Annotated in this window: 48 protein-coding genes and 2 pseudogenes (1 of these 50 running past the window's edge); 30 read left to right on the plus strand and 20 right to left on the minus strand. The window is 34.8% G+C overall.

Annotated elements, in window-relative coordinates; translation table 11 throughout:
* Nucleotides 1–1,216: 1,216 nt before the first annotated feature.
* Nucleotides 1,217–1,306: pseudogene (locus EKL99_RS03215) on the minus strand (transposase); the annotation flags it as partial.
* Nucleotides 1,307–1,581: 275 nt separating this feature from the next.
* On the opposite strand from EKL99_RS03215, the gene EKL99_RS03220 reads away from it, so the two are divergent.
* From EKL99_RS03220 to EKL99_RS03240, 5 genes are all read left to right on the plus strand, one after another.
* Nucleotides 1,582–2,157, plus strand: coding sequence for a GIY-YIG nuclease family protein (locus tag EKL99_RS03220; RefSeq protein WP_231507368.1), 576 nt, complete (start codon nucleotides 1,582–1,584; stop codon nucleotides 2,155–2,157).
* A 378-nt stretch (nucleotides 2,158–2,535) separates the two neighbouring features.
* Nucleotides 2,536–3,549 carry a M28 family metallopeptidase gene (locus EKL99_RS03225; RefSeq protein ID WP_126460895.1) on the plus strand — a complete coding sequence of 338 codons (1,014 nt, stop codon included), beginning with the start codon at nucleotides 2,536–2,538 and terminating at the stop codon, nucleotides 3,547–3,549.
* Between the two features lie 270 nt (nucleotides 3,550–3,819).
* Entirely contained in the window at nucleotides 3,820–4,398 is a 579-nt protein-coding gene (locus EKL99_RS03230; protein WP_126568297.1) for a non-canonical purine NTP diphosphatase, read from the plus strand.
* 204 nt (nucleotides 4,399–4,602) lie between these two features.
* Nucleotides 4,603–6,525, plus strand: coding sequence for a DEAD/DEAH box helicase (locus EKL99_RS03235; protein ID WP_126460901.1), 1,923 nt, complete (start codon nucleotides 4,603–4,605; stop codon nucleotides 6,523–6,525).
* An 88-nt stretch (nucleotides 6,526–6,613) separates the two neighbouring features.
* The gene (locus EKL99_RS03240) at nucleotides 6,614–7,381 is read left to right on the plus strand and encodes a carboxypeptidase-like regulatory domain-containing protein (RefSeq protein ID WP_126460905.1); all 768 of its coding nucleotides are present in this window, start codon (nucleotides 6,614–6,616) and stop codon (nucleotides 7,379–7,381) included.
* A gap of 354 nt (nucleotides 7,382–7,735) precedes the next feature.
* Here EKL99_RS03240 and EKL99_RS03250 read toward each other — a convergent pair whose 3' ends face one another.
* Nucleotides 7,736–9,199 (minus strand): aminoacyl-histidine dipeptidase, encoded by a 1,464-nt coding sequence (locus EKL99_RS03250; protein WP_126576392.1) that lies wholly within the window; start codon nucleotides 9,197–9,199, stop codon nucleotides 7,736–7,738.
* Between the two features lie 109 nt (nucleotides 9,200–9,308).
* Here EKL99_RS03250 and EKL99_RS03255 point away from each other — a divergent pair, with 109 nt between their 5' ends.
* A complete protein-coding gene (locus tag EKL99_RS03255; protein ID WP_126460909.1) occupies nucleotides 9,309–10,376 on the plus strand; it encodes a DUF3810 domain-containing protein in 1,068 nt (355 codons plus the stop codon).
* Nucleotides 10,377–10,401: 25 nt separating this feature from the next.
* Here EKL99_RS03255 and EKL99_RS03260 read toward each other — a convergent pair whose 3' ends face one another.
* Complete coding sequence (locus EKL99_RS03260; RefSeq protein ID WP_126555653.1) at nucleotides 10,402–11,706, minus strand: NAD(P)/FAD-dependent oxidoreductase; 1,305 nt, start codon at nucleotides 11,704–11,706, stop codon at nucleotides 10,402–10,404.
* Between the two features lie 432 nt (nucleotides 11,707–12,138).
* Here EKL99_RS03260 and thrS point away from each other — a divergent pair, with 432 nt between their 5' ends.
* The 4 genes from thrS to rplT all read left to right on the plus strand — a co-directional run bounded on the left by thrS (nucleotide 12,139) and on the right by rplT (nucleotide 15,511).
* Nucleotides 12,139–14,085 carry a threonine--tRNA ligase gene (gene thrS, locus EKL99_RS03265; protein ID WP_126460917.1) on the plus strand — a complete coding sequence of 649 codons (1,947 nt, stop codon included), beginning with the start codon at nucleotides 12,139–12,141 and terminating at the stop codon, nucleotides 14,083–14,085.
* Nucleotides 14,086–14,101: 16 nt separating this feature from the next.
* Nucleotides 14,102–14,659 carry a translation initiation factor IF-3 gene (gene infC / locus EKL99_RS03270; RefSeq protein ID WP_370273076.1) on the plus strand — a complete coding sequence of 186 codons (558 nt, stop codon included), beginning with the start codon at nucleotides 14,102–14,104 and terminating at the stop codon, nucleotides 14,657–14,659.
* 140 nt (nucleotides 14,660–14,799) lie between these two features.
* Nucleotides 14,800–14,997 carry a 50S ribosomal protein L35 gene (gene rpmI, locus EKL99_RS03275; protein WP_022827375.1) on the plus strand — a complete coding sequence of 66 codons (198 nt, stop codon included), beginning with the start codon at nucleotides 14,800–14,802 and terminating at the stop codon, nucleotides 14,995–14,997.
* A 169-nt stretch (nucleotides 14,998–15,166) separates the two neighbouring features.
* Complete coding sequence (rplT, locus tag EKL99_RS03280) at nucleotides 15,167–15,511, plus strand: 50S ribosomal protein L20 (RefSeq protein WP_035633036.1); 345 nt, start codon at nucleotides 15,167–15,169, stop codon at nucleotides 15,509–15,511.
* Nucleotides 15,512–15,615: 104 nt separating this feature from the next.
* Here rplT and EKL99_RS03285 read toward each other — a convergent pair whose 3' ends face one another.
* Nucleotides 15,616–16,476 (minus strand): hypothetical protein, encoded by an 861-nt coding sequence (locus tag EKL99_RS03285; protein WP_126576393.1) that lies wholly within the window; start codon nucleotides 16,474–16,476, stop codon nucleotides 15,616–15,618.
* A gap of 338 nt (nucleotides 16,477–16,814) precedes the next feature.
* Between EKL99_RS03285 and EKL99_RS14395 the strand changes: the two genes are divergently transcribed.
* From EKL99_RS14395 to EKL99_RS03310, 7 genes are all read left to right on the plus strand, one after another.
* The gene (locus tag EKL99_RS14395; protein ID WP_156063249.1) at nucleotides 16,815–16,979 is read left to right on the plus strand and encodes a hypothetical protein; all 165 of its coding nucleotides are present in this window, start codon (nucleotides 16,815–16,817) and stop codon (nucleotides 16,977–16,979) included.
* A 56-nt stretch (nucleotides 16,980–17,035) separates the two neighbouring features.
* Nucleotides 17,036–18,760, plus strand: coding sequence for a tetratricopeptide repeat protein (locus EKL99_RS03290; RefSeq protein ID WP_197037201.1), 1,725 nt, complete (start codon nucleotides 17,036–17,038; stop codon nucleotides 18,758–18,760).
* A gap of 10 nt (nucleotides 18,761–18,770) precedes the next feature.
* Nucleotides 18,771–19,439: a response regulator transcription factor gene (locus tag EKL99_RS03295; protein ID WP_126460926.1), complete on the plus strand. Its 669-nt coding sequence runs from the start codon at nucleotides 18,771–18,773 to the stop codon at nucleotides 19,437–19,439.
* Between the two features lie 559 nt (nucleotides 19,440–19,998).
* The gene (locus EKL99_RS03300) at nucleotides 19,999–20,223 is read left to right on the plus strand and encodes a hypothetical protein (protein ID WP_126555644.1); all 225 of its coding nucleotides are present in this window, start codon (nucleotides 19,999–20,001) and stop codon (nucleotides 20,221–20,223) included.
* Nucleotides 20,224–20,387: 164 nt separating this feature from the next.
* Entirely contained in the window at nucleotides 20,388–21,443 is a 1,056-nt protein-coding gene (locus EKL99_RS03305) for a type I restriction endonuclease (RefSeq protein WP_126576395.1), read from the plus strand.
* 379 nt (nucleotides 21,444–21,822) lie between these two features.
* Nucleotides 21,823–21,981 carry a hypothetical protein gene (locus EKL99_RS14400; RefSeq protein WP_156063251.1) on the plus strand — a complete coding sequence of 53 codons (159 nt, stop codon included), beginning with the start codon at nucleotides 21,823–21,825 and terminating at the stop codon, nucleotides 21,979–21,981.
* A 355-nt stretch (nucleotides 21,982–22,336) separates the two neighbouring features.
* Nucleotides 22,337–23,140: an endonuclease/exonuclease/phosphatase family protein gene (locus tag EKL99_RS03310; protein WP_126576396.1), complete on the plus strand. Its 804-nt coding sequence runs from the start codon at nucleotides 22,337–22,339 to the stop codon at nucleotides 23,138–23,140.
* Nucleotides 23,141–23,397: 257 nt separating this feature from the next.
* On the opposite strand, the gene EKL99_RS03315 is transcribed toward EKL99_RS03310, so the two are convergent.
* Nucleotides 23,398–24,657 (minus strand): asparagine synthetase B, encoded by a 1,260-nt coding sequence (locus EKL99_RS03315; RefSeq protein WP_126568308.1) that lies wholly within the window; start codon nucleotides 24,655–24,657, stop codon nucleotides 23,398–23,400.
* Nucleotides 24,658–24,967: 310 nt separating this feature from the next.
* On the opposite strand from EKL99_RS03315, the gene EKL99_RS03320 reads away from it, so the two are divergent.
* Nucleotides 24,968–25,228 carry a hypothetical protein gene (locus tag EKL99_RS03320; RefSeq protein WP_126576397.1) on the plus strand — a complete coding sequence of 87 codons (261 nt, stop codon included), beginning with the start codon at nucleotides 24,968–24,970 and terminating at the stop codon, nucleotides 25,226–25,228.
* Complete coding sequence (locus EKL99_RS03325; protein ID WP_126576398.1) at nucleotides 25,215–25,682, plus strand: DUF547 domain-containing protein; 468 nt, start codon at nucleotides 25,215–25,217, stop codon at nucleotides 25,680–25,682. The genes EKL99_RS03320 and EKL99_RS03325 overlap by 14 nt, the downstream gene beginning before the upstream one ends.
* A gap of 134 nt (nucleotides 25,683–25,816) precedes the next feature.
* Here EKL99_RS03325 and EKL99_RS03330 read toward each other — a convergent pair whose 3' ends face one another.
* From EKL99_RS03330 to EKL99_RS03345, 4 genes are read right to left on the minus strand one after another with little or no spacing between them, the layout of a single operon-like run.
* The gene (locus tag EKL99_RS03330; RefSeq protein ID WP_126460942.1) at nucleotides 25,817–26,482 is read right to left on the minus strand and encodes a response regulator transcription factor; all 666 of its coding nucleotides are present in this window, start codon (nucleotides 26,480–26,482) and stop codon (nucleotides 25,817–25,819) included.
* A 3-nt stretch (nucleotides 26,483–26,485) separates the two neighbouring features.
* Entirely contained in the window at nucleotides 26,486–27,277 is a 792-nt protein-coding gene (locus EKL99_RS03335; RefSeq protein WP_126460945.1) for a sensor histidine kinase, read from the minus strand.
* 14 nt (nucleotides 27,278–27,291) lie between these two features.
* Entirely contained in the window at nucleotides 27,292–27,912 is a 621-nt protein-coding gene (locus tag EKL99_RS03340; RefSeq protein WP_126460948.1) for a hypothetical protein, read from the minus strand.
* Complete coding sequence (locus EKL99_RS03345) at nucleotides 27,913–28,305, minus strand: hypothetical protein (protein ID WP_126460951.1); 393 nt, start codon at nucleotides 28,303–28,305, stop codon at nucleotides 27,913–27,915. It lies immediately after the preceding gene.
* A gap of 287 nt (nucleotides 28,306–28,592) precedes the next feature.
* Here EKL99_RS03345 and EKL99_RS03350 point away from each other — a divergent pair.
* The 3 genes and pseudogenes from EKL99_RS03350 to EKL99_RS03360 form a co-directional block, all read left to right on the plus strand.
* A pseudogene (locus EKL99_RS03350) lies at nucleotides 28,593–28,920 on the plus strand (IS1595 family transposase); the annotation flags it as partial.
* Nucleotides 28,921–29,001: 81 nt separating this feature from the next.
* Nucleotides 29,002–29,469, plus strand: coding sequence for a hypothetical protein (locus tag EKL99_RS03355; RefSeq protein WP_126460955.1), 468 nt, complete (start codon nucleotides 29,002–29,004; stop codon nucleotides 29,467–29,469).
* Between the two features lie 250 nt (nucleotides 29,470–29,719).
* Complete coding sequence (locus tag EKL99_RS03360) at nucleotides 29,720–31,564, plus strand: PLP-dependent transferase (protein WP_126576399.1); 1,845 nt, start codon at nucleotides 29,720–29,722, stop codon at nucleotides 31,562–31,564.
* A gap of 516 nt (nucleotides 31,565–32,080) precedes the next feature.
* Here EKL99_RS03360 and EKL99_RS03365 read toward each other — a convergent pair.
* From EKL99_RS03365 to EKL99_RS03375, 3 genes are all read right to left on the minus strand, one after another.
* A complete protein-coding gene (locus EKL99_RS03365) occupies nucleotides 32,081–32,440 on the minus strand; it encodes a hypothetical protein (RefSeq protein ID WP_126460964.1) in 360 nt (119 codons plus the stop codon).
* Between the two features lie 62 nt (nucleotides 32,441–32,502).
* On the minus strand, nucleotides 32,503–33,681 hold the full coding sequence (locus EKL99_RS03370; protein ID WP_126576400.1) for an AIR synthase related protein: 1,179 nt from the start codon (nucleotides 33,679–33,681) through the stop codon (nucleotides 32,503–32,505).
* A gap of 333 nt (nucleotides 33,682–34,014) precedes the next feature.
* Entirely contained in the window at nucleotides 34,015–36,204 is a 2,190-nt protein-coding gene (locus EKL99_RS03375; RefSeq protein ID WP_126460970.1) for a glutamine synthetase III, read from the minus strand.
* A 302-nt stretch (nucleotides 36,205–36,506) separates the two neighbouring features.
* Between EKL99_RS03375 and EKL99_RS03380 the strand changes: the two genes are divergently transcribed.
* Nucleotides 36,507–37,472 carry a TerC family protein gene (locus tag EKL99_RS03380; RefSeq protein ID WP_126460973.1) on the plus strand — a complete coding sequence of 322 codons (966 nt, stop codon included), beginning with the start codon at nucleotides 36,507–36,509 and terminating at the stop codon, nucleotides 37,470–37,472.
* 61 nt (nucleotides 37,473–37,533) lie between these two features.
* Here the strand turns inward: EKL99_RS03380 and EKL99_RS03385 are convergent, their stop codons facing one another.
* The 3 genes from EKL99_RS03385 to EKL99_RS03395 all read right to left on the minus strand — a co-directional run bounded on the left by EKL99_RS03385 (nucleotide 37,534) and on the right by EKL99_RS03395 (nucleotide 43,025).
* Nucleotides 37,534–38,034 carry a hypothetical protein gene (locus tag EKL99_RS03385; protein ID WP_126460976.1) on the minus strand — a complete coding sequence of 167 codons (501 nt, stop codon included), beginning with the start codon at nucleotides 38,032–38,034 and terminating at the stop codon, nucleotides 37,534–37,536.
* A 189-nt stretch (nucleotides 38,035–38,223) separates the two neighbouring features.
* Nucleotides 38,224–39,096: an alpha/beta hydrolase family protein gene (locus EKL99_RS03390; RefSeq protein WP_126576401.1), complete on the minus strand. Its 873-nt coding sequence runs from the start codon at nucleotides 39,094–39,096 to the stop codon at nucleotides 38,224–38,226.
* A gap of 476 nt (nucleotides 39,097–39,572) precedes the next feature.
* Nucleotides 39,573–43,025 carry a methylmalonyl-CoA mutase family protein gene (locus EKL99_RS03395; protein WP_126576402.1) on the minus strand — a complete coding sequence of 1,151 codons (3,453 nt, stop codon included), beginning with the start codon at nucleotides 43,023–43,025 and terminating at the stop codon, nucleotides 39,573–39,575.
* Nucleotides 43,026–43,265: 240 nt separating this feature from the next.
* Between EKL99_RS03395 and purU the strand changes: the two genes are divergently transcribed.
* Nucleotides 43,266–44,120 carry a formyltetrahydrofolate deformylase gene (gene purU / locus EKL99_RS03400; RefSeq protein WP_126555609.1) on the plus strand — a complete coding sequence of 285 codons (855 nt, stop codon included), beginning with the start codon at nucleotides 43,266–43,268 and terminating at the stop codon, nucleotides 44,118–44,120.
* Nucleotides 44,121–44,393: 273 nt separating this feature from the next.
* On the opposite strand, the gene EKL99_RS03405 is transcribed toward purU, so the two are convergent.
* Nucleotides 44,394–45,179, minus strand: a complete 786-nt coding sequence (locus EKL99_RS03405) for an alpha/beta fold hydrolase (protein WP_126461574.1) — start codon at nucleotides 45,177–45,179, stop codon at nucleotides 44,394–44,396.
* Between the two features lie 106 nt (nucleotides 45,180–45,285).
* Between EKL99_RS03405 and EKL99_RS14500 the strand changes: the two genes are divergently transcribed.
* Nucleotides 45,286–45,435, plus strand: coding sequence for a hypothetical protein (locus EKL99_RS14500; RefSeq protein WP_197037202.1), 150 nt, complete (start codon nucleotides 45,286–45,288; stop codon nucleotides 45,433–45,435).
* Here the strand turns inward: EKL99_RS14500 and EKL99_RS03410 are convergent.
* The 4 genes from EKL99_RS03410 to prfA form a co-directional block, all read right to left on the minus strand.
* On the minus strand, nucleotides 45,430–46,242 hold the full coding sequence (locus EKL99_RS03410; RefSeq protein WP_197037203.1) for an ABC transporter substrate-binding protein: 813 nt from the start codon (nucleotides 46,240–46,242) through the stop codon (nucleotides 45,430–45,432). The genes EKL99_RS14500 and EKL99_RS03410 overlap by 6 nt on opposite strands.
* 201 nt (nucleotides 46,243–46,443) lie before the next feature.
* Nucleotides 46,444–47,271 carry an orotidine-5'-phosphate decarboxylase gene (gene pyrF, locus EKL99_RS03415; protein WP_126576403.1) on the minus strand — a complete coding sequence of 276 codons (828 nt, stop codon included), beginning with the start codon at nucleotides 47,269–47,271 and terminating at the stop codon, nucleotides 46,444–46,446.
* A 38-nt stretch (nucleotides 47,272–47,309) separates the two neighbouring features.
* Nucleotides 47,310–47,669, minus strand: coding sequence for a four helix bundle protein (locus tag EKL99_RS03420; RefSeq protein ID WP_126460991.1), 360 nt, complete (start codon nucleotides 47,667–47,669; stop codon nucleotides 47,310–47,312).
* A gap of 63 nt (nucleotides 47,670–47,732) precedes the next feature.
* Complete coding sequence (gene prfA / locus EKL99_RS03425) at nucleotides 47,733–48,809, minus strand: peptide chain release factor 1 (RefSeq protein WP_126460993.1); 1,077 nt, start codon at nucleotides 48,807–48,809, stop codon at nucleotides 47,733–47,735.
* 1,237 nt (nucleotides 48,810–50,046) lie between these two features.
* Here prfA and EKL99_RS03430 point away from each other — a divergent pair.
* The 5 genes from EKL99_RS03430 to EKL99_RS03450 all read left to right on the plus strand — a co-directional run.
* The gene (locus EKL99_RS03430) at nucleotides 50,047–52,338 is read left to right on the plus strand and encodes a DNA topoisomerase 3 (protein ID WP_126576404.1); all 2,292 of its coding nucleotides are present in this window, start codon (nucleotides 50,047–50,049) and stop codon (nucleotides 52,336–52,338) included.
* Nucleotides 52,339–52,986: 648 nt separating this feature from the next.
* On the plus strand, nucleotides 52,987–53,466 hold the full coding sequence (locus tag EKL99_RS03435; RefSeq protein WP_126576405.1) for a DUF6265 family protein: 480 nt from the start codon (nucleotides 52,987–52,989) through the stop codon (nucleotides 53,464–53,466).
* Between the two features lie 188 nt (nucleotides 53,467–53,654).
* Entirely contained in the window at nucleotides 53,655–55,802 is a 2,148-nt protein-coding gene (locus EKL99_RS03440) for a TonB-dependent siderophore receptor (protein ID WP_126461005.1), read from the plus strand.
* A 63-nt stretch (nucleotides 55,803–55,865) separates the two neighbouring features.
* Nucleotides 55,866–56,993, plus strand: coding sequence for a PepSY domain-containing protein (locus EKL99_RS03445; protein WP_126576406.1), 1,128 nt, complete (start codon nucleotides 55,866–55,868; stop codon nucleotides 56,991–56,993).
* A gap of 183 nt (nucleotides 56,994–57,176) precedes the next feature.
* Nucleotides 57,177–57,671, plus strand: partial view of a TonB-dependent siderophore receptor gene (locus EKL99_RS03450; protein WP_126576407.1) — the beginning only. Its footprint extends 1,713 nt past the window's final position; the window shows 495 of its 2,208 coding nt (coding positions 1–495); the start codon lies at nucleotides 57,177–57,179; its stop codon lies beyond the right edge, outside the window.

The raw sequence follows: 57,671 nt of genomic DNA on the forward strand, positions 1-57,671 counted from the left end.
TTTAAACTTTTCTTAACTTTTTCTTTAACTAGCTGATATCTCGTTTTTTGAAGATCAAAGTTTTTTAAATAATCCTACCCGCCTCCAAAGTATACCCATTCTTTCTCTAAAACGACTATTCCAACTGCAATACTAACACTTCGATTCCTTTTCTTTCTTTGCCAAATATTTCGAAATACAGCTATAGCTGCTCTTTTACCCGCTCTTCGTTTCGCTTTTCTAATTCATAGGGTGCTTTACCTCCATTATTGAAGTCTAAAATTAATCCAACTAATGGTTTTGTGCTATATAGATGGGATAGTGTGTTAAATTGTACTATTGCTTTTATATCCTATATATAAGGTATCATTATATACATCAAAACAACTAAAAGTTCTAAACTAAGAAAGCACGCGTTAGGGATAGTAGTGAAAAGCCCGCAAGAAAGTGGAGCGTAACGCAACTTTATGAGGACTTGTAGCGGATAGCCCGACTCCTTATATAAAAAGAGACTACTACACGCTATAGTAATTCCTCTTTTTATATATGGAGGAACGCTCAAATAATAGCTTAACGCCTTTAGTTTTCTACCTTTTATAGGGTCACGTTAGAAATTACGGATTTGTCTTGTAGCAAAATGTCACTATCACCGGCATATTGATCTTTTGATTTTATTAAAAGCCAGGTGTTTTAGTGTTTCGTTTTTAGTTTCACTAATATGAATTTGCTTTTGAGTTTTTTTTCATTAAGAATAAAACTGAGATGCCCTTTTTGTAAATCGGTCATTAGTTTGCATATCCAGTTTTACCATGCTCCGAGATTTATTTGCTTTAAACAGAATAGAAGTAATCCATTTAAACAACATAAATTTATTTAATGCATATTATTACAAACATTAATAAAAACTTATAAATAAAAAAACCCACCTTTGTAATTAGATAATTAATATATTCCCTCAGCTAAAAAAAGAATAATTAAGGATTTTAATGAGTGGGTTACAAAAAAATTGTTGACGGAATTGCAGTATGTCCTTTCGTGCTAAAAATTTGCGCTGTAATATTTTCCTTTTCTAATATTTTGAATTAGTAAACAAATACTAGAATTTTAGCGATGAAAACAGATGCCTATTGTATTCGCTTAACTTTTAACCAACCAAAAGTTGAGCGGTGCAATTCCTCTTCCACTGGATATTCCGGGGCAAACTGAACACCCTATTCCGGTTTAAACTGTACATGTGATTGCTGATGGCGATTTTATGGGTGTATCTCCCCGAATATTCCACCACCTGACTTGAACCGCCAAAAGGTTGCTTAGCAAATACCATGAATCCTGCCGGATTTGTTAGTATTCATTGCCATTTCCTAAAAGGATCACTTTATGTTTTGTGATGTTAAGAGCAATTTTCAACCCTTTTTACGGACTGTTTTATTTTAATAATCATAAGCGACTTTTACCAGAACGAATTTTAATTGTAGTTTAAATAACATATATTTACTCAATGATTAACAAAATACAGTTCGTTTAGAGGTTTTTATCCCGATCCTTCAGGAGAATTGACGTTATGTGTCAAGTATACCTAAAATCGGAGAAAAATAACGAATTATGACTGAACAATTTTCACAAAAGACACAAGAAGAATTAAAATCTTATGTTTATATTCTAATTGACCCAAGAGATAACAAAATATTCTATGTTGGAAAAGGTTATGGAAATCGTGTTTTTTCTCATATTAATGAAGCAATATTTAATCCAAGCGAAACTGAAAAATTAGAAATTATCAGAGTAATTAAAATAGAAAATTTAAAAGTAAAACACTTTATAATTAGACACGGATTAGAAGAAAATGAAGCTCTAATAGTTGAATCTGTTTTAATTGATTTTTTGACCTTTAGGGATTTTGCAGAAATTGCTAAAATTTCAAATATCGTCGCTAGACATAATTCATTTAACCAAGGAATTAAAACTGTTAATGAATGTGAAATACTTTACAATTGTGAAGAATTAAAAAAAGAAAATATTGAACATACAGTTTTAGTAATTAATATAAATAAAACATACGATAATAAACGAAAAAAGAAAAGTGAAAATCCAGTTTATGACAGACCCAATATTTACGAAGCAACTAGAGGTTGGTGGGTATTAGACAAAACAGAGCAGAAAATTCAGAGCTTGTTTTAGCCGAATATAAAGGTGTAATAAGAGCAATATTTAAACCTGAAAAATGGGTTCAAGATATTGAATATAGAGGCACAAAAAGATGGGGATTTGAAGGTTCCGAAATTATTTCAAAAGAAATTCTTGATATATATGAATAAAATAGTGCCTAAAATTAGAGGAATGGCAAATCCTATTCGTTATTTTGAAAAAATATAATAGTAAAAAAAACCAGCCAATAACATTTAGCAAACTAGAACATTTAAAACAGCCGTTCTTATGAAGAAACTCGATTGATTTCTTTCCTAAAAGCAGCCTGTTATTTTTTATTAACTTTATTCTAGTCCTTATTATAGTATTCCTTTTGCCCTATAAACCTTTATTAACCTACATTAAAAAAAAATGAAAAAATTCTCTTTATTATCCTTCATGATTCTTCTAACCATCAGCTGTGCTTCTCAAGAATCTAGCGTTGCTCGTGTTGATCCTACAAAATACATGAATACAATAACAGCTGACGAACTTAAAACGCACCTTTATATTGTTGCTTCAGACGAAATGGAAGGCCGTGAAACAGGATCTGCCGGACAAAAAAAAGCGGGGATGTACCTCATTGATCAATATAATAAAAATGCGGTTCCCTTTCCTACAGGCGCTTCCGACTATTACCAAAAAATTCCTGCCGCCTTCCTAAATGCAAAACGCAATGAAAACTTACCGGATTCTGAAAACATTTGGGCCTATATTGAGGGTTCTGAAAAACCAAATGAGGTCTTGGTCATTTCTGCCCATTACGACCACGTAGGGACAAAAAACGGAGAAATTTATAACGGCGCTGATGATGATGGTTCCGGAACTGTTGCTTTGTTAGAAATTGCACAAGCATTCCAAATAGCTAAAAAAGCAGGTCATGGTCCAAAACGCTCCATCCTATTTCTCCATGTTACCGGCGAAGAACATGGTCTACATGGCTCCCGATATTATTCTGAAAATCCTCTATTCCCATTAGCCAATACAATAACTAATATCAATATTGACATGATAGGCCGTCGCGATGATGCCCACGCCAGCAGCAATAATTACGTATACGTCATTGGTGCCAATCGATTATCAACTGATCTGGATAACATTTGTACCTTTGCAAATGCTAAATACACCAATCTTGTTTTGGATTACAAATTCAATGACCCAAAAGATCCAAATCATTTTTACGAACGTTCTGACCATTATAATTTTGCCAAAAACGGTGTGCCTTCTGTTTTCTTTTTTAATGGCGTCCATGCTGATTACCACAAACCTACTGATAGTCCGGACAAAATTGAATATGATGCCTTGACTAAAAGAGCCCAGTTTGCATTTGTAACCGCCTGGGAACTGGCAAACCGCGCCGAAAGACCTATGGTAGATAAAAAATAAAGTTTGTATTTGGGCACATCCACGCTTTCACTAGCGTTACAGCGTGGTCGGGCTATTCGTTACAATCTTTTATATCTTGTCAGGATTAAAAACCCTGACAAAATATAAAAGGATTTCCACTGCTATCCCTTGTGCAAACCCACAAGGAACGGATTGTCTCATTTATTAATTCATTTGCAGTCCAATAAAAAACTTCAAATTCTATCTAAATAATTTTACCGGACAACACTGTTTTTAAAAAATGTATATTTGACAACCTAAACTAAAAAAATGCAACTCGTTTTCGCTTCCAGCAATAAAAATAAAATTTTCGAATTACAAAGCATGCTTCCTAAAACCATAACCATTGTAAGTTTAGAAAGTATCGGTTGTCTTGAAGACATACCGGAAACAAGCGATACGATTGAAGGCAATGCCATTCAGAAAGCAAATTACATCACTGAAAAATATGGATGCGATTGTTTTGCAGACGATACTGGACTCGAAGTCCATTCCTTAAATGGAGCACCCGGCGTTTATTCTGCCAGATATGCAGGCGAGCAACGCAATGCAAATGATAATATGACTAAATTATTAGATGCCCTTTTGGATAAAGAGGATAGAAAAGCACAATTCAAAACAGTTATAGCACTAAATCTAAACGGGAAACAATATCTGTTTACCGGAATTGCTGGTGGTGAAATAACCTTAAAGAAAACTGGTAATCAAGGTTTTGGTTACGATCCGATCTTTCAACCTGATGGCTATCAGGAAACTTTTGCCGAATTATCATTAGATATAAAAAACAAAATAAGCCATAGAGGAAAAGCAACACAACAACTGATTCATTTTCTAAAGATGAATAAATAAACGATTCAATTGTACTATTTTTATAACAAAAACTTGAATTCCAAATAAAAATTTCACACTAAATACACCAAATCAAAACGATTAATTTTCAAACAAAACGATAACATTCTGATAATCAAATTATAATAAATTGTAAAATCTTAAAATAGCATTAGTTTATATGAATTATAAACAGTAATTTTGCACCCTATTTTAAAAATACATATGAATAAATTTGAACAATTAGGATTGAGTGAATCGTTACTGAAGGCGATTTTAGATCTAGGATTTGAAAATCCGACCGAAGTACAGGAGAAAGCGATTCCCCTATTATTGGAAAAAGACACAGATATGGTTGCGTTGGCTCAGACAGGGACAGGGAAAACGGCAGCATTTGGATTTCCAGTTATTCAGAAAATTGATGCCAACAACAGAAATACTCAAGCATTAATTTTATCTCCAACACGCGAACTTTGTTTGCAGATTACCAACGAAATTAAAAACTACTCTAAATACGAAAAAGGTATTAATGTGGTAGCAGTTTACGGTGGAGCTAGCATTACAGATCAAGCGAGAGACATAAAGAGAGGCGCGCAAATTATTGTAGCAACTCCAGGAAGAATGCAAGATATGATTAATAGAGGTTTGGTAAACATCTCTCAAATCAACTATTGTATTCTTGACGAAGCTGACGAAATGTTGAACATGGGTTTTTACGAAGATATCGTAAACATCCTTTCTACTACGCCAGACGAAAAAAGCACTTGGTTGTTTTCAGCTACAATGCCTGCCGAAGTAGCACGAATTGGAAAACAATTCATGAAAGACCCAATTGAAATTACAGTTGGAGCTAAAAATTCAGGTTCTGCTACAGTTTCTCACGAATTTTACCTTGTAAATGCTCGTGATCGTTACGAAGCCTTGAAACGTTTAGCCGATGCTAATCCAGATATTTTCTCAGTAGTATTTTGTCGTACCAAAAGAGATACGCAAGCTGTTGCTGAAAAATTAGTTGAAGACGGATACAGTGCTGCTGCATTGCACGGAGATTTATCCCAAGCGCAACGTGATGGTGTAATGAAATCTTTTAGAGGAAGACAAATCCAAATGCTTGTCGCTACTGATGTTGCTGCACGTGGAATTGATGTTGATAACATTACTCACGTAGTAAATTACCAATTACCAGACGAAATTGAAACTTACAATCACCGTTCAGGTCGTACTGGCCGTGCTGGTAAATTAGGAACTTCTATCGTAATCGTAACTAAAAGCGAATTGCGCAAGATTTCTTCAATTGAAAGAATCATCAAACAAAAATTCGAAGAAAAAACGATTCCTTCTGGAATTGAAATCTGCGAAATCCAATTATTACACTTAGCTAATAAAATTAAAGATGTAGAAGTTGATCACGAAATTGACAACTATCTTCCTGCAATTAACAGCGTTCTTGAAGATTTATCGAAAGAGGAATTAATCAAGAAAATGGTTTCGGTTGAATTTAACCGTTTTATCAATTATTACAAGAAAACTAGAGATATTTCTAATCAAGCTTCAGGTTCTGAAAGACGTGAGCGCGACGATAGAGATGGTGCTCCGAGAGAAAACAACAATGGTGGCGCAACACGATATTTTGTGAACATAGGTTCTAGAGATAACTTTGACTGGATGTCATTGAAAGATTACCTGAAAGAAACATTAGACTTAGGTCGTGATGACGTTTTCAAAGTAGATGTAAAAGAAGGATTCTCTTTCTTTAACACAGATCCGGAACATACCGATAAAGTAATGGAAGTATTGAACAATGTTCAATTAGAAGGACGTAGAATCAATGTTGAAATTTCTAAAAACGATGGTGGCGGAAGACGTGATCATAACGGAAGAAGTTCTGGCGGAAGTTTTGGCGGAGGTCGTTCTGGTGGCGAAAGAAGTTCAGCTCCAAGAAGAGAAGGTAGTTTTGCTCCAAGAAGAGAAGGTTCTGGTGGATTTAGAAGCGACAGAAATTCTGCTCCTAGAGAAGGTGGTTTCGGAGCAAGAAGAGAAGGCGGTTTTTCATCTGACAGACCTCGAACAGAAGGTTCTGACAGAGCACCAAGACGTTCTGAAAGCTTTGGTGACACACCAAGACCAAGAAGACCAAGAAGAGACTAACATTCATTGTTAATATTCTTATAATTATATACTGAAACTACAAAATATTTAATCCTGTTTTATTACTTTTAAAGTCTTAAATCAGTTTATGAAATATTTTGTAGTTTTCTTTTTTTTAGTACTATCTGTACCTGCTTTTGCCCAAGTTAAGAAACCTTCCCAGAAAGTTGATGGTGTCATCATCAGTAACACAACTAGAGAACCATTATCTAGTGTAAACATCATTAATATTAATAAAGTCAGAGGAGCGACAACCGATTCAAGAGGCCATTTTGAAATCGATGTACAACTAAATGACACACTTCACATTACCAGTCTCGGATTCCAATCGCTTCGTGTACGAGTTACTAATGACTGGATAAAAAATAAAAGCACCAAAATACAGCTAACAGAAAAAGCAATTGCTCTTGAAGAAATAGTTATAAGACCTTTTAATCTAACCGGATATCTTGAAGTAGATACTAAAATCATTCCTATCAGTGAAAATTACCGCTACAGTATTTCCGGATTAACACAAGGATACGAGGCAGGTGAATATTCCCCAAATGCATTTGGAAGAGTATTGGGCTCCATCTTTAATCCAGCAGATATGCTTTATAATTTCTTTGGTAACAACCCCAAAGAACTCAAGAAACTAAAAGAATTAAAAAAGGATGATACCGTTCGAAATCTTTTGGAATCAAAATTCGACAGAGAAACTATTGCGGTACTTTTAGGTATTGACAAAAATGAAATTCCTGAAATTTTGCAACGCTGCAACTACTCTGAATCGTTTATAAAAACAGCAAACGACCTACAAATCATGGATGCCATCAGTGGCTGTTATGAAGAATATAAAGTTTTAAAGATAAAATAAAACATACTCTTATATTGAAATTTTGCCATTTCCATAAATTAAATCATTCCTCAATTCTTAAAGAAATTGGGGCTTTTTTAAAGTAATATTTCAAACAAATCAAAAATATTATATACATTTACCTACATCAAGAATTAAAAACAAAACCTAAATACTCCTATTATGGCAAAAAGTCAAGACGCGAAGAAAACCGCAAAGAAAGAGCCTTTAAAAACGGCTAAAGAAAAGAAAGAAGAAAAAAGAGACAAGAAAAACACTCCCAAAAGAGACTAATTATTAGTGAGCAGTGAGCAGTTTTTAGTATTCAGTTACAAATAGACTGAATACTAAAAACTGATTACTGAACACTTTGTTTTATTTGACTGGAATAGTAGCTAAAATTTCCAAAACAAATTTCCAAAATTTCTGAGAAGAAGAAATACTAGCTCTTTCATCAGGGGAATGCGCTCCGTGAATGGTTGGCCCAAAGGAAATCATATCCATATCCGGATAATTTGTCCCTAGAATTCCACATTCTAATCCTGCGTGACACGCCACTACTTTTGGTTTTTCACCGTTTTGTTTTTCGTAGATTGGCACCAAAACATCCAAAATTTCAGATTCTGAATTTGGTGTCCAACCAGGATACGCACCTGAAAATTCTACTTCACAACCCATTAGTTCAAAAGCGGAACGCAGCGCATTGGCCAAATCAAATTTAGCCGTTTCAACAGAAGAACGTGTTAAACATTGTACTGAAAGTTGTCCATCACCTACAATTACTTTGGCAATATTATTCGATGTTTCTACTAAATCTGCAAAATCAGCACTCATGCTGTACACTCCGTTGTGCGCCGTATACATAGATCGTACAAAATAAAACTGAGCAATTGTAGGCATTACTCTAGCAGGAGCTGCCTCCATTTTTTCAAAAACAACTTCTAAATTTGGCTCTGTCGTTTTAAGTTCCGTTTTGATTTCGTTTACAATTTGCTGCATGTCAAAAACAAAAGCTTCATCATATACCTCGGCAATAATTACTTTAGCTTGACTTTCACGCGGAATTGCATTGCGTAAACTTCCTCCTTTTATTTCGGAGATTTGCAAACCAAAATTATCAAAACCATCAAATAACAATCGGTTCATAATTTTATTGGCATTACCTAACCCTTTATGAATATCCATTCCGGAGTGGCCGCCTTTCAGGCCTTTTACAGTAATTGTATACCCCACAGAACCTTCGGGAGTGGCCTCTTCATCATACTCTGCAGTGGCCGTCACATCAATTCCTCCTGCACAACCAATATCTATTTCATCATCTTCTTCCGTATCCATATTTAAAAGAATTTGACCTTGCAGAATACCTCCTTTTAAGTTCAGTGCTCCTGTCATTCCTGTTTCTTCGTCAATAGTAAACAAAGCTTCTATTGCAGGATGCGGAATATCAGTACTTTCTAAAATTGCCATAATCGCAGCAACTCCAAGACCGTTATCAGCACCAAGCGTTGTTCCTCGAGCACGAACCCAATCTCCATCTACATACATATCGATTCCTTGGGTATCAAAATCAAAAACAGTATCAGCATTTTTTTGGTGCACCATATCCAAATGTCCTTGAAGTACGATAGCTTTTCGGTTTTCCATACCAGCAGTTGCCGGTTTTCGGATAATTACGTTTCGAATTTCATCTTCAAAAGTCTCTAATCCAAGGCTTTCGCCAAATTTTTTTATGAACGTAATCACACGATCTTCCTTTTTAGAAGGACGAGGCACGGCATTCAAATCGGCAAACTTGTTCCAAAGTGCTTTTGGTTCCAGACTTCTTATTTCTTGACTCATTTATTTGTGTTTGAGGTTTAACATTTTCAAGTCCCAAAGTTACAAAGTTTAAATTCCTTACGGTAGTAATTGATATTGTAATTATATTTACATTTCCAAAATTCAACCATTGAAAACAAAATATTTCCTTTCCTCCTTTCTATTTATCCAAATACTGCTTTTACAAATTATTTCCTTCTATCCGGAACAGGTAGAAGAATGGTATAGCAATGGTCTCTACCCGATACTTTCGTTGTTCTCGAGAACCATTCTGGGAGAAATTCCATTTTCCATAGGCGATTGTCTCTATTTCATAGTTATTTTATTTGTTTTCAAATGGCTTTGGAACAAACGAAAAACATGGAAATCCAATTGGAAAGACACCCTTTTGAGTATACTGAGCTTTGTTTCGGTTTTTTACTTTTTGTTTCATGTACTTTGGGCACTGAATTATTACCGTGAACCGCTTTTTGAAAAAATGGAAATTCAAAAAGACTATTCAGATGCTGATTTGTTGGCTTTCACCAAAAAAATAATTGCCAAAACCAATGCCGTTCAAAACCAACTCACAAAAAATGACAGCTTGAAAGTGGTATTCCCGTACTCTCAAGAACAGGTTTTTGAAATGAGTATGAATGGATATAAAAACCTGGAAGCGGAACATCCTTACTTCGCCTATTCAAAGCTAAGCACTAAAAAATCGCTAATTAGTTTGCCCTTGACCTACATGGGTTTTGGAGGCTATTTGAATCCGTTTACCAATGAAGCACAGGTTAATTACCTAGGTCCAATGTACAGTTTCCCCATGACTACTAATCATGAAATGGCACACCAAATAGGCTTTGCAAGCGAAAGTGAATGCAATTTTATTGGGTATTTAGCTTCGGTCAAAAATGATGATTTGTATATTCAATATTCAGGGTACAGCATGGCTTTGCGATATTGTTTAAGCAACTGGAAGGCCCGAGACGAGGTGGTTTTTAAACAATTATTAAACACTGTTCATCCCGGTATTATCAAAAACTACAAAGAAAGTGAGCATTTCTGGAAGCAATACGACACGATTATCGACAAAGGATTCCATGCTTTTTATGATCAATTCCTGAAAGCAAACCAGCAAAAAGACGGCATCGAGGGCTATAGTAAATTTATAAATTTGATGGTAAATTATTACAAGGAAAGAAGTTATGAGTTATAAATAAGACTTTAAAATTCATGATTTTCTATACTTCATCGCTGGTAAATGTCGTAAAACTTTTCTTTTTGTAGGGTCTGATAATCAAACGGCCTTCCCGATCAAAACGAATGTAGTTGTAGACCCAATTCAGGAATACGACGGCTTTATTTTTGAAACCAATCAGTGAAAACAAGTGGACAAACATCCAGACAAACCAGGCAAAAACACCGCTGAAATGGTATCCCGGCAAATCGACTACCGCTTTATTCCTTCCTATGGTTGCCATAGAACCTTTATCATTATATTCAAAAGCTTCCATGGGTTTATTTTCAATTAATTTTATTAAGTTTTCGCCCAATAATTTCCCTTGCTGCATCGCAGGTTGCGCCATCATGGGATGTCCTTGCGGATAGGTTTCGGATTCCATGGAAGCAATATCACCCACTGCAAAAATAGTATCATAACCAATCACTTGATTGAATTCATTGACCCGTATACGTTCTGCTTTTTCAACTAGTGCTGCTGCATCCAGTCCAGCAACAACCGCACCTTGAACGCCTGCTGTCCAAATCAGAGTGGCAGTTTCAAACGTTAAATTGGAATTTGTCGTTATAGTACGTCCATCATAATTAGTAACACGTACGTTTTTCCAGATTTTTACGCCTAAACTGACCAGAAATTTTTCGGCAGCTAAAGAGGATTCTTCGCTCATAGTATTCAGGATTCTATCCCCACTTTGAATGAGATTGATTTCCATTTTAGCAATATCAAGATCCGGATAATCTTTTTGGAGAATGGCTTTTTTCATTTCAGCTAAAGCACCTGATAGCTCTACTCCTGTTGGTCCTCCCCCAACCAGGACAAAATTGATGAGACTGTTTTGTTCGGCTGCATCTGTGGTTAAAACGGCTTGTTCGAAATTTTCAAGAATCAGGCTTCGAATATTGAGTGATTGCGGTATGGTTTTCATGGCCATACTGTTGCGCTCAATTTCCTTATTGCCAAAATAATTCGTTTTGGAACCCGTGGCAATCACGAGATAATCATAGCTTAATACTCCAATTTCAGCAATAATTTTTTTGTTTTCGGCATCAATTTCCTGAACATTGGTGAGTCTAAAATAAACATCATCGTATTCCTGAATGACTTTTCGAATGGGATAAGCAATAGAACCAGCTTCAAGACCGCCTGTAGCAACTTGATACAGCAGTGGTTGGAAAGTATGGTAATTGTGTTTATCTAAAAGGACAACCTGGACTTTTTTATTTTTGAGTTTTTTAGCTAACGCAATTCCGGCAAAGCCACCGCCTATAATAACTATTCTGGGTAAAGGTGAGTTTGGGATGTTCATTTTTATTGAAATATTTTTTAAAGGTGCTAAAGAATCAAAGATACAACGTTTTAAAATGTGAATTGACAAAGTGAAGGGTGAGAAGTAAATGGTAAAGAGTCAAATTAAACATTTTCAAAATTGGATTTTATTCCGCAAGATCAGGATTTATTTTTTTTTTAAAGCCCGTCAGAAAACTAATCGTGTAATTGAGTTTTGATAAATGTGAAAAGGCTTTTCCTTTGTTTTACGAAAGAAAAGCGTGCAATAATATAGTAGAAAACGAACGAAACGAACTAAAAAAGCAGACAACTCCCCAAAATAAATGATTGCTTTTCATTCGTTTATAATCCGTTATGATTTTGTATTTACACCCATATAGCAACAAACCTTACTTATATATTGTGTGTATTTCTGCAATGCGCTATATTTGCATTCTTAAAATAATAAACAATGATTAAGATTACTTTGCCCGACGGGTCAGTTAAAGAGTTTGCTTCAGGGGTAACACCGATGGATGTTGCTAAAAGCATTAGTGAAGGATTTGCCAGAAATGTGATTTCGGCTTCTTTTGATGGTACAACTATTGAAACCACAACTCCTTTGACGACAGACGGCAGTCTTATCTTGTATACCTGGAATGACGAGGGCGGAAAAAAAGCATTCTGGCACTCTACTTCGCATGTTATGGCACAGGTTCTGGAGGAAATGTACCCAGGAATCAAATTAACGCTCGGACCAGCAATATCTAATGGATTTTATTATGATGTGGATTTTGAAGATCAAAAAATAACGGACGCGGATTTTAAGAAAATTGAGGATCGTGTTCTTGAAATAGCAAGAGGAAAACATGAATTCAAGCTACGTCCTGTATCTAAAAAAGCCGCTTTAGAATTATACAAAGACAACGTTTATAAAACAGAAATGATAACCAATCTTGAGGACGGAACGATTACGTTTTGCGATCATGATACGTTTACTGACTTATGCCGCGGTGGTCATATTCCAAATACTGGAATCATCAAAGCGATGAAAATAATGAGTGTTGCCGGTGCCTACTGGCGCGGTGATGAAAAAAACAAACAGTTGACCCGGGTTTACGGAACTTCGTTTCCTAAACAAAAGGATCTTACGGAATACCTTTTATTACTAGAAGAGGCAAAGCGTCGCGACCATAGAAAACTAGGAAAGGAATTAGAGTTATTTGCTTTTTCACAAAAAGTTGGAGCAGGCTTACCGTTATGGTTGCCAAAAGGAGCTGCATTGAGAGATCGTTTAGAACAGTTTTTAAAAAAAGCACAGAAGAAAGCGGGTTATGAGCAAGTAATTACGCCACATATAGGTCAGAAGGAATTGTATGTCACTTCAGGACATTATGCTAAGTATGGTGCTGATAGTTTTCAACCTATAAGCACTCCTGCTGAAGGTGAAGAGTTTTTATTGAAACCGATGAACTGTCCCCATCACTGCGAAATTTATAATGTAAGACCATGGTCCTACAAAGATTTACCAAAACGTTATGCTGAATTTGGAACCGTTTACAGATACGAACAAAGTGGTGAATTGCACGGATTAACCCGTGTAAGAGGATTTACACAGGATGACGCCCATATTTTTTGTACACCGGAACAATTAGATGAAGAATTCAAGAAAGTAATTGACTTGGTATTGTATGTATTTGGTTCATTAGGATTCGAAAACTTTACCGCTCAGATTTCTTTGAGAGACAAAGAAAACAGAGATAAGTATATTGGTAGTGATGAAAATTGGGAAAAAGCAGAAAATGCGATTATTAATGCTGCTGCAGATAAAGGGCTGAACACCGTCGTTGAATATGGTGAAGCCGCTTTCTATGGTCCAAAATTGGATTTCATGGTAAAAGATGCTTTGGGAAGACAATGGCAATTAGGAACCATTCAAGTAGATTATAACCTGCCGGAACGTTTTGATTTGACCTACAAAGGATCTGACAATGAATTACACAGACCGGTGATGATTCACAGAGCTCCTTTTGGATCAATGGAACGCTTTATTGCTATTTTATTAGAACATACTGCAGGAAATTTCCCTCTTTGGTTAATGCCGGAACAAGCTATAATATTGTCTTTGAGCGAGAAATATGAAATATATGCGAAAAAAGTTTTAGATTTGCTAGAAAATCACGAAATTCGCGCCCTCATAGATAATAGAAACGAGACAATCGGGAAGAAAATCAGAGATGCCGAAATGCAAAAAACCCCGTTTATGTTGATCGTAGGCGAGGAAGAAGAGAGAAACGGAACCATCTCTATCCGTCGTCACGGACAAGAAGGAAAGGGAAATATCAGCGTTACAATAGACGAATTTGTTGCTATTGTAAATGAAGAGATCAATAAAACATTAAAAGTATTTACAGTTTAACTTAAATTATAAAGTCATAGCAATAAGAAGCAACAGAGGTTACCAACCTCGCGTAGAAAAAAAAGATGCACACAGAATAAACAGTCTTATTCGTGGTGTACAAGAAGTAAGACTTGTAGGAGAGAACATTGAGCCAGGAGTTTTTAAACTTTCGGAAGCTCTAAGATTAGCGGATCAATTTGAATTGGATCTTGTTGAGATTTCTCCAAATGCAGAACCACCGGTGTGCAAAATCATGGATTACAAGAAATTTGTTTACGAACAAAAGAAACGTGATAAGATCCTAAAAGCGAAATCTACACAAGTTGTTGTGAAAGAAATCCGTTTTGGCCCACAGACCGATGAGCATGATTATGAGTTTAAGAGAAAGAATGCAGAAAAATTCTTGAAAGAAGGAGCCAAATTGAAAGCATTCGTTTTCTTCAAAGGGCGTTCAATCATATACAAGGACCAAGGTCAAATCTTATTGTTGAGATTGGCAACAGATCTTGAAGAATTTGGAAAAGTAGAAGCCATGCCTGTTCTGGAAGGAAAGAGAATGATCATGTTCATCGCTCCTAAAAAGAAAAAGTAATATCCTCCCCTAACCCTTCCGAAGGAAGGGAACAAAAAAAAAGGAGAAACAAATATAACTTCTCGTCACCCTCCCCTTTGGGGAGGGCTGGGGAGAGGAAAAAATAAGTAAGTACGAATAAATTAAAACACTAGGAAAAAATGCCTAAAATGAAAACCAAATCTAGCGCCAAGAAACGTTTTAAAGTTACTGGTTCTGGAAAGATTAAAAGAAAGCATGCTTTTAAAAGTCACATTTTGACTAAAAAGTCTAAAAAACGTAAATTAGCATTGACACACTCTGCGCTAGTTCACAAAACAGATATGAAAAGCATCAAACAACAATTAAGAATTATTTAATAAGTCTTAAAGTTGCAAAGTCAAAGGTCTTAAAGCCTTTGGATATTCGACTTTAAAACTTTTGACTAAATAGTCTTTAGGTTAAAACAATTTAAAATAACCTTGGAGTACGGCCATTAAGCGCTTTTGATTTAATTCAAGCCGCCTGCTACAAAAAACAATAAAAATTATGCCAAGATCGGTAAATTCAGTTGCTAAAAGAGCAAGAAGAAAAAAAATAATGAAGCAAGCCAAAGGTTTCTTTGGTAGACGTAAAAACGTTTGGACAGTTGCTAAGAATGCGGTAGAGAAAGCAATGTGCTACGCTTACCGTGACAGAAAAGTGAACAAAAGAAATTTCCGTGCATTATGGATTCAACGTATCAACGCTGGAGCTAGATTGGAAGGAATGTCTTATTCACAATTCATGGGTAAAGTAAAAGCTAACGGAATCGAATTGAACCGTAAAGTGCTTGCTGATTTAGCAATGAATCACCCAGAAGCTTTCAAAGCTGTACTTAATAAAGTAAAATAAACGTTTTATAACTCAATTTAGATTACTTACTTATATAAAAAACCCAATCCGAAAGATTGGGTTTTTTTGTTTACATACTGTTCAGCTTAACTGCTTCTACACCATCATTGCATTAAATTATACTTTTTGATAATGTACTTGGTAATAGGCTTTAGTGGTTTTCCCGTTACTGGGTGAAATCCTGCCATATTGAAAAGTTCTATCACTCCATCACGCTTACAATACCACACGATAGGTGTCTCTTTATTAAAGAATTGCAACGTACTACTACAATCTACTTTCTTTAATTTCATTACCTCCTCATCAATGGAACTACTAATTCCAAACTGTCCATTGTCTTTCAAGCAATCTACTGCTACATAATAATTCCCCTCCCATTTCATACAGTCCTTCTCTGGAAAAAAAATTCCTTTTACAGTATATCCCATAAAAAATAATGCCATCAAAATAGCAAGAATAATTCCTGATTTTCTCAAATGCGCATATTGAGAGATTCCTGCTAGAACATTATTAGTAGGGTTCACTAATTGAATACCAACATCGGTCATTCTCTTTTTTTGAAACGCTTTAACACTTTCTTGAGCATCTCTTTCGCTACTCTTACCATGGAGTAAATACGTATTATAAGGCCTTGGAATAAAATCTACCAAAATGGCTGCTAATTCTATTCTAGCCGCAGTATCAGAATCTTTCTGTCCTTTTAGAAAGGATATAATGGGTTTAAATTTTCCGAGATCAAAATTTTCAATTACCCGTCTCAAAGTATCCTCCGCTTTAGCATCAAAAAACATTTTAAATACATTTTCATCTGCATTGGACAGGCCATTACCCAATTTCATCAAGCATAGATTCCGCAATTGTGCAGGGGTTGGATTTAATAATATTCCCGACACTTCATCCATTTTAGATACTTGATATTCTACTTTAATGGCACGTTTATACTCCTCAAAAGTAATTTTATTCATACTCCTATTTTGGTATTTATAAGCATTAGTCGGAAACTATCAGAATTACCGGAATTACCGGAATTCCTTTGAGAACAAACTGCACTATCCTCATTCCTTTGCTTAAGAATTCTTTGCTGTCTTGAATTGCAATCAAGACAAATGTACAAAACTAGTTCTTAAAAAAAGTGCTACAAAACAGCCTGGTCGGTCTATTCGGGAAGTATAGATGGTCCTATTCTGTTTTCAGCACACTTACTTCCCCAAAAAGCAAATCTTTTATGGTAGGCTAATCCTGATAACAATTCGATTTCGAAATCGGACTGACCAACCCATATTTAATTTTAATTCAAAAAAAAATGAAAAGAATACTACTAGTATCGTGTTTAATCATTGCCGGAATTGCAATGGTTTCCTGTACCAATGACGAAGTACAAACCACTCCAGATAACAAACAACAAGTATCCGCAGATGATACAGGAGGAGGTGCGAATGGACAAACTAAAATTCCTCCTCCAAAATAACAATACAAATATAGAATTAAATCCATATCTAAAATTAATTTATGTATTTTCGGGGAATGAAACTTAAAAAGTTGAATTCCCCGTTTTTAATTTCACTCATCCTTTTATTTACAGGATTTATATCTTGCAAAAAAGAAAGTACCATTGCAACACAAATCAAAAGCAACCCGCACTACCAACAGCATTTTTTACGAGCGGAAAAACATTTTGAAAACCAAGTTTATGATAGTGCTTTTTATTACTACAACGAATCAAAATTAGTTTGTAATGAAGGAACGGATACTGAAAAAATAATTTATTCCTTATTAAAAATGGCTGTAATTCAGCAAATCCAAGGGGATTATATGAGTAGTGAAACCACGGCTACTGAGGCTATTTCATTATTCCAAAAAACAACAAATCGCTACTACAAATGTGCTGTATACAATATATTAGGTATTAATTATGAGCGACTTTATGACTATGACAATGCAATACTCTACTATAATAAAGCACTCAATCAAATCCCGGATGAATCACAAAAAACAATCCTTACAAATAATATTGCCGTAGCGTATATAGGCAAAAATGATTACAAAAGCGCACTGCAGCTTCTGTTGCCATTAACTCTCCATACAAACATTTCAAACGATGAGGAAAATAATGCCAGGGTTCTTGATAATTTGGGCTATTGCTATTTCAAAATGGGTGATTCAAGAAGTCTTCACTATCTGAATACCGCTTTAATCATTAGAAAAAAAATAAAAGATGACTTTGGAATTACAACCAGTTATCTTAATATTGCTGAGTTCTATAAAAAATCCAATCCTGGATTATCTTATAAATATGCACAATTAGCTTACGAAAAAGCAACAAAAATTAACAATGTTGATGACCGATTGAAAGCAATCGCATTATTAATACGAAATAGCGTTGGGAAGGAAACAAAAAAATTTTCCATTCTTCACCTCCACATCAATGACAGCATCAATAAAGCCCGACAAAAAGCAAAAAATCAATTTGCAAAAATAAAATATGATTCTAAAAAAGATAAAGATGAAAATTTAGAACTAAAAACACAAAAAATAGAAAATGCACTTTTATTAGAAAAGCAAAAAAATAGAAATCTAATTTTATCCTTTGTTATCGTATTCACCTTAATAATAAGCATTTCCGCAGCAAATTTTCTTATGGCTAAAAACCGAAGAGAAAAGGTGAAAATTTCATATACCACTGAAATTCGAATTTCAAAAAAACTACATGATGAACTAGCTAACGATGTGTATCAAACCATGGCATTTGCAGAAACACAAGATTTATCCACCGCACAAAATAAAGAAGTTTTACTAACCAGCCTAGACACTATTTATTCCCGGACACGAAACATTTCCAGAGAAAACAGCACTATTGAAGCAGGAGCACTGTTTGAAACTAGTTTAAAAGAAATGATGTCCGGTTTTCAAACAAATGAAATCAATATATTAACCAATGGAATGGATACAATTCAGTGGAACGCTATAAACAGTACTAAAAAAATAACGCTTTACCGAGTGGTACAAGAGTTACTGGTCAACATGAAAAAGCACAGCCAATGCAGTTTAGTTGTATTAACTTTCAAAAAAAATAAAAATAAATTACAAGTCGATTACACTGATAATGGTATTGGAGCCACGCTTGAAGAATTAACTTCAACAAATGGACTTCAAAATGTGGAAAACCGTATTCATGCCATAAAAGGAACCCTTAATTTTGACAGTAAATCCAACAAAGGGTTTAGAGTCCGTTTTATTTTTCCAATATAATCTAGTCCATATGTTCCATAAAGTTTTAGTTGCCGAAGATTTAGACACTATAAGCATCGCAATAATTCAAGCACTAAGAGAGCTTTCTATTTTAGAAATTCACCATGCCAAATACTGTGATGAAGCTTTCCTAAAAATAAAAAGAGCCCTTCATGACAAAGTTCCCTATGACTTGTTGATTAGTGATTTATCATTTAAACCCGATCACCGTCAGGATCGATTATCCTCTGGTGAGGAACTCATTGAAGCCGTAAAAAAAGAACAGCCTGAACTTAAAACCATTGTGTTTTCGATAGAAGACAAATCCTTTAGAATAAAATCACTGTATACTAATTTAGGAATAAATGCCTATGTATCAAAAGGAAGAGACAGTATTCCGGAACTCAAGAAAACGATACAAAATATTTATAATAATAAGAACCTTCATCCATCTGAGGAAGTACGCCATGCTTTAAGAAACAAATCCCTTTTTGAAATTGAAGCCTATGATATTTTACTTTTAAAATCTTTATCCAATGGATTAACCCTGGAGGATATTGCTTCGGAATTTAAAAATTCCGGAATTATTCCTAGTGGCACCAGTAGTCTTGAAAAACGCATCAATAGGCTTAAAATATATTTCAAAGCAAACAATAACGTACATCTTATAGCCATCACTAAAGATTTAGGATTAGTCTAATTCGCATTTCAGACTATTAAAAACTAAAAAAAATATTCCAATAACGTTATTACTGCAATTTAAAAGCATCAAAAACAATCAATTGCTAAGGTCATTTACAGCGCTCCAAAGATTTTTGACACGGTGATTAAATCCTAAAACATAGCGGTAGAATTGATATTTTTTTTACGGTTGTACCAAAGATAGGTATGCGATATTAGCTTAAATTCACTTCTTTTTTTGACCATTGTATTGGCAAATCATAGCCTGATTTTAATAAAAATGATGTCTTTACGGTTTCCCGTAAAAAATAGATTTCAAAAGTTGCTAGATTTGGTTTATAAAAAATCAAATGAAACAAATGCTCCAGTTTACAATAACCAATTTAGTATTCGCTCGATATTCCGAAGGAAGGATCTTGACAAAGGACAACTATCGGGAGTTCAAAAACCAAATAAAAAAACCCATCTTTTTTATACTGTCATTTTGCATCCTAACATCTTGCAAATCAGAACCAAAAAAACAACCTCAACACCGACAAATACTTCACAACCAAATACATCGAAAATATGATGACGATGTGTTAATAGTACCAAAACAAACGGATACAGCTATAGACAAAAAAACAAATACGCAAACTGATTCGTTAAAAAGAAAAAATCAAATACCTCTTGCAAATCCAATACAAAGTCCAATTGGGATTGCTATACCTCAAGAAAAGCTAAAAAGCTCTTCAAGACAACGAAAAGGTAAAGTTATTTACACATCGGAACGTAAAAAAAAGAATCAATGGAAAAAATTATAATTATGAAATACATCCTGTTGTTTTCAATACAAATAGTTGTACTGAGTATCGGCGGATTATTGATATAGCGTATAAAATTCGGAAAAAACAATCCAAATGAGGAAAACCGTAAAGAAGTTATCTTTTACGGAAGTAATTTTGAAACCAATTAGCAACAAAATACTATGGAATTAACCATTCAACTAAAATCCCTAGCGGATAAAATCATTCAGTTAAAAGACAAAATCGAAACCGAAGAATCAACCAAACACGCATTTGTACTCCCATTTATCAACATGCTTGGCTATGATGCCTTCAATCCGCTGGAGGTAGTCCCTGAATTCACTGCCGATATTGGATTAAAAAAAGGAGAAAAGGTAGACTATGCTATTTTCCAGAGCGGTGAACCCATCCTAATTGTTGAATGCAAAAGCTGGAAAGAAAACCTTTCAGTGCACAGCTCACAACTATTTCGCTATTTTCATGTCACAAAAACTCGTTTTGCACTCTTAACTAATGGCATTCAATATCAATTTTATACCGATTTAGACGAGAAAAACAAAATGGACCAGAAGCCTTTTCTGGAGTTTGACATCATCAATCTCAAAGAAAATTCGATCATTGAAATTGCTAAATTCCATAAATCAAGTTTTAATGTAGATCACATTCTAAACAATGCGAGTGCTTTAAAATATACCAAAGAAATCAAAAAAGAGATTAATGACGAACTGGAAAATCCCTCGAATGATTTTATAAAACTCTTTGCTAATAAAGTATATGCTGGAAGACTTACGGAAAAAGTGATGGAAGAATTCAAAATGTTAGTTCAAAAAGCATTTAATCAATTTATCAACGAAAAAATTAATGACCGCTTGAATGCCGCACTAAATAAAGAAACAATAAAACAACAGGAAGAAAAAACGGAACCCATTGAAGAAGCGAACAAAGTGGTTACCAGTGACGAAGAACTGGAAGCCTACCGAATTGTCGTGGCTATTCTAAGGCGTAAAATTCCTGTAAACAGAATCGTTCCTCGGGATACTCAATCCTACTTTGGGATTTTACTTGATGACAACAACCGCAAACCTTTATGCAGGTTGCATCTCAACGGAACTAAAAAATATCTTGGCCTTTTCAATGAAAACAAAATCGAAATAAAACATCACATTCAGTCAATTGATGACATTTATCAATTTGAAAAGGAATTATTGGAAACTGTTGGGGCTTATGAAGGGAAGTGATTTGCTTTGTAAAAGTATTTACAATACGAAATAAATCCTGTAATATGACCTTTAAACCTAAGTCATTAAAGTACCTGTTGCACCATAAATTCTAAAAGTTGACAAGAATATTTAATTATAATTAAACAAATGATTTTTAATAACAATTTCAGAAAAATAACGGTAACTGAAAACGGAATAATATTGACTTATAAAACACAAAAAAATATTATTTTCTGAGTTAGACAAGACTCACGTTAAAGTAAATAAAATGAGGCCGGTTTATACATTTATAATTATTTGGGCATTACTATCCTTGGGTTTTCTTTCCTATTTATACCTGCAAATAGACCTAATCTTACTGATTACTTTTTTTCTGATTGTATTTATTTTTTTAAAAATGAATGAACACAAAAGCTATAGCATAAAAATCCGTTTGAAAAATGGTGAAATTATAGAAGAAAAAATATTGGCAAAATTAAAACTGGAGACTATCAACAGTATCAATGAAGTCCAAAAAGGGATTTACAACTATAAAATAAATAACAACAAGAATTAGCTTTAGTTCCTAACTATGATCATTTGATTGTTTATACCAAACTTTAAAAAAAATTATATGAATCTCAAAAAAAATCAAATATTAAAATTGTAATTATCTTTCAAGACTACCCGTTATTTGTACCATACTGCCTCTAGTACATACAATTATTATTATTTCAAAAAAGGAGAATCCTATAACAAGTCTAAGTAATGAAATTTCTCCTTTGTCGATATAACCAAAATAAAATACATCAGAAAACAATATTAAACAATCCATAAGACTCGAAAAATTCCTCAAATTCCATTTAATTATCATACGTTTGAGCTACTCTAATTCTATCCGTAAAAAGTGATACTAATATTCTCCTAATTAAATGAAACCCCTATTTTCCTTACTGTTCCTCTTCCTAGCCACTTTTGCTTTCGCTCAAACCAAAATCCTTTCCTGGAACATAGCCAATTTTGGAAAATCGAAATCCGAAGAAACCATTACTTATATTGCAAAAACGCTGAAAGATTACGACATAATTGCCATTCAGGAAGTGGTTGCCGGATATGGAGGCGCACAGGCAGTAGCACGATTAACAGATGAACTCAACCGAAAAGGAGCTAAATGGGAGTATGTGATCAGTGACCCCACCAGCAGCAGTGCCTATAAAACCGAAAGATATGCCTTCATTTGGAAAACGAGCAAAGTAAAGAAAATAGGAAAAGCTTGGCTCGAAAAAAAATACCATCTAGAGATTGAGAGAGAGCCTTATTATTGCACTTTTCAATATGAAAACAAACAATTCACGCTGGTGAATTTTCATGCTATTACTAAAAAAATGCAACCCGAAACCGAGATTAAATATTTCAAATTTTTACCTGATGAATATCCCACCTTGAATTTAATTTTTGCAGGAGACTTCAACTGTCCGCAATCACATTCGGTTTTCAATTCGTTGAAAAAAATGGGATTTCAATCTATTTTAGTAAACCAAAAAACCTCGTTGAAACAAGAATGCAAAAAAGAGATTTGTCTCGCTTCTGAATTTGATAATATGTATTACAAAACTTCTAAAACTACACTTCTAAATTCCGGTATTATTCCTTTTTATAAAAATTTTAGCACACAAAAAGAAGCTCGAAAAATATCCGATCACGTTCCTATTTGGTTTGAATTTTCTTTGAATTGATATCCACACCGCATTAAGTGATGTTGTGACTAATGCAATTGATATTGTTCAGGAATATTTAGACAAGGAAAATGAAGATGGAAGCGTTTAATCATTTATCTTTTACATCACAAAAGCTACCGTAACAGGTGGCTTTTTTTTTGATTTTAAATTATTTGGAGCTATTCCTGCTGTTCGTTTTATCCACGCTAAAAAGCGTGGTATACCAATACCATCAGGGCTAAAAAAACCAATTGGTACTGATTGGTTTTTTTATTCTATGTCTTTAATTTTTTCTTTTTAGCTGCAGGGAACAACACATTGTTCAAAATCAAACGGTATCCGGGTGAATTTGCATGCAAGTCCAAAACTGTAGGGGGATCGCCTACCTGATGCTGAAAATCCTCCGGATCATGACCCCCATAAAAAGTGAACATCCCTTTCCCCTTCTGCCCATGAATATAACGGGCTTCGCCATTAAGTTCACCTGTCCCCATGACTAAAACATTCGATTTTACAAGTACCGCATCAAATGATGTTGTTTGTCCCATAAATCCTTTGACAAGTTGTGTGTGATTTTGACACAACATAGTGGGAATAGGATCCCATTTTGCCGAAAATTCCATTAAGGTAAAATAATCTTTTTCCATAGGAATTCTTCGTTTAGAGGTCATATCAATATCAGAGAACTCATATTGTTCAGGTCTTCGCTCTAAGATAAAATCTTTGAAAGCAAAAGAATTACTATAATTCATCTTCGATTGGTAATTGCCTTCACTCACATCCCCATCAAACATAGCTTCGCAAATATCTACTCCATCCGCTGCAAGAGCAATATCAAAACTATCTGTTGCGGAGCACATTGCAAACATAAACCCACCTCCTATTACAAAGTCCCTAATCTTTTTAGCCACAGCTCCCTTTTCGTCAGATACTTTTGAAAACCCTAATTTTGTCGCCAGTATTTCAGCTTCTTTCTTTTGTTCAATATACCAAGGTACATTTTTATACGCTCCGTAAAACTTACCGTATTGCCCGGTAAAATCTTCGTGATGCAAGTGCAACCAGTCATAAAGCAACAATTGGTCTCCCAACACTTCCTGATCATATATAGCTGTAAAAGGAATTTCAGCATAGGTCAAGACCAGCGTCACTGCATCATCCCACGGTTGTTTCCCTTTTGGTGTATACACTGCAATCTTTGGTGCTTTCTCTAAAATAACGGATTCCATATTCTGGGACGGACTGGAGATTTCATTTAAGAGTATCACTTCTTCCTCATCAGAGATTATTTCAAAACTCACTCCTCTAATCTGGCACTCTTTGCGTATTTCCTGCGCATCAGGCACTAAAAAAGAACCGCCACGGTAGTTGAGTAGCCAGCTGACTTTGTGATTTTTTTCCAAACACCAAAACGTAATTCCATACGCCTTCAAGTGATTTTGTTGCGTGGTTTCATCCATTGGCAACAAAATAAAAGAAGCTTTTACGGAAATTGATAGTAGAAAAATCAGAATATATATAAATCGCTTGTACATCATTGTATTGCCTTTTTATATTTCAAAGATAGAAAGGAAGCCGTTCAAATGAGAATAATTTAACTTTAAAATGAATGCACCAATCTAATTTAAATAAAACCACGTAAAAACACCTAAAGCCAGACGAATTAGTATCTATAAATTTGTAACTATAACCTAATCTACATTAAATGAAAAATTTAGTACTAAATTCAAAGGAAAACAATAACCATTTTAATTTTAAAACTATTTTTAAAAAAATTGGATTTTCTTTGTTAGTAGGACTTATTGTTGTTTTTTACACTTTATGTTTTAATTATTTTCTTCTGTAATGCTAAATCGAGACCAAAAAACACCACAACCAATTGTTTCAAAAAATTATTATGCCGCGTTATCAGAAGAAATCCTATCAACTGCAAAATTAGGAAAAGATACGACTTCCCTCAGAAGACAACTTTATTATATCAGACATACAAAAATCGAAAAGAGTCTGGACACTGATGCTTTAAAAAAAACTTTTTGGATTAATATCTATAATGCTTTTTATCTCATTATTCTAAACGAAACAAGACGACACTATGTATCGTCTTAAAAGGATAAAGATTGCACGTTCCATATTCTCGTTAAATGATATTGAACATGGTATTTTAAGAAAAAATAAATTCAAAATAGGATTAGGATATGTAACCAATCCATTTTATTCTGGTTTTATAAAAACCTTAGCCGTCAGTAAACTAGACTACCGAATTCACTTTGCGTTAAGAGCTACAAATTTAAATCCTGATCCGTTTGATTATTTTAATTGTGATGAAATTGAATCACAGCTTGCTACTGTCACCACTGATTTTATCAAATTTGAAACTGAATTTGACCATGAATCAAAAAAAATGATCGTATCGCAATTTCTGTTTACCTATTTACGGGATTTTGGCGGAATACAATCCATAAAAAAAATGCTGAAAACTATTTTTAAAAAAGATTTCAAAGGATATTCGTTAAAGTTCAAGCCGTATAACAGAATCGAAAAAAAGCACCCTATTTCTTAGTCCATTGGCATTTGTTAAAGGAATCCCTTATCTTAAAACCTGAATTTAAGTTGTTTAAAATTTTAAAAAAATCTTCTCTTTTTTTGCAAAAAAAAAGTGCATCCAGCATTGCTTTTAGTACAAATGGGTTCTGATTAATCTTCAAACGGCATAATTTCATTTTGAACCGCATACACAACCAATCCTGCAATATTCCTGGATTCTGTTTTAAGCAACAAGTTATTTCGATGTCCTTCCACCGTTCTTGGACTTATAAAAAGTTGCTCTGCAATTTCTAAGGTGCTTTTTTGATAGCAAATAAGTTTGAGTACTTCCAATTCACGTACACTCAAAAATCCACTATCAAAGTTACTTTTCGTTTTTCTAGTGTTCAAAATATTGGTTTGAATAATTTTCATGACATATTCCGTATAGTAAAATCCTTTTAAAGCCACTTCATTTACGGTTGTAAGCAATTCTTGTGGTGTCGCATTTTTTATCACATAGGAAACAGCACCAACATCAATCATATTCGCCACAAAAGATTTAGAATCATAGCTGGTTAGCGCTATAATTTTTATTTCAGGGAATTCTTTATGGATGATCTTAGTGGCTTCGACTCCATTTAAAATTGGCATTTTCAGATCCATGATAATAATATCGGGATGATTTTTAGTACTGCGAAGGTAGGAAATCAATTCATCCCCATTGGAGGCTTCAAAAACAATCTCAATATTTGTTTCCCGTTCCAGCAAAAAAGAGATTCCTTTTCTAAAAAGAATTTCATCATCTACTAAAATTATTTGAATAACATCATTCATTATTTAAAAATTAAAAGTGACCGTAATCCCTTTATTTACAGCTGAATTAATGACAATAGTGCTGTTTAAAAAAGCGACTCTACTATTAATATTTTTCATCCCAAGACCTTTTTGCTTGTCTTTATTTTTCATATCAAAACCAATTCCATTATCAGAATAAGAGCATTTTTTGAGTCCGTAATTGTCCTCAAAAAGAATAGATATGACAGTTGCCTTACCGTGCCGAATGGAATTATTGATCAACTCTTGCAAGATTCTAAATACGTGTAAATGCTTCATATTATCTTTAATATCAAAGAAGGTTGTATTTTCATAATTTACCGTGACAACTTGAGAACTATTGCATTCCATGCATAATTCTCCCACTCCTGCATCTAGTCCAAATTTATCTAAAACCGGAGGTAACAAACCGTGTGCGATTTTCCTGGAACTATCCAGCGCTTTGGCAGTCAGATTGATGATATTCTCGGTAATTGTTCCTACCTCATCTTTGGTCAAATTTGGAGTATTTAACAAATGACTGTTCAAAGACACAATATTAAGCTGAGAACTGATGTCGTCATGTAAATCTTGGGCAATACGCTTGCGCTCTTCTTCTTGCGTAATAATTACGGCACTCAATAGCTCTTTTTGATACTGGATTTCCAGATCTTTTTTTTCTAATTCTTTCTGGATAATTTTTTTTCTCGAAAAATAGAAAAACAAGATTAAGACGAATCCCATCAAAAGAAAAGCAACACAGGAATAAATAATTATTTCGATTATATCACTTTCATTTATTAATTCTGCCTTCATAAATATTTATTTAATTACTTTTTGGAAAAACTTTTTTTCCACTCTAGTAAAATGAATAATTGGTAGACTATATAGAGTCCTGAGTTCAATACCCAAGGTATTTTTGTGTATTCCAGTCTCAATATATTTGTCAAATTTCCTACTATAAATAAAATGGTGCTTCCAAATAAATAGAGTAAAATACCCATATTGATATAATAATACTCTTTTTTCTCATTTAATATGTTGTAAAGATGTAGGGTTGCGTAGCTAACTATTAAAAAAGAGGTAATGAATATTTCGAATAAATTGAATTTAAAAAACAAACTCGGATCTAGTACGTATTGAATTCCAATGACTGCTAAACCAGCATACAAACCCACTGTAACAATCTTTTTTTGATACGTCTCTTTTAATAAAACTTTGTAAAAAAAACTGAGTATTATAAACTGACCCACAAAATAAAAATGAGACAAATAAAGGTTATTAATATTAACTCTTGCCAAGACATTCGAAATTATTTGGATAACTAAAACCAACCCTAAATATCCTGTAAAAATCTTAAATACTTTATCCTGAAGAGAAAAGCACCGGATAAATAAAACAAAATTCAAAAATAAAACCAAGAGACCTACATATATAAATACATTTAACATCTATTGCAGCATTAGAGTTTCAGGATCACAAGTAGATGGACAAGGAGACGTAAAATCATAAATATCATCTTCCGTTGCACCAGCGTCACCATTGTCTTGAGTGATCATATCAACATAAATTTGAGTTAGGGGATCATATTTTGTTCCCACAATCATTAATTTTTCTACTCCATCATCATCAACTCCTATGTATGCTCTCACTGCATCGACCCCTTCTTTGAGGACTTCTACTAAATCAATTTTAGGGATCAAAAAAGCATTTAAATGATGGTGTTTGTTATAATCCCCTTCTCGTTTAGACCATCGTTTTGCCCATCTTTGGGCTGTTTTTAACGGAATGACATTCACAACTTTTCCTTTTTTTAGGCTTCCAGAAGTAGTTTCTTGTGACATATTTATTAGGTTTGCAGATTACGGATTTTATAAATAAAAAATTATTAGCTAAACTACTGTTTTTTATTGTTTATACAAAACCAGCTTAGTAATTATACAAGCTATAGGGTTAGTTTTCAAAATAAGCACCGATCGCCCTGATCGCTTATTTAGTTTTTGTAACCCTAATTTGGTTTGTAGAGAACCTAATTTGTATTAGCCCTGCTGAATGGTATTAATTTAATATGACTATCCGTCACTTGTACCAATGCTAAAAATAGCTTGTTTTTGAGTCATCAACCTATTAAATACGAGCTATGAACCTACCTGAATTTTTAGAGAAATACCCTGATTAAGCCACACGTAATAAGGGATTCAAAGCTAAACTACTTGAAATGGTAATTGTATGTAAAAAGTGTCAACACACCGAACATTACTTTCGTAAGGCAGATTTAAAATTTCAATGCAAAAAATGCGGTAGTCGTGTCAGTCTTCGTTCAGGCACCGTTATGGAGAATACTAATTTGCCTTTTCCAATATTGGATGCTCTGTATTGAACTCGTGATGCTGTCACAAAAGAGTTTTTCGGCATTAGAAATACAACGTATGTTGGGTCACAAACATTATGAACCCTTGGTAGGGTAAATTGCTTTAGAGTTGTCTTACTTGAGAATGCTATCAATAAAGAAGCACTCAATAATCACTAAAATAAAAATTATGAACACATTTAAAGCCTTACTCATTTTGATCACTATTGGTTTTGCCATAAATATAAATGCGCAAGAAGCCAATAGTACCGATGAACCAAAAAAAAACACAAAACAAGCTACGGTAACTTATTACCAACAACGCGCTGCAGAGGATGCAAAATATGAGCAGGAGTTTACTGCTCAAAACAACAGCGAAGACAAAGCTTTTTGGAAAGAACAAAAAAAATACGAAAAACAATTAAAGAAAAACAACAAAAAAGCTTATCGCGCCTACATTCAAGGAAAAAAAGAGGCATACGCAGAACATCACCAACATTGCAATCACGATCACCATAGCGATTATTTTTATAGCAATGCCCAGTTTTATTATTACCAATACGACAACAGACACAACTATCAGAGAAGACCAAATCGTACTATAATAAACACTCCGGTGCGAGTAAGCACTCCGAGCATTCGTTTAGGGATTTTTTAATTACGGGTAAACTATTTTTTTTTAATAATATCTTTTTTAAGACCGACGAAATAATTTTTGTTAAAGAATTCTGATTGAAGTTTCTATGCCATATATTTATTTACTGACTAACCAAAAAGAGCACTCCTAGAGGATTTATTCCTGACACTTTCACAACACTGACAACAGATCTGTAATAATAAAACCTCTTGTAACACTTTTAAATAAATCTAATTACTGTATATTACCATCTTATCTAAAGGTGGAAATTATGAAAGACAATAAAATAGTACGTTATATTAAAGACGTGTTAGAAAATAAGCCAACTGGCTGGTTGAATCTAACAACTCACAGACTAGATATTTATGACGAAAAATTGGCAAAAACTCAATTCTTAGAACAGTTTGAAATTTTATTTAATAGCAATAATTCTGAATCAAAGGCATTAGGAGAGTTACCCACTGCTTATGACTATATTCGATTAGGGCATCCATTATCTTGTATATTAGAATGGGTGATTGCCCACTTACATCATTTAAAACCAGAAAATGTAATTAGTTTTTCCTCAAAGACGACTCCGATTTTGGCAGTACTAAGGAAAAATTTATTAGCTGGCAAAAACACTCAAATTATTTACACTGGTGAATTACCAGAATTTTTTGATGTTGAAGTACTTCAGCACATTTATGGCTATACATTTGATTTAAAGAAGATTGAAAAAGAAACAGCCATTTCCAAGTTTGACGGGAGTACCATTTTCATTACGCAGCAAGATGAAATTAGCACTTTTGATTTTACCAAAAACATTGACTTTTTTATCAATGTTCATTCTGACTTTGGAAGTATTTTAGTTGTAAATGGAGACCAAAACGAAAGTTATATCCCCGAAATTCAGCATGTCAGAAGAAGAGAGACCATTGCAATGACGCCAGCCAATTGTCTTGCTATGTTGAAAATTCTGACAGCACAATCTTCTTTAGAACCAAAAGAGAATACTATCGAGACAAACAAAGCAATGGTTTTAGATTCGATTGCGACCATTACCGGAAGCAAGACAAAAGCACTAATTGCTTCCAGTGGACTATCAATTCAATATGCGGTTGTCATGGGATTAATTCATGATGCGAAGGAAAACCATAAAGGAAAGGCGATCAAAATTATTGTTCCCCCCAATTGTTACGGTGGTACAAACGACCAAGCCAGACGAGTTGCTGCTTGCATTGACTCTGTTGAAATACTGGATTTACTGGTTGACGGTGGTAAAGATATGGTTGAAAGTATTGCGCTTCTTTTAGATAAAATTGCTGACGAGGATGCTATTCCAATCATAATTGCTGAAATTCCAACAAATCCCAGAGTTGAAGTTCCGGATCTTTTCAAATTAAGCGCTACTTTGAGTAAACAGCGAAAAACTGCAACTGGTAAAATTGCTACAGATCCTATTTTTGTTTTAGATCAAACCTTTTGTCCAAATGTACACTTTTTAGGTGAAGAGGATATATTATCACCAATTAGGACCATTTCATATGTAAGCGGATCTAAATTTCCAAGTGGCGGGCAATGTACTGCGGGCTATTGTGTGGGAAATAAAAAAACGGAAGGGTTGATGAAAAAAATAGAATTTCATCTAAAACTTTGCGATAATGAGGCTACCAATCTTCAAATGGAGATTTTGGCAAAACAATTGCCTTCTATGAATCAAAGAATAAAGGATGCATATCATAATACACATGAATTTGTAAACTTCATAAAAAAAACTTTACCAGCGGCGAAAATTAATTTTGTTTCGTCAGCATTGGCAGACCAAGGATTTACCCCCTCTGTGTTTTCATTAGACCTTCCCAGTAAAGGGAACACAACGGAAGAAAAAGAAGCTCATAAAAGAGAGTTAAATCTTAGGTTAATAAATTTAATGATTAGAGAAATACCTAATGAAAGCAAGTTTTGTGTGAGTTATGGGCAGTTAAAAGGATGTTACTGGACAATTCCAGCAACATCAACTCAAGGGACGACTAAAGAGGGTGACAAAGATTACATCGTACGTGTAGCACTTTCTCCTACCATGGATTTAGAACTTCACAAAAAAGTTTTTTTAGATTTTGTCAGCCAAATTTAATTCTGATCCTATACCATTCCTCTATTTAACCTTGAAGGAAAAAACTAAGTAATGATCCATATTAACTAAAATAGAATTTTCTGATTTTTTTTTACAGAAACAGACAACCATTACAAGTAAACCACTGTGGAGGGATAGGTCAAAGATTTGGTTATTAATACCAAACAAAATTACTATTGGCTCCATAAAAAAGCTTTCAGAAAAGTATTTGAATGCTGATAAAATGATCTATTTAGTGGTAGGTGATGCTGAAACGCAGTTAAAAAAGCTGAAGAAAATTGGTTATGGAACACCAATTCTTCTGAATACACCAGCGGTAAATAAGCTGATTTAAAACTAATTTGGGTTATAAGTAATAACCATGGTATAATGTCGTATTTTAAAATCAGGATAAAATCATGTAACAATATGATTTAAAGCTGTTTTACTTAAAGTTAATTCTTTTGACTTTACGACTTTTAAACTTTCGACTTACTTACATCACTGATTCTCATAGCCGCGATAGACGTGAAAATTTTATTCACTCATTTCATCATATCGCTCCGGAACTTGGGGATCATACAGCGAACATTTGAATTCATCCATTATATTCACTAAAGTATCCATTGTTTTTCCTTCAGTGCCATAACAATCAATTTTTACACTTTGGGGCGTCATCCTGATATGAAAAGCACCTGCACCATAGTTATTTTTCCAACTGTTCTCGTCTACTTTTTCCCATTTGGAGAATACAGAAGCAATTCTGTTCAAAATGACTTGTACCGGAAGTTCTTCAAGACCTTCAATTTCAGCTTGTTCTTCTGAAACAGCTTCATAAACTTCGTGATGGTTGAGATAAATTCCCTCCAGATATTTCCAAAAAACCAATTCGTACATAGATAAAAAATTAAAAGATTAAAGAATTGAAAGATTGAAAAATGAACTTCAATTGAAGCTTTTTAATATTCAAAAGTTCCGTATTCACTGGTAATAGTCAGTTTTTTTGAAGTAGCAGCTTCTACTCTACCTACGATTTGCGCATCAACATTAAATAATTTTGAAATCGCAATAATGTCTTGTGCAACAGCTTCCGGAACATAAATTTCCATACGGTGACCGCAATTGAAAACTTGGTACATTTCTTTCCAATCCGTTTTAGATTGTTCTTGAATTAACTGAAATAATGGCGGAACTGGAAATAAATTGTCTTTTATAATGTGTAGGTTTTCTACAAAGTGTAAAATTTTAGTTTGGGCTCCTCCACTGCAATGCACCATTCCGTGAATTTGATTGGAAGAATATTGGTCTAAAATTTTCTTAATGATTGGTGCATACGTTCTGGTTGGCGAAAGCACTAATTGTCCGGCATCGATTGGTGAATTTTCAACGGCGTCTGTCAATTTTACTTGTCCAGAATAGATTAATTCTTCAGGAACTAAAGCATCGAAACTCTCCGGATATTTGGTTGCCAAATATTTCCCGAAAACATCATGACGCGCCGATGTTAACCCGTTGCTTCCCATTCCGCCATTATAGTTTTTCTCGTAAGTAGCCTGGCCAAAAGAAGCCAATCCTACAATTACATCACCGGCTTTAATATTAGCATTATCAATTACTTTGCTGCGTTTCATACGAGCAGTTACTGTTGAATCTACAATTATAGTTCGAACAATATCGCCTACATCAGCAGTTTCTCCACCTGTTGAATGAATGGTCACCCCAAAAGATTCCAGTTCTTTAATCAGTTCTTCGGTTCCGTTAATAATTGCTGAAATTACTTCAGCGGTAATCAAATTTTTATTTCTTCCAATGGTTGATGAAAGCAGAATATTATCCGTTGCACCCACGCACAATAAATCGTCAATATTCATGATTAAAGCATCTTGGGCAATGCCTTTCCAAACAGAAATATCGCCTGTTTCTTTCCAATACATGTAGGCCAAAGAGGATTTAGTTCCCGCTCCGTCAGCATGCATGATCAGACAATATTCTTCGTCTTGAGTTAAATAATCAGGGACAATTTTACAGAAAGCTTGTGGATATAATCCTTTATCAATATTTTTTATCGCATTATGAACATCTTCTTTGGATGCCGAAACACCGCGAAGCGCATATCTTTTTGAAGTATCTGAACTCATGTAGTCTAGTTGTGAAGTCTGCTTTTATGCAGGTAGTTGTGCGGCAAAGGTAATTATTTTTTTGGGTTTTGCCTATCGAGTCATCAGAAGTGTTTCTTGCTAAAATTGTCATACTAAGAATATTTGTTTACACCCTTCAATTTAGCCTTTCAAGGTGCAAAACATCAAAAAAATGTCTACCTGAAACAGATAGACATTTTTATTAAATTTCAATGGCGCAATAAATTACTCCCAATCAAGCATGCATGCGTCAAAAAATAATACTACCCTAGAGCACCGGTAAATCCAGATATTATTTGACTTATAATGACACTCGATGTGTTAATAAGTAGATTACTTCGTAAATAACAATTCTCTGTATTTTGTTAGTGTCCAAATCTCATCATCCACTAACAGCTCCAGTTTATCACAGTGGCTTCTAATTTCTTCGAAAAATGGTTTTACTTTATCACAATAAGCTAGGGCCATTTCATGTGCATCAGTAATTGCATTGGCTTTCTTTCTAGCTTCGGTCATTTCATGAACTTTAGAATTGATCCCCTCAATATGTCCGGAAATTTCTTTGATTAAAATGATTTGTTCTTTTGCAATTTTTTCAAAATCAGCACCAAAAATCTCTTTTAGTCCCTTCACATTTTCAATCAAAGTGTTTTGGTAGCGAATGGCTGTTGGAATAACATGGTTTTGAGAAAGATCACCTAAAACTCTACCTTCAATTTGAATTTTCTTAGTATACTCCTCTAATTCTATTTCATAACGTGCCTCCACTTCAATATGATTCATGATACCCATTTCAGAAAACAAATCTAAAGCTTGCTTAGAAGCTCTTGCTTTTAGTGCTTCAGGAGTTGTTTTAAAGTTACTTAACCCTCTTTTACCTGCTTCAATTTCCCATGCTTCACTATATCCGTCTCCTTCAAAAAGGATTTTCTTAGAAACTTTGATGTACTCTCTCAAAACATTGAAAATAGCATCATCTTTTTTCATGTCTTTAGATTCTATCAGCGCATCTACTTCAATTTTGAAATCTTTTAATTGTTTTGCTACAATAGTATTCAAAGTCGTCATTGAATTAGAACAGTTAGCTGATGATCCTACTGCTCTGAACTCAAACTTATTTCCTGTAAAAGCGAATGGTGATGTTCTATTTCTATCTGTATTGTCCAAAAGAACATCTGGAATTTTCCCTACTACATTTAGTTTTAAGTCTGTTTTTTCTTCTGGAGATAGTTTCCCTGCAGTTACACCTTCTAATTCTGCTAGAACTTTAGTCAACTGCGCCCCAATAAATACGGATATAATTGCTGGTGGTGCTTCATTTGCCCCTAGTCTATGATCATTACTTGCAGTAGCAATTGCACCTCTTAATAAAGACTCGTAATCATTTACTGCTTTTATTGTATTGATAAAGAAAGTCAGAAACTGTAAATTACTCATTGGAGTTTTACTAGGGCTCAATAAATTCACTCCTGTATCTGTTGCCAAGGACCAGTTATTATGCTTTCCGGAACCGTTCACTCCTTTGAAAGGTTTTTCATGAAACAACACTTTCAAATCATGGCGTTCTCCTACTTTTTGCATCACATCCATCAACAAGCAGTTATGATCAACAGCAAGATTTGTTTCTTCAAAAATAGGAGCCAATTCAAATTGATTTGGTGCTACTTCATTATGACGTGTTTTCACAGGAATTCCTAACAACATGCATTCTTGTTCCAAGTCTCTCATATACATTAAGGCACGAGTAGGTATAGACCCAAAATAATGGTCATCTAATTGTTGCCCCTTAGCCGATGTATGTCCTAACAAAGTCCTACCGGTCATCATAAGATCAGGACGCGAATTTGCTAAAGATCTATCAATTAAGAAATATTCTTGTTCCCAACCTAAAGTTGCAGTTACCTTTTTTACATTTTTATCAAAATATTTACATACTTCGGTAGCAGCGTCATCCATAGCGGTCAAAGCTCTCAACAAAGGTGTTTTATAGTCTAAAGCTTCCCCCGTATAGGAAATAAAAACCGTTGGAATACACAAAGTAGTTCCAAAAATAAATGCTGGAGATGTTGGATCCCAAGCTGTATACCCTCTAGCTTCAAATGTATTTCTGATTCCACCATTTGGAAAACTAGATGCATCCGGTTCTTGTTGTACTAATTGAGCGCCACCAAATTTCTCTACTGGATCACTGCCATCATACGAAGTTTCAAAGAAAGCATCATGTTTTTCAGCGGTTGTTCCTGTAAGTGGCTGAAACCAGTGTGTATAATGAGTCACCCCTTTAGCCAAGGCCCACTCTTTCATTCCCATTGCGATATAATCCGCTAATTTTCTGTCTATTTTAGTTCCATGTTGAACTGCATCGCGCACTCCTTTAAAAGCATCTGAAGTTAAAAACTGTTTCATTGCTTTGTCATTAAAGACATTTGAACCAAAAATAGTTGATTTTCTATCAGTCTCTTCAAATTTTACTGGAACTCTGTTTGATGCTTCTTTCAAAGCTTGAAAACGTAATGATGACATACAATTTTGTTTTAATTAATTAAACCCCCTATTATTTTGATGCAAATATAATTTAATAATTACTTTTATAAAATATTACCTCTGTTTTTTATGGGTAACCACGTCAAATTTATTAAATTAACAAAAAATATTAATTATAATAACAACTTAGCAATTTAAACACCCCTATTTATTTTTACTGATATTTTCATAAAATAAAATAAACATAGACAATCACAAACAACAGCAAACTTTCGATTAAATATTTATTGAAGTTAAACAATCTAAAAGTATCTTTGTGCAACTTTTTAAATATATGATATATGATTGTCTGGATTTCTTTCTTAGTAGCCGTAATGATTTTCTTGGCTCTTGATTTAGGTGTTTTCAACAAAACGCCACATATTATAAGTTCAAAAGAAGCGGGTAAGTGGACTGCAATATGGGTTACTTTATCATTCCTGTTTTCCGGCGTTATTTATTGGCTCTACAACAATAATTATATCGCAAATCCGGATCAATTAACTCCCACAACAGCATCCATAAAGTTCATTACCGGATATTTAATTGAATTATCATTAAGCATTGACAACATCTTTGTCATAGCCATAATCTTTTCTGCTTTTAAAATTCCGCCACAATACCAGCATCGTGTTTTATTTTGGGGAATATTAGGGGCAATATTCTTTAGAGGCCTAATGATCTTTTTTGGCGTTATGCTAATCAATAAATTTTCTTGGATGACGTATATTTTTGGTGCTTTCCTGATCTATACTGCCATGAAAATGTTGTTTGGAAATGAAAATGAAAAATTTGAACCTAAAAAATCATTCGTCTATAAAAGCCTAAAAAAAATAATGCCCATATCTAATCATATGGATGAGGAGCATTTCTTTGTCAAAAGAAGACACATTACTGCCGCAACCCCTCTATTTGTAGCTCTTGTGGTTATTGAAGTCATGGATGTGGTTTTTGCCATTGATAGTGTTCCTGCTATTTTAGCCATTACTAATGACCCCTTTTTAGTTTTCAGTTCTAATATTTTTGCCATTCTAGGATTGCGATCCATGTATTTCTTTCTGGCTAATATGTTAGCTAAATTTAGTTATCTGGAATACAGTCTAATCGCTATTTTAAGTTTTGTTGGTGTGAAAATGTTAACCCATGACATACTAAAAAAATACAATTATGAAATTCCGGAATGGATGTCACTGGCTTTTATAGCGGTGGCTCTTATAGTGGGAATTGTAGTTTCACTTAGAAAAAACAGCAAAGAGTTTGTCTCCTAATTTTAAGGTCTATAAAAAAAGGAAATCTTTCGATTTCCTTTTTTTTTTGACTTCTCTGAAATTATAAATTTATTTTTTGAATTTCACTTTTACTAACCTTCAATGAGGACATAACTGCATCCATATTATTTTTGTTTATTGTAGAGGCAAAATTTGCTGGTACAATTACTATTCTAAAAGTTTGATTTTGTGTCCAACTGGAATCTAAAGTATTCAGATTGAAATTAGCCGCAAGAAAAATTTTAACATCAAACCTGGAATAATCAAAATTAAAATCTAATTCACCACCATTATTCAGATAATACGTTTGAGGCATTAATTTCCAAATATCTGCTCCATTTACCGTATCATACAAATGGTATACTAAAACAGAATCCGAAGAATAAATTGGCGGATCAAATACAACCAAGCTGCTATAATTATTATTGGAGTTGAACGAAGTTGTAACTTCATACACTTCAGTTCGAGGACCGTTATCAACGGTATCATATAGTTCTGTCACTTCACAACTTTGTAGAGTCATCATCCCGATGAAAACTAAAAATAAGGTAATTTTTTTCATTCGTTATCGTTTTATAATTTATATTAAAAAACTCTATTCATGAATTGTGCCAAACTTTATTTTCAAAAAAAAGTGCTTTTCAATTATGGAAAAAAAACTTAAATTATACCTAATAATCCTGGGCTTAAAAGGAACTAAAAAAGCCTCTCAGATGAAAGGCTTTTTTAAAATTTTATTACTATTCGGTTATTATTTCTCCACAACAGCCACGTCATTATTGTTTAAAATTTTGCTAAAAAACAACACATGAGAAGGTAACGCATTTTCCCAATATTCCCACGTATGCGCTCCTGGCCGTTCCGTATAATCGTGAGCAACTTTATTATAAACAAGCCTTCGGTGTAATTCTCTATTGGATTCAATCAAAAAATCATCTACACCGCAATCTATAATCAATTCCAGTTTGTTACTTTTTATTTTATCCACCATATTCAAAACTGCACTGGAGGCATATACTTCCTGTGGCGCTCCTTCAATCCCAAAAACAGGTTCCATTAATTTAGTAACTCTTTCCTTAGATTCCGGATTAATCATGCTTCCCATATCAACAGCGCCGCTCATACTTCCTGCTGCACAAAATAGTTCTGGATGTCTTGTCGAAAGATACAATGCTCCGTGACCTCCCATAGAAAGTCCCGTAATAACACGTCCTTTTCTGTTGTTTATTGTCCGATAGGTATTGTCTACTTTCTGAATTACTTCTTTTGTAATGTAGGTTTCAAACTGACTTCCCTTATTCACAGGACTATCAAGATAAAAACTGAATGTTTCTCCTTCCGGCATTACGATTATGATATTATACTGATCTGCTAAATTGTGCAATAAATTCTTATCCGGAGTTTTAGACAACCAATCATTAAAATGACCATAAGCGCTATGCAACAGATAAAGCACGGGATAATTAATCTTGCTTTTTGCATACGAACTTGGTAATACTACCGCAGCTTTATACGTTTTATTCATTGCCATACTAGGAATTTGCAATGTATCGGCTTTTGCGGCATAAGAAACGGCAACATGGCCAAAAAGAAAAAATAAGAATACAATTTGAAGTTTTTTCATACTATTCGGTTTTAAGGTAAAATGTAAATATAGTACTTTAACTCGTTGGGTGTAATTAATGAAAATTTCAATTAATCTTAACTAAAAAAATGAACCACATAGAAACATAGAAAAAAAGAGTTGGACAGCCCAATTTTTGGCTTCATATAGCTATGATTTTCTCCAAAAAAGTGAAACGACTTACATAATTTTAAAATCTATGTTTCTATGTGGTTAAAAAATTAAACGCATTGGATTACACCCAACAGCTACTTTAGAATAAATGTAATAAAGTCGCAATAATTACATGAACAAAAAAAGACCTCTCATTACTGTAAGGTCTTTAAAAAAAAAAATTAGATCACGCCCGCCCGAAAGCGGGATAAGCGATTCACACACTTTTTGCGATGCAATTCAATACTGATTACCTTAGATCCCGCCCAAAAGCGGGATAAGCGATTCACTCACTTTTTGCGATGCAAAAAGTGGTTCTCTGCTTACATATTTCTTCTGTATTGTCCACCTACTTCAAATAAAGCAGCTGTTATTTGTCCCAAGGAACAAACCTTGGTCGCTTCCATTAAATGCTCGAATAAATTTTCGTTTTTAATGGCTGCTTCCTGAAGCGTATTTAAATGATCCTTCACTATATCCTGATTGGATTGATGCAAATGGTTCAACATATCAATTTGGTATTGTTTTTCTTCCTCTGTGGCGCGAATTACTTCGGCGGGGATTACTGTTGGAGAACCTTTGGAACTCAAAAACGTATTCACACCAATGATAGGAAATTCACCTGTATGTTTCAAAGTCTCATAATACAAACTTTCTTCTTGAATTTTACTTCTTTGGTACATGGTTTCCATAGCTCCAAGCACGCCACCACGTTCTGTAATTCGGTCAAATTCTAATAAAACTGCCGCTTCGACTAAATCCGTTAGCTCTTCAATAATGAAAGCACCTTGAATTGGATTTTCATTTTTGGCCAGTCCTAATTCTTTATTGATAATCAACTGAATTGCCATCGCACGACGCACAGATTCTTCTGTAGGTGTTGTAATTGCTTCATCATACGCATTGGTATGCAAGGAATTACAATTGTCATAAATCGCATACAACGCTTGCAAAGTAGTACGAATATCATTGAAATCTATTTCCTGTGCGTGCAAAGAACGTCCCGAAGTCTGAATGTGGTATTTCAACATTTGCGCACGCTCGTTAGCGCCATATTTATTTTTCATGGCTTTCGCCCAAATTTTACGTGCCACACGACCGATAACGGCATATTCAGGATCTACACCATTCGAAAAGAAAAACGATAAGTTGGGTCCAAAATCATTGATATTCATACCACGACTCAAATAATATTCTACATACGTGAACCCATTAGAGAGCGTGAAAGCCAATTGTGTAATTGGATTTGCTCCCGCTTCGGCAATATGATACCCTGAAATAGAAACCGAATAAAAGTTCCTTACATTCTTAGTAATAAAATATTCCTGTACGTCACCCATTAATCGCAACGCAAATTCAGTAGAGAAAATACAGGTATTTTGCGCTTGATCTTCTTTAAGAATATCGGCCTGAACGGTTCCACGAACTTGAGATAACGTTCTTGCTTTTATTTCGTTATACACTTCCAAAGGTAAAACCTGATCTCCGGTTACACCCAAAAGCAGCAACCCTAAACCGTTATTCCCTTGGGGCAAATCCCCTTGATAATGCGGTCTTTCAACTCCTTTTGCTGCATATATTTTGTTGATTTTTACCTCAACTTCTTTTTCAAGGCCATTTTCTTTGATGTAAAACTCACATTGTTGGTCAATCGCTGCATTCATGAAAAACCCTAATAACATAGGTGCCGGTCCATTAATAGTCATACTCACCGAAGTCATTGCATGAACCAAATCAAAACCAGAATATAATTTCTTAGCATCATCCAAACAACAAATAGAAACTCCGGCATTACCTATTTTTCCATAAATATCAGGGCGTACATGTGGATCGTTTCCGTATAAAGTCACACTGTCAAAAGCCGTTGATAATCGTTTTGCCGGTAATCCCGCACTTACATAATGAAAACGTTTGTTCGTTCTTTCCGGTCCGCCTTCTCCGGCAAACATACGAGATGGATCTTCTCCTTCACGTTTAAAAGGATATAAACCTGCGGTAAAGGGAAATTCTCCAGGAACGTTTTCCTGCAAACACCAACGTAAAATATCACCCCAAGCTTTGTACTTTGGCAATGCAATTTTCGGAATTTGAGAATGTGAAAGGGACTCCGTGTGCGTGGCCATTTTGATTTCTCTATCCCGAACTTTGAACGTATACACCGGATTCTTGTACTTGTTTACTTTCTCGTCCCAAGTCAAAATGATTTCCCAGTTGTATGGATCCAAATCCATTTTTATTTTATCAAATTGATTTAGTAAAAGATTTAAAAATATTTTGTCCTCAGCAGCACCCGGTTTTTCAGATTCTAAAGCACTTGGCAAAACCGAATCGTCATTAATTCCTGTTTTATTCAATTCAGGGATTTTTCTAGTAACCGATTCAATCGTTTTAAAAATCCCGTACAATTTCTGAGCCACTTGTTCTTGGCTAACGGCCGTAACATCATACTTCCGGTTGCTCTCGGCAATTTCAGACAAATAACGGGTTCTGTGTGGCGGAATAACGAAAATCTTCTCGCTCATTTCACGAGTGATTTGGAATGTTGATTTCAAATCAGAATTCGTTTTTTCATGGACTTTATCCATTATCGCTTTGTACAGCGTATTCATTCCCGGATCGTTGAACTGCGAAGCAATAGTCCCAAAAACCGGAAGCGTATCTAAATTCGCATCCCATAAATTATGGTTGCGTTGGTATTGTTTTTTCACGTCTCTCAATGCATCCAGAGATCCGCGTTTGTCAAATTTGTTTATCGCTACCAAATCAGCAAAATCAAGCATGTCGATTTTTTCCAATTGAGTTGCAGCGCCAAATTCAGGCGTCATTACATATAAGGATACATCAGAGTGATCCATGATTTCTGTATCGGATTGTCCTATACCTGAGGTTTCCAGGATTATGATATCATAATTTGCTGCTTTAATCACTTGGATTGCATCGGCAACATATTTAGACAAAGCCAAATTCGATTGGCGTGTGGCCAAAGAACGCATGTAAACTCGAGGGTTATTAATAGCGTTCATTCGGATTCTATCACCTAACAAGGCACCGCCGGTTTTTCTTTTTGATGGATCGACGGATATTAATCCGATAGTTTTTTCCGGGAAATCGATTAGAAAACGACGCACTAATTCATCCACCAAAGAAGATTTTCCTGCTCCACCTGTTCCTGTGATTCCAAGAACCGGAGTTTTACAACCCTGATTCTTTTTTTGGATAACTTCCAGAGTTTTGGCCGCTATGTCTGGGAAATTCTCTGCTGATGAAATAATTCTGGCAATTGCTTTTGGATTTTTTTCTTCCAAATGTTTTATTTCATCCGTCAGTTTATCTCCAACGGGATAATCAGATTGTTGTACTAAATCATTAATCATTCCCTGCAATCCCATCGCGCGACCGTCATCCGGCGCATAAATACGGGTGATTCCGTACGCTTGCAATTCGGCAATTTCAGAAGGCAGGATTACTCCTCCTCCCCCACCAAATATCTTGATTTGCCCAGCTCCTTTTTCCTGAAGCAAGTCATACATGTATTTGAAATATTCGTTGTGTCCGCCTTGATACGAAGTTATCGCAATAGCATTCGCATCTTCCTGAATCGCGGTATTGACCACTTCTTCCACACTGCGATCGTGACCCAAATGGATTACCTCAACGCCTGTAGACTGAATGATTCTACGCATAATATTGATTGCAGCATCGTGACCGTCAAAAAGCGCAGCTGCGGTAACAATTCTTACTTTATTGTTAGGGATATATGGTTTTTGTTGTTCCATTTTATGAATATGATAATTTAAGACTGCAATTTACAATTTTATTTTAAAAATTATCCGTTGTTACTGTTGGTTATTAATAAATAATAAAGTTTATGCCATGCAGGACAACAAATAGATTAAAATTGGGCTATTTTTTTTAAACATAAAACAACCCAATCTAACTTTTTTATAAACACAGATACATTTAGTTTTGAAAAACACTAATCATTACTAAAAAACAAAGCTAAAAACAAAATGCTAATGCAAAAAATTACAATCCTAATCCATTGCAAAGATCAAAAAGCAATTATTGCCTCCGTTACAAATTATATTGCCTCCATTGATGGCAATATAATCTACCTAGACCAACACGTTGATGCTAATGAGAATGTGTTTTTCATGCGTTTAGAATGTGAATTCAATACCAAAAATTGGAATATTGAAGCTATTAAAAATGATTTTCAAGCAACGTTGGCTTCACCGTTTAATATGTCCTGGGCAATGTACACCCAAGATGAAAAACCAAAAATGGCATTATTTGTTTCAAAATACGACCATTGTTTGTATGATATTTTAGGACGCCACAGCGCTGGTGAATTGCCACTAGAAATTCCTTTGATAATAAGCAACCATGAGGATTTGAAACCAGTAGCAGACCGTTTTAATATTCCGTTTCATTATGTACCTTTTACCAAAGATACAAAAGCCGAAGGCGAGCAAAAACAACTGGATTTACTGAAGCAGTATACTATTGACTTTATTGTTTTGGCTCGCTACATGCAGATTATCACCCCTAAATTGATTGCGCAATACCCGAATCAAATCATCAACATTCATCATTCCTTTCTCCCTGCGTTTCCCGGGGCAAAACCCTATCACTCAGCTTTCATGAGAGGTGTTAAAATCATAGGCGCTACCAGTCATTATGTGACTGAGGAATTGGATGAAGGTCCAATTATCGAGCAGGATATTACCCGAGTTACACACAGTCATTCTATTGAAAATTTCATCATGAAAGGACGTGATCTGGAACGTACGGTTTTGGCAAGAGCCATAAAACTGCATGCCGAGAGAAAAACAATAGTATATGACAATAAAACGATAGTATTTCTATAGACTTATTACCCTTTAAAATCCAGGTCTTAAACAAAAAGATAACTCAAAATTAAAACCTGAGACAGTCCATCGTGTAACTTGCTACCGAGTGAACAAAAAGTATGCATTGAAACAAAGTAAAAAAAACTTAACGTATGTACAACAAAGTAATAACAAAATCTTAACAGCAAAACGCCTCTGTAAGTGTGATCTTTGCAGAGTAATAAACTGGTTATTTATTATTTTGGTTTTGGTTAGTTAAAGAATTGCCTGCATAAAAAATGCAGGCAATTTTTATTTAGCAGTGTTTATAAAAGAAAGAACAGCATCGTTAAAAACATTAGGCTGTTCCACATTGACTACATGTCCACAGTTTTGTATTACAAACAACGTAGACGATTTGTAATGATTTTCTACCACTTTTTTAACTGATGGTAAAAACATATAATCCTCTTCGCCCATCACATAAAGCGTAGGAATATTTAACTCGACCTGACGGAACCATTTGAGTACCGGATTTATTTCGGCGGTGAGTTTAAACCATTTGATAAATTCTTTTTGGTATAATTTCTTGGCCTCGTTGATAAAAAGCACCCGAGACTGTTTGTGACTTTTTTTTGGCATGATGACAAAGGCAAAAAACTGATATAAAACCAAATAAGGCAGTACATATTTAAACAAATTACCCAATCGCATCAATACTTGAGAACGGAAATTCATTTTCAATATCGCACCGCCAAGGATCATGCTTTGCACGCGTTCCGGATACATTTCAGCCAATTGTCTGATGAGTATGGTTCCCAATGAAATTCCGACAAAATGTGATTTTTCAATTTTGAGATGGTTTAAGACTTCCAGAATATCATTGGCCAAAGCCGAAAAAGTATATTTTTGTTTGAAAGCTGTTTTCAGCGTAGGTTTTGATTCCCCGTGACCGCGTAAATCCAATAATAAAACACTATGCTGTTTCTTAAAATCCCGTATTTGTTTGAACCATATAGACGAACTTCCACCAGCACCGTGAACAAAAGTTACCCATTGGTCGCTGTTTTTATTTTCGTAAATGGTATAATTGATCACGTCTTTTTTTTGTAAAAATAGCACATTAATTTTAAATCCCAATCTTAACAAATAATAATGCTTCTTTTAAGATCGTAAAATGTAAATTTGCATAAAATCATCACCCATGAAAGGATTATTGCAAGAGAAAAGTGAAATAGAAAAGCTTAAAAAAGAGTACCAAAAGTTCTCAGAACTAAATTTCCATATCGAAAATTCTTCTGTTAAATCGATCGTGACAACAGAAAAATTGATTTTAGAAGAATGCGAATTATAATTTTTGATGCATTTTTTTAAAATAGTCAAACGCTTTTAACAGCCTGCTTCCATACCAGGAAAACATTTCACCATCTACAAATACCGTTTTTGCGTGGTGTGTGTGTCTTCCTATTTCGAAAGCATCTTCCTCTTTGAAAGGATACGGCTCTGATGAAAGAAAAACCAAATCCGGATCCCCTTCTAAACGCATTTTTTTGAGTTCAATTTCCGGGTAACGTCCAGAAGTCTCGGCATTGCCTGCATATATGTTTTGAAAATGGTTTAGTTTCAGTAATTCATTGATAAAATTATTAGAACCGGCAACCATAAAAGGATTTTTCCAAATGAAATATACTACTTTTTGTTGCGGCTTATCTTTTATAAAGTTTTTAAAATCGCTCAGGGCAAAAGCCAATTTATCGTTCCATTTCTGGGCTTCGGTTCTGCAATTGAAAAGTTGACCAAAGTCGGCAATCATCTGAAAATTATCTTCAATCGTGATGATATTGGTCACCCAAACCGGACAAATTTTACGCAACTCTTCCACAATTTCAGCGGTATTTTCCTCTTTGTTACAAATGACAATATCCGGTTGCAACAATCTGATTTTTTCGTAATGCACTTTTTTGGTACCACCAACTATTTTCTTGGTCGACTTAAAATGATACGGATGCACACAGAATTTTGTAATTCCTATAATTCGGTCTTCCAAACCTAAATCATACAGCAATTCCGTTTGTGAGGGAACCAATGATATAATGCGTTTTGGCGAAGTTTCAAAAGAATGTGTTATTCCGAGTTGATCGATTAAAGTTTTTTGTCTCAAGTTTAATGTTTAATGTTTAGTAAATCTAATCAAAAATTATATTTTTAAACCATTAAGAAATTTAGAAAAATTAAGGCTTAAAAAGTTTAGCGCTAAAATTTTTGATTCAAATCTTAGCGCAAGGGTAATAAAACTTAATTTCTTAATGGTTTAAAATGAAGAATGATTGAATTCAAAATATTTTATAAAAACCCAAAAACGTTAAACGTTAAACTTCAAACTCATAATTTGCTCCATTTCCTGTTGCATTTTCAACGCTTCGGTTCTTGCTTTATCGGCAAAATCAGTTCCGTTTGAAGCATAAATAATCGCTCTGGAAGAATTGATTAGTAATCCAACATTCGCATTCATTCCGTATTTACAAACTTCAGCCAGACTTCCGCCTTGTGCTCCTACTCCGGGAACAAGCAAGAAACTGTCAGGAACAATTTTGCGAATTTCAGTGAAATATTCAGCTTTTGTTGCACCTACAACATACATCAGGTTTTCGCTGTTTTTCCAGTTTTTAGATATTTCCAAAACTTGTTTGTACAATTCTTTTCCGTTTAAGTTTAAAGTCTGAAAATCAAAAGCACCTTCGTTAGAAGTCAAAGCCAACATAATCGTATGTTTATTTTTGAAAGCCAGAAAAGGCTCCACTGAATCTTTTCCCATATAAGGAGCAACGGTAATACTGTCAAAATTCAAATCTTCAAAAAAAGCTTTGGCATACATAGCAGACGTATTGCCTATATCACCGCGTTTGGCATCGGCAATAGTAAAAATATCCGGATACGTTGAGTTGATGTAATTAATTGTTTTTTGTAGAGACGTCCATCCTTTCAAACCATACGCTTCATAAAAAGCAATATTAGGTTTATAAGCCACAGCCAAATCATGCGTTGCATCGATTATCGCTTTATTGAATTCGAAAATGGGATCTTCCAATTCTAGTAGATGCTGTGGAATTTTAGTCAAATCGATATCGAGTCCTACTGCTAGGAATGATTTCTTGCTTCTGATTTGGTCAATAAGTTGTTGTGTAGTCATTTTTTAGGTGGTGGGTTCTTAGATGTTGGGTGTTGGTTTTAAACCTTGGAATCAACATACTTTTTTAAGGATTGAATTCTTTTTTGAATTATGTTAAGCTCGGAAATAATTTCTAAGTGTAAAAACACATCCACAAAACCTATCTCTTTAGCTATTTCAATTTGAGTCTCTAATTCAAAGGCCGAACCTAAACTTATCTGTAAAAATCTAGAAAAATCCTTTTGAGAAGTTCTGGAACAACCTTCCGCTATGTTCGAAGGAATTGAAACTGCACATCTATTGATTTGAGAAACCAGTCCAAATTTTTCTTCTTTGGGAAACGAACCAGTAATAATATAAATTTTTTTAACAAGCAAAACAGAACTTTGCCAAACTTCTAAATCCCTAAAGTTTCTCATATATTTTAGTTTTACAAAAACCTATAACCTACTAAGACCTAAAACCCGGCGCCCAAAACCTATTTAAAAAACCTCGCTGGCTTCTTTCAGTTTTTCCATGTTGTTGACTAACGCCAACTCATCTACAATTTTCTGAATATCACCATTCATGATATTTCCCAAATCGTACAACGTCAAACCTACACGGTGATCCGTTACACGACCTTGTGCATAATTATAGGTACGGATTTTTGCAGAACGGTCACCAGAACTTACCTGAGACGTACGCGTTGTAGCATCTTCCGCTTGTTTTTTGGCTAATTCCTGTTCGTACAAACGGGAACGCAAAACGCCAAAAGCTTTATCTTTATTCTTGTGTTGTGATTTCTGATCCTGACATTGCGCCACCAATCCAGTTGGAATGTGCGTCAACCGAACCGCTGATTTAGTTGTATTTACCGATTGTCCACCAGGTCCTGACGAACAGAAGAAATCCACACGCACATCATTCATATCAATTTGCACATCAAATTCCTCTGCTTCCGGCAATACCATAACAGTCGCCGCTGATGTGTGAACACGTCCTTGTGTTTCCGTTTGCGGTACCCGTTGTACACGGTGAACACCCGCTTCAAACTTCAAGGTTCCGTAAACATCCTCACCGGTAACTTCAAAAATCACCTCTTTGAAACCACCCGAAGTTCCCTCATTCATATCCACTACCGACGTTCTCCAACCTCTGTTCTCACAATATTTCGTGTACATACGAAACAAATCCCCGGCAAAAATACTCGCTTCATCCCCACCCGTTCCGGCACGAATCTCCACCATAACATTTTTAGCATCTTCGGGATCTTTAGGAATCAACATAAACTTGATTTCATCCTCCAGTTCCGGCAATCTTTCCTTAGCTTCGTCCAGTTGCATTTTGGCCATTTCGGTCATATCCGCATCACTGTTATCGGCAATTATTTCGTTTGCTTCGTCAATGTTTGCCATCAAAACAACATATTCATCGCGTTTTTCAGCCAAAGCTTTTAAACTTTTGTACTCTTGATTCAATTGCACATAACGCTTCTGATCCATAATAACATCCGGCTGAATAATCAAATCCGAAATCTCATCGAAACGTTGTTTTACTATTTGAAGTCTATCTAACATTTTCTTAGTCCTTTATTTCTTCTCGTTTATATATTTTGCCCAAGGGCAGAAGTAACCTCTTATCACGATTTTTTATTTTAATCAAAATCATCTTTCGGTTTAGACCGCAAAAATACGAAAAAGTATTGCAGTTTGCAAGGTTCGTTTTTTGCTATTTCAGTAACTACTTGTCATTCCGAGGTACGAGGAATCTCATAATACAAATAGCCAATGTGATTCTTAATCATCTTATTGATATAACACGATAATCTAGAGATAATTCAACTATCGAAACATTTTCCCCGATCGCTCAGATATCCACAATCGTTAGCGCAGAATTGTATTCTGTGCCTACAAACGAGGGCAGGAAAAAACAAGTCAGAAAGCTATGTCAGTAAAACGATATTAGCTTTTTTTAATGTTTAACGCTGATTTAGAAGTTTTTGTTAGAATAATTTTGGATGCAAATTGGAGTGGGCACAGAATGCAGTTCTGCCAAACAGTAAATAAGAATATTGAAGTACTCTACGGCATTATTCTTTTTCGTTATTATGAAAACAAAACGAAATCTTTAGCCCGATTGCTCAGATATCCACAGTCGTTAGCGCAGAATTGCATTCTGTGCCCACAAACGAGGACAGGTAAAACAAGTCAAAAGAGCTAATCCATAAAACGATATTAGCTTTTTTTTTAATTTTTAAAGCTGATTTAGAAGTAATTTTGTAAATTAGTTTGGGTGTCAATTGGAGTGGGCACAGAATGCAATTCTGCGCTAACAGTAAATGAGAATATATGAAGTAATCTACGGCATTTTCTCTTTCGTTATTATGAAAATGAGACGTAATCAATAGCCCTGATGGAAGCGGCATCCCACGCTTTTTAGCGTGGATACAGCGGACAGCAGGAAGATGGGTTCTTGAAAAAACGCCATTCGTACTGCTCCTAATAAACAGCACGTCCTAACCGTTCATAACTCCACAAAATTTCTTTTTAATACCAATTTGTAAATTCCTAATTTGCGCCCTCAAAATAAGTAGCAAAAATGAAGGTCTGTATTACCGATCGCTCGAATATCCACAATCGTTAGCGCAGAATTGTATTCTGTGCCCATAACGATAAGCAAATAAATAATAGACCAACTGAATGGGATTGCTTCGTTCCTCGCAATGAATCACATACCAGTTCATAACTCCTGTCGATTTCTTTTTAATACCAATTTCTAAATTCCTACTTTGCACCCTTAAATCAGTAGGAAAAAATGAAGGTCTGTATTGCCGAAAAACCAAGTGTCGCCCGCGAAATCGCATCCGTTTTGGGAGCTAATACCAAGCATGACGGATATTATGAAGGCAATGGTTATCAGGTCACCTACACTTTTGGGCATTTATGTACCTTAAAAGAACCGAACGATTACAAGCCCCATTGGAAAAGTTGGGATTTGAACAATCTACCCATGCTTCCCGACAAATTCGAAACTAAAGTGGTCGAGAATTCGGGGATCCAAAAGCAATTCCGAATCATAAAAAGCCTTTTCGACAAAGCCGAGTTGGTCATCAACTGCGGGGATGCCGGGCAAGAGGGTGAACTTATTCAACGCTGGGTGATGAACGAAGCCAATTATAAAGGCGAGGTGCAACGCTTGTGGATTTCTTCCCTAACCACCGAAGCCATCAAAGAGGGTTTCCAGAACTTGAAACCATCTGCCTACTATGATAATTTATACTATGCAGGATTTTCCAGAGCCATTGGCGACTGGTTACTGGGCATGAATGCCACGCGTTTGTACACCGTAAAACATGGCGGATACAAACAAGTTTTGTCTATTGGCAGGGTACAAACCCCAACATTGGCAATGGTTGTGGACCGATTCAAGGAAATCGAGAATTTCAAACCGCAACCGTATTGGGAGTTGCAAACTTTATACAGAGAAACGCTTTTCAGCTATGAAGAAGGGCGCTTTTTGAAAAAAGAAGATGGCGAACTCTTGGCCAATAAGGTCAAGGAAAGTGAGTTCGAAATAGTTTCGGTCGAAAAAAAGAATGGCAATGAGTTTGCACCTAAACTATTTGATTTAACAGGATTACAGGTGTATTGCAATACCAAATTTGGTTTTACGGCAGATGAAACACTCAAAATTGTCCAAACTTTGTACGAACAAAAAGTAGTTACGTATCCCAGAGTTGATACGACGTTTTTGCCCAATGATATCTATCCAAAAGTGGCTGGGATTCTGAAAAACTTGACGAATTATGCTGCATTGACGCAACCGCTTTTGGAAAAAAAGATAAAAAAATCGACCAAAGTTTTCAACGATAAAAAAGTTACGGATCACCATGCGATTATTCCAACGGGGATTCAATCCAACTTGCAATACAATCAGCAGCAAGTATATGACATAATTACCAAGCGATTTATAGCCGTGTTTTATGACGATTGTTTGGTTGCCAATACCATCGTTATTGGGAAAGCAGCAGATGTAGCCTTCAAAACGACAGGAAAAGAAATCCTTAAAAAGGGATTTCGCGTAGTCTTTGAAGATCCAAACGCCAAAGAAAAAGAAGCCGATATTTTACCGAGTTTTGTTGTAGGTGAAAAAGGGCCACATGAACCCTCGTTTTTAGAAAAGGAAACCAAACCACCGAATCAGTTCACCGAAGCTACTTTATTGCGCGCCATGGAAACCGCAGGCAAGCAAGTGGATGATGAAGATTTACGCGAATTGATGAAAGAAAACGGTATTGGGCGTCCCTCCACGCGAGCCAATATTATTGAAACGCTGTTTAAACGCCAATACATCATTAGGAACAAAAAACAGGTATTGCCAACACCTACGGGAATTCAGCTTATTGACACCATTCAAAATGATTTGGTGAAATCAGCTGAACTCACCGGCTCTTGGGAAAAGCAGTTGAAAGATATTGAAAAAGGAACTTTTACCGCTGCTGCGTTTATTAAGAACATGAAAAACATGGTAGAAGCTTTGGTCTATGAAGTGCGAAGTGAAACCAGACGTGCCAATATCTCGCATGTGGGAAGCATTCAAAAAGAAGTTGTCAAAGTCGAGAAAAAGAAAGCCGCAGGAATTTTGGCGGAAGCCTGTCCAAAATGCAGAAAAGGAACACTTATCAAAGGAAAATCTTCATTTGGATGTACCAATTATAAAGCAGGTTGCACGTTCCTATTGCCTTACACTTTTGCAGAGAAAAAAATATCCGAGAACCAATACTTGCGATTACTACAAAAAGGATCTACTGTAAACATGAAAGATTTTAAAACTGATATCGGCACTGTGGAAGGTTTGCTTCGTTTTGACGAAAATTTCCAACTTCAATTAGAAGCCAAGAAAGCTTTAAAAAAAGTCATTCCGGACGAATTAGCCTGTCCGAAATGCAAGAAAGGAACGGTGCTAAAAGGAAAAATGGCTTATGGCTGCAGCGATTATAAATCAGGCTGTGATTTCAAAGTGCCTTTTGATGTGGTCAGAGCAAAACTGAAAGATCAAAAACCAACTAAAGAATTGGTTTATATTATTTTGAATGAAAGTGATTAAATTTTGTTTTAACCATATAAGTAGCAAGAAAGATATATTGTCGCAATTATTAAAAAGAGTTTTTGCCACAGATTGTAAGGATTAAAAAGATTTTTAAAATTACATAACGAATTAATCTGTGCTAATCTGTGAAATCTGTGGCAAAGAAATTTAGTGCTTTATTAAAATACGACATTAAATTTTAGTCATTACTTAAGTTATATAAGAAAACCCGTTGGGTGCAATTATTCAAAACGTCAGTTCGAGTGTTTTTTGTGTAGTAAAACGGAACAAACTTCTCGATACGCTTCGCACTCGAAGTGACGTGTATCGAGAACCGTTTTTAATACTAATTTTCTAGTTCTCGATATAATCCCGCCCAAAAGCGGGATCACTCGAACTGACGAAAATTATCATCAAAAATTAATTGCACCCAACGGGTTAAGAAAGTTAGTTTATTTGTCACATTGGCTGAAGAGAACGTAAGTTAAAACATTCTTTATGAACTATGCGACTTTCCTTAAATGAACTGTTTTTTTCCTTTATTCTATTCAAATTAAAAACTTATATGACTTATATGGTGAACCTGTGATTCCAAAACTAAAAAAGCGACGTTATTCTATTTTTTCTTAATTTAGCAGTTCAAAATAAAACCAAATATTTACACCAATGTTTCAAAAAACAACTCTTATATTACTTTTGTTAACCATTTTTTCCTGCAAAGAATCGGATGCAAATGAATTAGAAAAAATGAAAGCCGCCAATTGGATTTTAGGAAATTGGGAAAATAAGTCCGTTGATGGAAATCTTTCTGAAACTTGGAAAAAAGTAAACGACAGTACTTTTGAAGCGCAATCCTATTTTATCAAAGAAAAAGACACTTTGCATTTTGAATCTATTATTTTGCAACAAAAAGGAGAAGAATTAACGTATTCAACTATGGTAAAAGGACAAAACGAGGATAAAGCAGTCGCATTCAAGTTGACAACGACAACTGAGAAACAACTGGTTTTTGAAAACCCGAAATATGATTATCCTCAAAAAATTATTTATAGTGAAATCAATCCAGACAGTATAGTGGTAAAAATTTCAGGAATCCAGCAAGGAAAACCCAGTTCCGAACAATATTCAATGAAAAAAATCAACTAAAATTTTAACATTTTAGTTCCAATCAAAACCTTGCTCGAAATAAGCAAGGTTTTTTTATACCGTTAAAAAACTGTTTTGCAGTGGAATAAAAATTAATTTTAAATATTATCTGTAATTAGTCTAAATAAGTTTTGTTAAGAGCAAAAGCACTCTTATATTTGCAACTTATTTTTAATTAATCTAAATAAATGAAAAAGATACCTGCCTTTTACCTGTTCGTTTTGCTTTTTGGAATAACGGTTACTGCTCAAGAAAAGAAAGAGCAAGAAAAAGATACCTTAAAAACATTGAAAGAAGTGATTATAAACACCAACAAATACAGGTATAAAAGAGAAAAAAGTACCACAGTCTCTAAAATGCCTTTGAATAATATTGAAAATCCACAGGTGTACAACACCGTTACCAGCGAGTTAATGAAAGAACAAGTGGTTACTAACTTTAGTGATGCGCTAAAAAATGCAACTGGAATCACGCGTCTTTGGGAATCAACCGGGCGTGGCGGCGATGGTGCTGAATATTTTTCCATGAGAGGTTTTTCAGTTCAGCCAACAATGATCAACGGGCTTCCCGGAATCAACAATGGAAGTATTGATCCGGCCAACGTGGACAATATTGAAGTGATCAAAGGACCTTCAGGAACATTATTTGGCAGTAGTTTGATTTCATACGGAGGTTTAATAAATATTGTAACTAAAAAACCTTATTCAAGATTTGGTGGAGAAATCAGTTATAATGCCGGATCGTATGGTATGGATCGCCTTACTGCAGATGTAAATATCCCACTAAACACAGATGTTTCCGTACGAATCAATACAGCCTACCAAAAAGAAAATTCGTTTCAGGATGCCGGTTTTGGCAAATCCTTTTTCTTTGCGCCTTCCTTGAGTTATAAAGTTAGTGATAAACTTTCGTTCTTGATCAATACTGAATTTACAAACCGAAATTCATCAAATGCCCCGATGCTTTTCTTGAACAGAAATTCCGCTCTATCATTTGATTCGATGGAATTATTCGAAAAAAACTATAATAAATCATTCACTTCAAACGAGCTGTCCATCAGCAATCCTACTTATAATTTACAGGCTCAAATGTTTTATAAAATATCGGATCAGTGGACTTCACAAACGGTATTATCCAGAAGCAACAGTAAAACAAATGGGTATTATTCCTATTTATTTGATGCATCAAACGGAAATGATTTTACACGATTCATTTCTAAAAGAAACGGAGAAACTTTAGCAACGGATATTCAACAAAATTTTATTGGAGACTTTAAAATTGGAAACTTAAGAAACCGATTGGTTGCTGGTGTCGATTATTATAAATCAAATATTATAAACGGGAGTACCGGTTGGGTTGGAAACGGAATTGTCTCCTTAATCGATGGATCAGATACTGGAGATTTGACCCAAGCGGGAGTTGATAATCTTTTAGTAGATTCGTTTGACGGAAATTCAACTGCTGAAATTGAGGTTATTAGTGCGTACGCCTCAGATGTGTTGAATGTTACCGATAAATTATCGGCAATGATTAGTTTGCGCGTCGATCATTTCAAATCGAAAACAGCGACCGAAGAAAACAGCCAAGCAGCCGTTTCTCCAAAATTCGGTCTGGTTTATATGTTGATTAAAGATAAAGTTTCGGTTTTTTCAAATTATATGAATGGCTTTGTAAATGTAACGCCACGAGAAGTTTCTGAAGTGGATGGTTCTAATCCAAGAATGGAATCTTTTGATCCGGAGCAAGCTAATCAATATGAATTTGGATTAAAAACAAACTTATACAAAGACATCATTTCGGCATCGATTAGCTACTACAACATTGATGTAAAAAACCGATTAATGACGGATCCAAACAATATTAACAACGCAATTCAGGGCGGTGAAGTCAACAGTAAAGGAGTTGAAATCAGTTTTACGGCAAACCCAATGAAAGGATTTAATGTGATTGCTGGATTCAGTAATAACAAAAGTGAAGTTACAAAAGACAATCCCGGTGATGGATATTTAGGATTAAGACCTGAAGAAGCCGGACCAGAAACGCTAGTAAATTTTTGGGCAAATTACACGTTGACTTCCGGGAAATTAAAAGGATTCGGTCTTGGATTTGGCGGAAACCATGCCAGTGAATATAAAACGTTGAACAGAGCGAATATCGGAACGTTTGCCTTACCAAGTTATACCATATTAAATTCGGCTTTGTCGTATTCAAATGATAAATTCAATTTAGCTTTAAAATTAAATAATATATTAAACGAAAAATATTATTCAGGTTGGTCTACTGTAACTCCACAGCGATTAAGAAGTGTAACTGCCGGTTTGACATATAAATTTTAAGATTCCTAATTCGTTTTGTCTAACTAAACTCCTCTTTTCCTGGAGGAGTTTAATCCATTTATAATGAAAAATAACACCTTAAAAAAAGCAATCCTAAAAATCCATCTTTGGCTTGGCTTATCCTCAGGCGTACTTGTTTTCATAATTGCCATCACGGGAAGTTTGTATGCCTTTCAGGAAGAAATACAAGATTACACCGATGAGTACAGGTTTGTTACAAAACAGGAAAAACCATTTCTATTACCTACGCAATTGGAAGAAATTGCCCGAAAAGAAATTCCAAACAAAGTGTTACATGCCATAAAATACAATGGTTCTGTCAAATCAGTGGAAGCTATATTTTTCCATTACGAACCTTCCTATCATTATATTGTGTACCTCAATCCGTATACAGGTGAAGTCCTTGAAAAAACCAATATGGAAGATGGGTTTTTTAACTTTATTCTTGACGGTCATTTTTATCTTTGGCTGCCTCATGAAATCGGACAAACCGTTACGGCATCGGCAACTTTAGTGTTTTTGATTCTGCTGATTACGGGAATGATTCTTTGGTATCCAAAAAATAAAAATGCTGCCAAACAACGTTTTTGGTTTAAATGGAAAAAAGGATTAAAATGGAAACGCAAAAACTATGACTTGCATAATATTACTGGCTTATACGTGCTTATAATTGCCCTTATTTTTGCAATTACGGGTTTAGTCTGGGGTTTCCAATGGTTTGGTTATTCTTATTATACGGTTCTTGGTGGAGAAAAATCATTGGTTTATGAAGATCCAATTTCGACTATAAAAACAAAAAAAGTAGATAAACCGCTGGATCAAATTTGGACTTTGATGCAAAAAGAATATCCAAAAGCAAAATCTATAGAAGTGCATCCACCGGAAAGTGCCAATTCTTCTATTGCTGCAAATGCAAATCCTGAGGAAGGCACCTATTGGAAAATAGACTATCGTTATTTTGACCAATACAACCTAGAAGAACAAAAAGTAGATCACCTTTACGGAAGGTATAAAGAAGCTAAAATTGCCGACAAACTGCTGCTCTTGAATTACGACATTCATACGGGTGCCGTTTTTGGAATAGCCGGAAAAATATTTGCCTTTTTAATCAGTTTACTTATTGCGAGTCTTCCTATAACCGGATGCTATATTTGGTGGGGAAGAAACCGAAAATCAAATGTTAAAATTTAACATTTCACGCTAAAATTAAAAATCCTTGTCTAAAAGCAAGGATTTTTTTATTTAAAAAACTGTATTACAATACATTAAAAAACATTTAAATTATTATCCATATTTAATCTAAATAAGTTTTGTTAAATCAAATTCAGATTCTATATTTGCATCGTTATTTTTAATCATTCCAAATAAACAACCATGAGAAACATTTTAATACCCGTTTTAGTTTTGTTATTCAGCATAAGTGGCTTTGCACAAGAAACAGCACAAGCAATTGAAAATACCGCAGACACGGAAACATTTGATAGCGTTTTAGACACCATAAAAAACAAAAAAAGAGAAATTCTTAAAGAAGTAATTGTAACTCCAAATCAGCATAAAAAACCACTATCAGCAGTACGATCCGGTTTGGAACCAATGGATATTCCCCAAAGCATACAAGTGATAGGAAATGAAATCATCGAACAGCAACAGGCAATCAGATTAAGTGATGTCATCAAAAACGTAAATGGAGTCTATGTGGGTTCCGCTCGTGGCAGTGCACAGGAATCCTTCTTTTCAAGAGGGTATGACATGTCTGCCAACAATATGTTTAAAAATGGATTCCGTTTTAACAGTGGTTCAATCCCGGAAGTTTCTTCATTAGAGAAAGTAGAAGTCCTAAAAGGAAGTGCCGCTTTATTGTTTGGAAAT

This window comes from Flavobacterium sp. ZB4P23, assembly GCF_003970375.1.
Lineage (GTDB): Bacteria > Bacteroidota > Bacteroidia > Flavobacteriales > Flavobacteriaceae > Flavobacterium.

What these genes read in the sequence shown, in the direction of transcription:
- EKL99_RS14395 (WP_156063249.1), top strand. Translation starts at nt 16,815, where the DNA reads ATGAAAAGAATACTACTAGTATCGTGTTTAATCATTGCCGGAATTGCA.
- EKL99_RS03285 (WP_126576393.1), bottom strand. Translation starts at nt 16,476, where the DNA reads ATGAATAAAATTACTTTTGAGGAGTATAAACGTGCCATTAAAGTAGAA.
- EKL99_RS03330 (WP_126460942.1), bottom strand. Translation starts at nt 26,482, where the DNA reads ATGAATGATGTTATTCAAATAATTTTAGTAGATGATGAAATTCTTTTT.
- rpmI (WP_022827375.1), top strand. Translation starts at nt 14,800, where the DNA reads ATGCCTAAAATGAAAACCAAATCTAGCGCCAAGAAACGTTTTAAAGTT.
- EKL99_RS03385 (WP_126460976.1), bottom strand. Translation starts at nt 38,034, where the DNA reads ATGAAAAAAATTACCTTATTTTTAGTTTTCATCGGGATGATGACTCTA.
- EKL99_RS14400 (WP_156063251.1), top strand. Translation starts at nt 21,823, where the DNA reads ATGAATGAACACAAAAGCTATAGCATAAAAATCCGTTTGAAAAATGGT.
- EKL99_RS03295 (WP_126460926.1), top strand. Translation starts at nt 18,771, where the DNA reads ATGTTCCATAAAGTTTTAGTTGCCGAAGATTTAGACACTATAAGCATC.
- EKL99_RS03435 (WP_126576405.1), top strand. Translation starts at nt 52,987, where the DNA reads ATGTTTCAAAAAACAACTCTTATATTACTTTTGTTAACCATTTTTTCC.
- EKL99_RS03320 (WP_126576397.1), top strand. Translation starts at nt 24,968, where the DNA reads ATGCTAAATCGAGACCAAAAAACACCACAACCAATTGTTTCAAAAAAT.
- purU (WP_126555609.1), top strand. Translation starts at nt 43,266, where the DNA reads ATGCAAAAAATTACAATCCTAATCCATTGCAAAGATCAAAAAGCAATT.
- EKL99_RS03365 (WP_126460964.1), bottom strand. Translation starts at nt 32,440, where the DNA reads ATGTACGAATTGGTTTTTTGGAAATATCTGGAGGGAATTTATCTCAAC.
- EKL99_RS03225 (WP_126460895.1), top strand. Translation starts at nt 2,536, where the DNA reads ATGAAAAAATTCTCTTTATTATCCTTCATGATTCTTCTAACCATCAGC.
- EKL99_RS03290 (WP_197037201.1), top strand. Translation starts at nt 17,036, where the DNA reads ATGAAACTTAAAAAGTTGAATTCCCCGTTTTTAATTTCACTCATCCTT.
- EKL99_RS03325 (WP_126576398.1), top strand. Translation starts at nt 25,215, where the DNA reads ATGTATCGTCTTAAAAGGATAAAGATTGCACGTTCCATATTCTCGTTA.
- EKL99_RS03430 (WP_126576404.1), top strand. Translation starts at nt 50,047, where the DNA reads ATGAAGGTCTGTATTGCCGAAAAACCAAGTGTCGCCCGCGAAATCGCA.
- EKL99_RS03340 (WP_126460948.1), bottom strand. Translation starts at nt 27,912, where the DNA reads ATGTTAAATGTATTTATATATGTAGGTCTCTTGGTTTTATTTTTGAAT.
- EKL99_RS03420 (WP_126460991.1), bottom strand. Translation starts at nt 47,669, where the DNA reads ATGAGAAACTTTAGGGATTTAGAAGTTTGGCAAAGTTCTGTTTTGCTT.
- EKL99_RS03310 (WP_126576396.1), top strand. Translation starts at nt 22,337, where the DNA reads ATGAAACCCCTATTTTCCTTACTGTTCCTCTTCCTAGCCACTTTTGCT.
- EKL99_RS03235 (WP_126460901.1), top strand. Translation starts at nt 4,603, where the DNA reads ATGAATAAATTTGAACAATTAGGATTGAGTGAATCGTTACTGAAGGCG.
- EKL99_RS03445 (WP_126576406.1), top strand. Translation starts at nt 55,866, where the DNA reads ATGAAAAATAACACCTTAAAAAAAGCAATCCTAAAAATCCATCTTTGG.
- rplT (WP_035633036.1), top strand. Translation starts at nt 15,167, where the DNA reads ATGCCAAGATCGGTAAATTCAGTTGCTAAAAGAGCAAGAAGAAAAAAA.
- EKL99_RS03355 (WP_126460955.1), top strand. Translation starts at nt 29,002, where the DNA reads ATGAACACATTTAAAGCCTTACTCATTTTGATCACTATTGGTTTTGCC.
- EKL99_RS03375 (WP_126460970.1), bottom strand. Translation starts at nt 36,204, where the DNA reads ATGTCATCATTACGTTTTCAAGCTTTGAAAGAAGCATCAAACAGAGTT.
- EKL99_RS03250 (WP_126576392.1), bottom strand. Translation starts at nt 9,199, where the DNA reads ATGAGTCAAGAAATAAGAAGTCTGGAACCAAAAGCACTTTGGAACAAG.
- EKL99_RS03380 (WP_126460973.1), top strand. Translation starts at nt 36,507, where the DNA reads ATGATTGTCTGGATTTCTTTCTTAGTAGCCGTAATGATTTTCTTGGCT.
- EKL99_RS03345 (WP_126460951.1), bottom strand. Translation starts at nt 28,305, where the DNA reads ATGTCACAAGAAACTACTTCTGGAAGCCTAAAAAAAGGAAAAGTTGTG.
- thrS (WP_126460917.1), top strand. Translation starts at nt 12,139, where the DNA reads ATGATTAAGATTACTTTGCCCGACGGGTCAGTTAAAGAGTTTGCTTCA.
- EKL99_RS03240 (WP_126460905.1), top strand. Translation starts at nt 6,614, where the DNA reads ATGAAATATTTTGTAGTTTTCTTTTTTTTAGTACTATCTGTACCTGCT.
- EKL99_RS03440 (WP_126461005.1), top strand. Translation starts at nt 53,655, where the DNA reads ATGAAAAAGATACCTGCCTTTTACCTGTTCGTTTTGCTTTTTGGAATA.
- prfA (WP_126460993.1), bottom strand. Translation starts at nt 48,809, where the DNA reads ATGTTAGATAGACTTCAAATAGTAAAACAACGTTTCGATGAGATTTCG.
- EKL99_RS03260 (WP_126555653.1), bottom strand. Translation starts at nt 11,706, where the DNA reads ATGAACATCCCAAACTCACCTTTACCCAGAATAGTTATTATAGGCGGT.
- EKL99_RS03335 (WP_126460945.1), bottom strand. Translation starts at nt 27,277, where the DNA reads ATGAAGGCAGAATTAATAAATGAAAGTGATATAATCGAAATAATTATT.
- EKL99_RS03395 (WP_126576402.1), bottom strand. Translation starts at nt 43,025, where the DNA reads ATGGAACAACAAAAACCATATATCCCTAACAATAAAGTAAGAATTGTT.
- EKL99_RS03305 (WP_126576395.1), top strand. Translation starts at nt 20,388, where the DNA reads ATGGAATTAACCATTCAACTAAAATCCCTAGCGGATAAAATCATTCAG.
- EKL99_RS03315 (WP_126568308.1), bottom strand. Translation starts at nt 24,657, where the DNA reads ATGTACAAGCGATTTATATATATTCTGATTTTTCTACTATCAATTTCC.
- EKL99_RS03360 (WP_126576399.1), top strand. Translation starts at nt 29,720, where the DNA reads ATGAAAGACAATAAAATAGTACGTTATATTAAAGACGTGTTAGAAAAT.
- EKL99_RS03370 (WP_126576400.1), bottom strand. Translation starts at nt 33,681, where the DNA reads ATGAGTTCAGATACTTCAAAAAGATATGCGCTTCGCGGTGTTTCGGCA.
- EKL99_RS03390 (WP_126576401.1), bottom strand. Translation starts at nt 39,096, where the DNA reads ATGAAAAAACTTCAAATTGTATTCTTATTTTTTCTTTTTGGCCATGTT.
- EKL99_RS14500 (WP_197037202.1), top strand. Translation starts at nt 45,286, where the DNA reads ATGAAAGGATTATTGCAAGAGAAAAGTGAAATAGAAAAGCTTAAAAAA.
- pyrF (WP_126576403.1), bottom strand. Translation starts at nt 47,271, where the DNA reads ATGACTACACAACAACTTATTGACCAAATCAGAAGCAAGAAATCATTC.
- EKL99_RS03230 (WP_126568297.1), top strand. Translation starts at nt 3,820, where the DNA reads ATGCAACTCGTTTTCGCTTCCAGCAATAAAAATAAAATTTTCGAATTA.
- EKL99_RS03220 (WP_231507368.1), top strand. Translation starts at nt 1,582, where the DNA reads ATGACTGAACAATTTTCACAAAAGACACAAGAAGAATTAAAATCTTAT.